This is a genomic window from Halorubrum sp. GN12_10-3_MGM (genome assembly GCF_005435235.1).
Classification (GTDB): Archaea; Halobacteriota; Halobacteria; order Halobacteriales; family Haloferacaceae; genus Halorubrum; species Halorubrum ezzemoulense.
Map to the genome: position 1 here is coordinate 1 of NZ_SGUB01000026.1, position 45,045 is coordinate 45,045.

The following is a 45,045-nucleotide window of genomic DNA, read 5'->3' on the forward strand; positions in this document are numbered from 1 at the left end:
TCCTTGGTCGCCCCGTTGAACGCCTCTTCGAGGTCGATCGTCAGTCCGGTCTTGAGGTCGCGCCCCTGCCGCGGGCGGTTGCCGCCGCCACCGCCGCCGCGGCCGCGACCGCCGCCACCGAAGAACTGGTTGAAGATGTCCTCGAACCCGCCGGCGCCGCCAGCGCCGCCGGCCCCGCCGAAGGGACCGCCGGCGCCGCCCGGACCGGCACCGCCGCCGGTCGCGCCGCGCTTGTCGGCCTGGGTGAACCGATCGTGGCCCATCTGGTCGTACTGCTGGCGCTTCTGCTCGTCGGTGAGCACCTCCTTAGCCTTCTGGATCTTCTTGAACCGCTCCTCGGCGTTCTCGTCGTCGCTGACGTCGGGGTGGTGTTCGGCGGCCTGCTTGCGGTACGCCTTCTTGATCTCCTCCTCGCTGGCGTCCCGCGACACGCCGAGGACGTCGTAGAAATCTTCGGTCATGCGTTGCGTTTGTTAATTGGTGTTGATCGACGGGTCGATTTAAGCGGCGGGGTCGAGGCGTCGAGCGTCGGGTGAGAGGGCGTTACTCCTCGTCGTCGTCTACGTCCTCGAAGTCGGCGTCGACGTACTCCTCGTCGTCCGCGTCGCCGCCGGGACCGGCACCGCCGGGGCCCGCCGCACCGCCCGGACCGCCCGGACCGCCAGCGCCGCCCATCCCGCCGGGACCGGCGCCGCCCGCGCCGCCCGGACCGGCCTGCGCGGCCTGTCCCTCGTACATCTGCTTGCCGATCTCCTGGAGCTCCTCGGTGAGCGCCTCGGTCACGGACTCGATCTCGTCGGTCTCGGCGTCCTCGTCTTCGAGCACGTCCTCGACGTCCTCGATGGCCGCCTCGATGTCGGCGACGAGCTCGTCGTCGTCGAGCTCCTCCTCGTTCTCTTCGAGGAGGGTCTCGGCGCGCTGGATCGTCGTCTCGGCCTCGTTGCGGGCCTCGATCCGCTCGCGGCGAGCCTCGTCCTCCTCGGCGTGCTTTTCGGCTTCCTCTTGCATCTCCTCGATCTCCTCGTCGGAGAGGCCGACGCCGCCCTCGATGGTGATCGACTCGGCGTTACCGGAGCCCTGATCCTCTGCTTCCACGTTGACGATCCCGTTCTCGTCGATGTTGAACGAGACCTCGATCTGCGGGGTTCCGGCCGGCGCCGGCGGGATGCCGGAGAGCTGGAACGCGCCGAGCAGCTCGTTCTCCTCGGCGATCTCGCGTTCGCCCTGGAAGACGCGGACGTTGACGGAGGTCTGGTTGTCCGCGGCCGTGGTGAACACCTTCGACTCCTCGGTCGGGATCGTGGTGTTCTTCTCGATGAGCCGCTCGAAGAGGCCGCCCTTCACCTCGATACCGAGCGAGAGCGGAGTCACGTCGAGGAGGACGATGTCGTCGACGTCGCCGGAGAGCACGCCGCCCTGGACCGCCGCACCGAGCGCGACCGCCTCGTCGGGGTTGACGTTCTTCTTCGGCTCCTGGCCGACGAGCTCTTCGACCTTCTCCTGGACCTGCGGCATCCGTGTCGAGCCGCCGACGAGGATGACCTCGTCGATGTCCGACTTCGAGTAGTCGGCGTCGGCGAGCGCCTGCTCGGTCGGCTCGACGGTACGGTCGATGAGGTCAGCGGTGAGGCTCTCGAACGTCGCGCGGGTGACGGACTGTTCGAGGTGGACCGGCCCGCTGTCGGTCGCGGTGATGAACGGGAGGTTGACCGTGGTCTCCTTCTTGTTCGACAGCTCGATCTTCGCCTCCTCGGCGGCGTCCTTCAGGCGCTGGAGCGCCTGCCGGTCGTCGCGGAGGTCGATCCCGTGGTTGTTCTGGAACTCGTCGGCGAGGTGGTCGATGAGCGCCTCGTCCCAGTCGTCGCCGCCGAGGTCGTTGTCCCCGTTCGTGGCGACGACCTCGTAGACGCCGCCGCCGAGGTCGAGGACCGACACGTCGAACGTGCCGCCGCCAAGGTCGTACACGAGGACGGTCTGGTCGGACTCGTCGTCGAGCCCGTACGCCATGGAGGCGGCCGTCGGCTCGTTGACGATGCGCTCGACGTCGAAGCCGGCGATCTCGCCGGCGTCCTTCGTCGCCTGCCGCTGCTTGTCGTTGAAGTACGCGGGGACGGTGATGACCGCCTTCTCGACGTCGTCGCCGAGGTACTCTTCGGCGTCGCGTTTGATCTTCTGGAGGATCATCGCCGAGACCTGCTCCGGCGTGTACTCCTCGTCGCCGATCTCGACGGTGTAGTCGCCGTCGCCCATGTGCCGCTTGATCGACTGGATCGTGCGGTCGGGGTTCTGGACGGCCTGGTTCTTCGCCGGCTTGCCGACGAGGCGCTCGTCGTCGTCGGCGAATGCGACGACCGAGGGCGTCGTCCGGTCGCCCTCGGCGTTGGCGATGATCTCGGGCTCGTCGCCCTCCATCACCGCGAACGCGGAGTTGGTGGTACCGAGGTCGATACCGAGAATTTTGTTGCTCGCCATCTTGGTCACAGATAGCGGCTTGTTTCGGTTAAAGGTTACTAGACGCCGCGATCTCCCCGGGAGAAGAAAGCCGCCGCCGTCGTGCGTTTTCTCGATCGTGTGAGTCGCTCACATCGATGTTTTTATACCGATCCGCAAACGCAGCGCCGGTCTCGGGCTCGCGGACGCGAACCGGCCCGGACTCGCCGGCTCAGATCCCGCTCACGAGGTCTTCGAGGACCGCCTCGGGGTCGTCGGCCTTCGCGACGCCGGAGGCCAGCAGGACGCCGGCGGCCCCGAGGTCGCCGGCGGTCGACACGTCCTCGCCGGTGGAGACACCGGCGCCGCAGAACACGTCAACCGCGGGGTCGACGGCCTCGGCGGCCGCGACCGCGTCCTCGACGATACCCGGGTCCGCGGTGGCGACGGAGACGTCGCCGCCGATGAGCTCCGGGGGCTCGACCGCGACGGCGTCGGGGCCGAGCGCGGCGGCGGCGCCGACCTGCGCGGGGTTGTTCGCGCAGACGATCGTCTCCAGGTCAGCGCGCTCGGCCGCGCGGACCGAACCGTCGATGTCGGCGAGCTTCAGTCGCTTCTCCGAGTGGTTGATCAGGGTCCCCTCGGCGCCGTTGTCGGCGGTGGCCTCGGCGAGCGTCGAACCCGTGTGCGAACCGTGCTCGTTCGGCGAGACGTGCTGCGCCCACGTCTCGACGCCCGTCTCGGCGACGCGGGCGAGGTCGGCCGCCTGCGGCGAGACGGCGATCCGCGCGCCGGACGCCTCGGCGACGTCGCGGGCCGCGGTCGCTACCTCGATCGGATCGCACGGGTACGCCTTGAGGTTCACCAGGATGAACATACCTCTACTCGGGGAGCGCGGCGCAAATAGGTTCGTGCTTCGCGACGCTCGCTCGGGGTCCCGTCGTTTCGACCCCTCACAACCCCGGGAACCGGGCGACCCGGGGGGCGGAGAGCAGAAACGACCTTATACCCCGATGCTGTGGGTCCGACAAGAGATGTCCCTCATCGAGCTCATCGCCGGCGTGGAAGCCCACGAGGCCACGCTGACCGTGTTCAACGCAGAACCGGCGGTTACGGAGGAGCTCCGGGAGTATTTCGCCGACCGCAACGTCCGGATCGTCGACGATCAGACCGCCTCCGGACCGGAGGCGTTCGCCGTGCTGGCGCGGGACGGCGAGTTCGTCACGGGCGTCACCGTGGACGAGCTGCTGCCGGGGCGGGGCGGAGACGAGGGGGAGACACCCGCGGAGCGAGGTGAGACGCCCGGCAACGTCGGGAAGCCGGTGTTGGATCACCTCGACGAGACGATGTTTACCTCCTACTCCCGCGAGGACATGGTCGCCGCGTCGCGGGAGATCGAGGACCGCGCCTGGCGGGTCGGCGACGGAGAGCTCCACGCGGGGTTCCAGACCCTCGACGTCCTCACCGGGGAGGCGGACACCTACGACCTGCTTGGCGAGAAGGACCGGCTTGACGTCCACGCGTACGCCGCCGCCGAGGGCGACGCACCCGACGTCGGCACCTACACGGTCCACGTCGGCGAGACCGCCGAGATCCGCGAGACGTGGTTCGTCGCGTACGACGGGGGCGGCTACGAGGACGCCAAGTGCGCGCTGCTCGCCGAGGAGCGCGCGCCCGGCGAGTTCTACGGGTTCTGGAGCTACGACCCCGAGACGGTCGACTACATCATCGACTACCTGACCGAGCGGTACGGCGGATCGGAGCAGACGGACGGCGGCGGCGCGACCGTCTGAGGGCCGGGAATAACGAGTACGGCGGGGCCGGAGCGTCGTCGCGGCTCAGTCCTTCCGCTTGACGACGTCGCCGAGCGTCATCGTGCCGGCGTCGTCCGTCTCCCAGTCGGCGTCGTCGGTCGACTGCCCCTCGACCAGCGAGATGTCGAGCGCGCGCTCGAGCTTGCGCTGGACCTCGTCGGTCGGGAGCGTGTCGGCGCGTTCGAGCTTGCGGATGAGGCTCGCCTTCTCGTTGAGCTGGTCGGCCAGCTCCTCCTGGCTCAGCCCGCGCGACTCCCGCGCATCGCGGATCAGCTCGTCGTAGTCGGTGGCGATCTCGTCCATGTCGTCGAACATGTCGCGGGGGCGAGTCGAGCTCCCCGACGAGCCGCCGGAGCCGGACGATCCGGACGACGAAGACGACTTCCCGGTGCTGGAGCTGGTGGAGTACTTGCCGCCGCTGGAGCTCGTCGACTCGTCGCGGACCTCGGTGCCGAAGTCCGTACACGAGCTACAGAGCTCCAGCTCGGCGCCTTCGACCTTCGTCGTCGTCAGCGAGGCCTCCTCGGCGCCGCACATCTCACACTGGGGCATATGCGACGCTAGCGCTCCCGATGGTATAAAGGGTGTGCCGCGGCGCCGGGCGCGGGTCACGCCGGCGAGGTCCCGACCGCAATCGTGCCGCTGTCGGTACCGACTTGTCGCCGCGGCCGGCAGGACTGGTATGGACGTCCACGTCACGCGCTCGACCCTGCGAGGGACCGCCCGCGCGCCGCCGTCGAAGAGCTACACCCACCGCGCGCTGCTCGCCGCCGGCTACAGCGACGGCGCGACCGTCGAGTCGCCGCTGGTGTCCGCGGACACGCGAGCGACCGCCCGCGCCGTCGCGGCGTTCGGCGGTTCGGTCGCGCGCGCCGGAGACGGGAGTTCGACCGCCGAAGGCGAGCCCGGCCTGACGGGCGCCGACGCGCTCTCGGTCGAGGGGTTCGGCGGCCGCCCCGCCGTCCCCGACGACGTGATCGACTGCGCGAACTCGGGGACGACGATGCGGCTGGTCACCGCCGCGGCCGCGCTCGCGGACGGCACCACCGTCCTCACCGGGGACGAGTCGCTCCGCTCGCGCCCGCAGGGTCCGCTCCTCGACGCGCTCGCCGACCTCGACGTCCGCGCGGAGTCGACGCGGTCGAACGGGCGGGCCCCGCTCGTCGTGACCGGCCCGCTCGCCGGCGGCGAGGTCGCCATCCCCGGCGACGTCTCCTCGCAGTACGTCACCGCGCTGCTGATGGCGGGCGCCGTCACCGAGGAGGGGATCGAGGTAGAGCTCACGACCGACCTCAAGTCGGCGCCGTACGTCGACATCACGCTCGAACTGCTCGCCGACTTCGGCGTCGAGGCGACCCCGGTCGACGAGGACGGCGATCCGCTCGACGGTGCCGCGGGCGCCGCGGGGTTCTCGGTCCCGGGCGGACAGACGTACGCGCCGAGCGACGAGACGTACGCGGTCCCCGGCGACTTCTCCTCTATCTCGTACCTCCTCGGCGCGGGCGCGGTCGCGGCCGCGCCCGGCGAGCCGCTCCGGATCGAGGGCGCCCGGCCGAGCGCGCAGGGCGACGCCGCGATCGTCGAGATCGTCGAGCGCATGGGCGTGCCCGTCGACTGGGACCGCGAGGCCGGCGCGATCGCGGTCGAGCGCGGCGATCTCTCCGGCGTCACCGTCGACGTGGGGGGAACGCCCGACTTGCTCCCGACGATCGCCGCGCTCGGCGCGGTCGCGGACGGGGAGACGCGGATCGAGAACTGCGAGCACGTCCGCTACAAGGAGACCGACCGGGTGTCCGCGATGGCCGAGGAACTCGAAAAGCTCGGCGCCGAGACGACCGAAGGGCGGGACGTACTCACGATTCACGGAGGCGAAAGCGATCTCGTCGGGGCGACCGTCGACGGCCGAGCCGACCACCGGATCGTGATGGCGCTGTCCGTCGCCGCGCTGGCGGCCGAGGGGACGACGACCGTCCGCGGCGCCGAACACGTCGACGTCTCCTTCCCCGGCTTCTTCGACGCGATGGCCGACCTCGGGGCGACCGTCGAGCGCGGGGACGCGCGGGGAAGGGAATAGTTATAGCCGTTCGCAATACACACAATAGTATATGGTGGCAGACAGCAGATGAGCGGTGATCCGGCGTCGAACGGAGCGGCGGACGGACCGAACGCGGCGGTCGTCGTCGGCGTCGTGTTCTCGGCGATCGTGGTGCTCACCGTGATCGCGTACACGGTGACTGTGACCACGGTCAACCTGCTTGCCGTCGACCTGCTCGCGTACCCGGTCGGCGGGGTCGCGCCGTTCGTCGTGATCACTGGGGCCATTCTCACGATCCCGATAATGATTCCGACCGCGCTGATCTCGATGAAGCGACTCGGCTGACCGCGGTCGCGGCGTCATCCGGTCACCGCTCGAAGCGCGACGGTCGCCGCCGAATCCGGACCGACGGCTACACAAGCCCACCGGACCGACACACGCGTATGGACGACATCGACGTCGAGCCCGTCGACCGGGTCGACGAGGCCGACGACGACACCGCGGTCGAGCCCGCGGAGACGGACGAGGAGCTGACCGTCGACGAGGAGCTCGCCGACCTGCCCGCGGGCGTCGACGCGCCCGACTACGTGCTGTACGGCGGGAAGGGCGGCGTCGGAAAGACGACGATGGCGGCCGCGACGGGGCTCGCCTCGGCCGCGGGCGGCGTCCGGACGCTCGTCGTCTCGACCGACCCCGCGCACTCGCTGTCGGACACCTACGAGACCGAGATCCCCGCCGAGCCGGCGCGCATCCGCGAGGACGTACCCCTGTACGCCGCCGAGATCGACCCCGACGCCGCGGTCGACGAGGGGATGTTCGGGGCGGACGGCGACCCGCTCGGCGGGCTCGGCGAGATGGGCGACGCGATGGGCGGCATGGGCGGCGAGGGGCCGATGGGCGGCGCCGAGGGCGAGGACGGCGAGGGGCTCGGCGGACTCCTCGGCGGCACGATGCCCGGCGCCGACGAGGCGGCGGCGATGCGCCAGCTGCTGGAGTACCTCGACGACCCGCGGTTCGACCGCGTCGTCGTCGACACCGCGCCGACCGGTCACACGCTCCGCCTGCTCCAGCTGCCGGAGATCATGGACTCGATGCTCGGGCGCGTGATGAAGCTCCGGCAGCGCTTCTCCGGGATGATGGACGGGATCAAGGGGATGTTCGGCGGCGGCGACGACGACCCCGACCCCTCGGCGGACCTCGAGGAGCTCCGCGAACGCATCGAGCGACTCCGAGCGGTCCTGCGCGACCCCGCGAAGACGGACTTCCGCGTCGTGATGATCCCCGAGGAGATGAGCGTCGTCGAGTCCGAGCGGCTCGTCGCGCGGCTCGACGAGTTCGGAATCCCGGTGAACACGCTCGTCGTCAACCGTGTGATGGAGGGCGTCGGCGACGTGACCGGCGGGAACGGGGCCGGGATCGACCCCGACTGGGTGGTCGAGCCCAACCCCGACACCTGCGAGTTCTGCGCCCGCCGGTGGGAGGTCCAGCAGAGCGCGCTCCGCCAGGCGACGGACCTGTTCCGCGCCCGGGACGTGAAGCGGGTGCCGCTGCTCGCGAACGAGGTCCGGGGTGAGGCCGCGCTGCGGGTCGTCGCGGCCTGTCTGGACTGAGCGGTCCGACTACGGCTCGCGTCCGGCGCTACTCGGTCGCGCTCCCGAAGATCCGGTCCCGGACCAGCTCCGCGACGCCCGCGAGGTGCGCCTGTCCGAACAGCCCGACCAGCACCGCGCCCGCGGTGTTGTACATGAGATCGAGCACGGTGTCGTCGAGCCCGTGCTGCGCGAGCGGCATGTCGATGCCGGTCTCGGTCGCGACGATGTCTAAGCCGAACTCGAACAGCTCCCAGAGCACGCCGAACGCGAGGACGATGAGGACGATGAAGACGAACGCGAACCGCGACGGGATCCGGATCCCGTCGCTGTGGAGGTCGATCGCCCGGAGCGTCGTGTAGCCGACTGCGGCGACCAGGGAGGCCGACAGCGCGTGCGTCATGTGGTCCCACCACTCGACACGGGCGTAGAACCCGGCCGAGCCGACCGTGTGGAGGAACACGGCCGTCGTGATCCACAGGGCGAGCCACGGGTCGAGCGGGAGGTCGTACCGGCGCTCGAGCGCCGCGGGGACCAGCGTGACGAGGAGCGCAATGACCCCGTTGCTTACTGCCTTCTGCTCGCCCGCGAGGAAGCCGTACGCGACGATACCGACGAGCAGGACCTGCATCGCGCCCGTGAGTCGACGCTGCGACGCGAGGGACAGCCGAGGGAGCAGCGTCATCGCCGCACCACCCGGCGGATGACGCGACGGAGGAGACGTCCCCGGCGGCGGAAGTAGCCGTCGAAGAGGAGTCCGGCCGCGATCCCGGCCAGCGTGACGTACATGTACTCGGTCATCAGCGCGTCGTTCGTCGTCAGGTACGCGGTGCCGACGCGCTGGTCGAGGTTCCAGCGCAGCACCGTCCACACCGCCGCCGTCGCCAGCGTCGTCATCACGACGAAGGCGACCGCGAACCAGTGGGTGAGCCGCAGCGACGTGAACATGTGGAGGTCGACGGCGATCACGAGCGCCAGCGCCGCGATGGCGACGTACGCCGCGAACGTCCCTAACTCGCCGCCGAGGAGCGCGCCCACGAGGACCGGGAGCAGCGCGAGGCCCACCAGCTCGGCCGGGAGCATCGTCCGCCAGTCGCGAGCCGCGACCGTGGGCGCGAGCAAGACGCCGCCGAGTCCGACCGCGATCGCCGCCGACAGCAGGTCGTAGTCGAGCGCGCTCTCGACGAGGACTCCGCCCAGGACGGCGATCATCGCCCACGCGACGAGGGCGTTGAGCCGGCCGTCGCGGATCAGCTGCGTGAGTCTGTCCTCGACGGATCCCAGCGTGCCGGCGAGGTCTTCGCCGGACTCCCCGTCGCCGACGCTCGCGTCGGAGCCGGTCTCGGCGTCGCGGCGTCGGTCTCCGTCCATGTCCGGTACCGAGGCCGGGGAGGATTATAAGCTGTCGCTCCGGATCAGCGGTGGGCGCGACGGTGTACGGCGGCGAGCGGGCCCCGAGACCGGCGGCGAACGGACGCGCTTTTACCTTCCACGGCCGTGTTGTCGGTATGAACTGTCGGCGGTGTGGGACCCCGTTAGAGAAGCCGGGGGACTACTGTTTGACCTGTAACACCGCCAACGCCGACGCGGTCGTCGCCGAGTTCGACGCCGACCGCGCGCACCTGACGATGTTGGACGAGGACGCCGTCGTCGGCGAGACGACGATCACCACGCGCCCGGAGGACACCGAGCGCCTGACGGAGGTCCAACTGCGGAACTTCGCGGGGCGCGTCGCCGACGAGATCCGACGCAAGCGACCGGAGACCGTCTACGCCGCCGGCGAGCGCGAGCCGCTCCGCGAGACGCGCGCGCAGCTCCACCACGAGTTCTACCGGGTGCCCGACGGCGGCGCCGGCGGGAGCGACCGAGACGGGACAACGGCGAGCGACCCCGCAGACGACGGCGGGAAGCCGGACGTGAGCCCCCTCGTAGAGTGGGTGCTCGACCGTCGCGGCGACCGGTCGCTGGCGGTGGTCGAGACCCCGCCGCGCGAGAAGATCGGCGGGTCGCACTCGACGCTCATCGGCGACCGCAAGGGGCGGAAGGCCGTCCAGACCGTCGCGGAACACCCGCACGTGAAGAAGATCGTTCCCGGTCCCATCGACGCCGGCGGGACGGGGTCGCGGACCGGCCTCCGCGCGAAGGCGACGCGCGCGGGGACCAACGGTAACGTCCGGCTACTCCTGCGGGACGGCTCCAGCGTCCAGGAGAACCGGATCGTCACCACGGCGATGGACCGCGAGACCGGCGAGCGCGTCCGCGAGGACCTCAACGAGGCGCTCCGGGACGCGGAGCTCCAAGACGTGTAGCTTCCGGCCCCGCCCGCCGTGTGCGGATCTGGCGTCCGATGTCCGTATCTCGGTCGCAGCGCCCGGAAACGACCACTACCGACCGCGTCGCTGTCGCGGGGTTTTTCACGAGACCGGTCGTTGCGAGCGGTGTGAGTACCCTCGTCACGCTCGGCGCGGGCGTCGTCTTCGGGCTGGCGCTCGCGGCGCCGCCCGGTCCGATGAACGCGGTGATCGCCGAGGAGGCCGTCCTCCGCGGTCGCTTCGCCGGCTTCCGGGCCGGCCTCGGCGCGGCGACCGCCGACGCGATTTTCTTCGTCCTCGCGTACGTCGGCGTCGTCGCGGTCGTGGAGTCGTTCCCGCTGTTACAGGGCGTCATGGTCGCGGTCGGCGGCGTCCTCATGCTGTACTTCGCCGTCGGCGCGGCCCAAGGCGCGCGGGCGTCGTTCCGTCCGACCTCCGGCGAGGAGCCGATCGCGGCCGAGGGGAAGGGGTTCCGCAAGGCGCTGGTGCTCGCCCTGACGAACCCGTACCAGGTGCTGTTCTGGCTGACGATCGGCGTCGGCCTGCTTCAGCCGGGCGAACTCGACGTGTTGTCCCGGCTCCCGGTGGTCGGAGCCGACCTCGCCGGGACGCTCGTGGTCGCCACCGGCTCGCCCGCGCTCATCGGCGGGTTCTTCCTCGGCGTGCTGGTCTGGGTCCTCGGCTTCCCCACGGGACTCGTCGCCGCGGAGCGCAGGATCGAGGCGTTCGCCCCGATCGTCGCCGTCGCGTCGGCGTTCGTGCTCGCCGGCTTCGGCGTCTACTTCCTCTACGACGCGGCGACGACGCTGGCCGCGCTTGGGGCGTAACCGGGGCGGCCGTCGCCCGTCGGCCGCTCCGCGGCGGCCGCGCCCGCCGTACATGGACAACGGCTTTGACCCGTCGGCGCGACCGTCCCGTATGTTCGAGAAGACGACGTGGATCAAGCTCCCGCGGAACGTCCTCGTGGGACACGACGTCCTCGACGACCTCGGGGAGGCGGTCGGCGAGCTCTATCTCACCGGGCGGCCGCTGATCGTGACGAGCCCGACGCCGAACGAGATCGCCGGCGACCGCGTCAGAGCCCAGTTCGACGACCCCGCGACCGCGGTCGTGGAGAACGCCTCCTTCGCGGCCGTCGAGGACCTGAAGGAGACCGCGGAGGCGGTCGACCCGGGCTACCTCATCGCGCTCGGCGGCGGCAAGCCGATCGACATCGCGAAGATGGCAGCTGACCACCTCGACGTCGGCTTCGTCTCCGTCCCGACGGTCGCCTCCCACGACGGTATCGTCTCGGGGCGCTCGTCGATCCCAGAGGGCGACACGCGCCACTCGGTCGCCGCCGACCCGCCGCTCGCCGTCGTGGCGGACACGACGCTGCTCGCGGACGCCCCGTGGCGGCTCACCACCGCGGGTTGTGCGGACATCATCTCTAACTACACCGCGGTGAAGGACTGGCGGCTCGCCCGCCGCCTGCGGAACGTCGAGTACAGCGAGTACGCGGGCGCGCTCTCGGAGATGACCGCGGAGCTGCTCGTCGAGAACGCCGACATGATCCGCCCGGGCCTAGAGGAGTCGGCGTGGGTCGTGGTGAAGGCGCTCGTCTCCTCCGGGGTCGCGATGTCGATCGCCGGCTCCTCGCGGCCCGCCTCGGGCGCGGAACACCTCATCTCCCACCAGCTCGACCGCATCGCGCCGGGGAAGGCGCTCCACGGCCACCAGGTCGGCGTGGCGTCGATCATGACGGAGTTCCTCCACAGCGGCGAGAATGGGCGGTGGGCGGCGATCCGCGACGCGCTCGCCGAGCTCGACGCCCCGACGACCGCGGGCGAGCTGGGGATCGACGACGCGGAGCTCATCGCCGCGCTCACGAGCGCCCACGAGATCCGCGACCGCTACACCATCCTCCAGGGCGGGATCAACGAGGAGGCGGCGATAGGGGTCGCGACCGCGACCGGCGTCATCGAGGAGTGATCCCGGTTCGGCGCGCGGGACGCCGCCGGACGGCCCCGCGTCGCCCCCGAAGAACGGCCCCGCGTCACCCCTGCGGAACAGCCCCGCGTCGTCCCCGATCGCCGGCTCTCGATTCCGACCTCGAAAGGCCAATAACGCTCCCGGGAGTACACCTGATATGTCCACCGCCAGCGTTCGCGACCGGGCCAAAGAGCGGGCCACCGCGATAACCGTCCTCCTCACCGTCGTCGGCTACGGCGCCGTGGGGGGCGTGTTCCTCGTTCCGGAGTTCCAAGCGCTGTTCCCGACGCTCACGCAGGAAACGGTCAATCTGCTCGCGCACGCCATCGCGGCCGTCAACACGGTCACCGTGATCTCCCTCTCGCTCGGCTGGTACTGGATCCGGAACGACGAGGTGAAAAAGCACGCGGCGGCGATGACGACGTCGTTCGTCCTCATCCTCCTGTTCCTCGGGATGTACCTCCCGAAGGTCGCCGGGGGCGGCACCAAGGAGTTCGTCCTCGACTCGTCGTACGCGTGGGTCCCGCTGTGGGACTGGGTGTACCCCGCGTACCTGATCATGCTCGCGATCCACATCATTCTCTCCGTGGTCTCGGTCCCCGTCGTCCTCTACGCGATCGTCCTCGGGCTCACCCACACAGAACAGGAGCTCCGGACGGAGACGCCACACCGGCGCGTCGGTCGGATCGCCGCGAGCGCGTGGATCCTCTCGCTCGCGCTCGGGGTCGTCACCTACCTCCTCTTGAACCACCTGTACGACTCGACGTTCGCGGCCGCCGAGGCCGCGACGGTCCTCCTGCCGGCCGTCCCGGTCTAACTCCTCCCCCTCGGCCCCGGCGTCTCGCCGGGGGATCCCGGCCGCCCCCGCCGCCACCGAAACGCTTGACCGGCGGCCGCGACACCCACACCCATGACCGACTGGATCGGCGAGACGTTCACGAGCGACGCGGGCTGGAACCACCTCCTCGACCTCGTCGACGTCGGCGACCGCATGGCCGGTTCGGCGGGCGAGCGCGAGGCGCTTGAGCTGACCCGTGACGCGTTCGCCGCGGCCGGCGCGCGGAACGCCGCGGTCGAGGAGTTCGAGATACAGGGCTGGGAGCGCGGCGACAGCGCGGTCCGCGAGGCCGCGACGGACGAGCCAGTCGCCGTCGGCCCGAACGCGTGTATCGCGCTACCGCGCAGCCCGAGCGCCGAGGTGACCGGGGAGTTCGTCGACCTCGGTCACGGCGTTCCAGCGGACTTCGAGGCCGACCTCGAGGGGAAGGTCGTGATGGTGTCGTCGGACACCCCCGACGCCGTCGACCGATTCATCCATCGCCGGGAGAAGTACTACCGCGCGGTCGACGCCGGCGCCGCCGCCTTCGTCTTCGCCAACCACGTCGAGGGGACCCTCCCGCCGACCGGGAGTGTCGGGACCGCGGAGGCGCCCGTGGGGGCGATCCCGGCGGTCGGCGTCTCGAAGGAGGCCGGCGCCCGGCTGGCGCGGCGACGCGAGGGCGACGACCTGACCGTCGCGGTCGACTGCGAGACGCCGACGGCGACGAGCGGCAACGCGGTCGCCGAACTCGGCCCCGACACCGACGAACACCTGCTCGTCTCCTCGCACGTCGACGCCCACGACATCGCGGAGGGCGCGATGGACAACGGGGCGGGGACGGCGACGATCGTCGAGGTCGCGCGGGCGCTCGCTGCGCGCGAGGGCGAGCTCGACGTGCGGGTCCGGTTCGCCGCGTTCGGCGCCGAGGAGGTCGGGCTCGTCGGCTCGTCCGTGGCCGCCGAGGCGGCCGACAGGGAGGCGGTCCGCGCGGTCGTCAACGTCGACAGCAACGTGTTCGGTCGGACGCTGCGGCTCGACCACCACGACTTCGACGCGCTGGCGGCGGCCGCCGACCGTGTGAGCGACCGCTTCGACCACCCGATCGCGACGGGGAGCGAGCTGGTCCCCCACAGCGACCACTGGCCGTTCGTGAAGCGGGGGATCCCCGGGTACATGGTCTCGGGCGAGACCGAGGGGCGCGGCCGCGGCTGGGGCCACACCCACGCCGACACGCTGGATAAGCTGGAGTCGCGAAACCTCCGCGAGCAGGCGATCCTCCTGACCGAGCTGGTCGTCGAGCTCGCCGAGGCGGACGCGTCGGTTCCCCGCCGCGACACCGACGAGATCGCGGCGGCGCTCGAAGCCGAGGGGAAGGCGACGGGGATGAAGCTCACCGGCGACTGGCCGTTCTGACGCGAGGCGAGCGAGAAAGTGACGGTCCGCGGTTCGTCAGGCGACGACGAATTGGTTCCAGATCCCTTCGACGAGGAAGAACAGCGCGAAGTACGACGACCACACCAACACGACGAGCGAGGCGGCGATCGAGCTCTTCGGCGCCTCGATCGTCATGTCGTTCCGGGCCTCGACGTTGCGGGCCTCCAGCTCGAAGAAGTCGGCGACGAACATCGCGAGGACGAGCACGGAGAGGATCGTCCCTCTCACCGGCGAACCGAGGATGTAGACGAACGAGAGGAGGACAAGCCCGACGTTAGTGAACACGTGCGGCGTGTACGCCTCCACGCTGTCCGCCTCCTGTCCCTGTTCGACGTGCCGCCTGTGCGCGAGGTGCCGCGTGGCGAGGTTCGCGACTGTCATCACGAAGATCGCGTACGGCAGCGCCGGCCCGACGGCCGACAGCCAGCCGAGGGGAACGAGGAACTGCAGTGGGTCCATATCCACCACTTCCGTTCACGACGTATTAGAGTGTTTCCGATCGGCGCGCCCGCGGGGAGGGGCGGCGTCGCTGCGATCGGAACGAGCCGTCCGTCGCTGCGATCGGAACGAGCCGTCCGTCGCTGCGATCGGAACGAGCCGTCGCCGCCACCGGAGGAGGGATCACCCCTGCTCCGCCGTCGGAGCGAGGAGATCGACCGTCGTCGCGGCCTCGATCCTGACCGCGCGATGTGGCTCGACAGTCCCCCAGCGGTCCCCGTCGACGACCAGCGCGACCGACTCCTCCTCGCGCTCGACGGTGACCCCGAGGCGGCCGCTCGCGACCCACGTGTCGGGAGCGGTCGTGAACGGCGAGACGGGGACGACAGCGAGGCCCGCCCCGGGCGATACCAGCGGCCCGCCGGCCGCCGCCGCATACCCCTCACTCCCGAGCGGCGTCGCGACCACGGCGCCGTCCGCGCGCACCGACGCCGACTCGCCGTCGGAGAACGCGATCTCGTACTCGGATATCCGGGCCGGCGCCGCCGTCACGAACGCGACATCGGCGGCCGCGAACCGGCGGCGGCTATCCGGCCGTTCGACCGCGACGACCGGATGAGCGACGCGGGAGAACGCGTCGAACTCGGGAGCCGGCCCGTCGACGACGAGGTCGGTCACGAGACTCGGGTCGACCGCGTGACGGCCCGTTCCGACCGGGAGGATCGGGTGACCGCGCGTGTCCGTACTCGCGGCCGCGCGCATCGCCTCGCGGAGCGCGGCCTCGCCGACGGCGACGACCACGTCTGCCTCGGCGCGGTCGACGAGCGGGGCGCCCGCGTCGGTCGCCGCCGATCGGATCGCCGCCGCCGGGTCGCCCTCGCCGAGAACCGCGAAGGGGCGCGTCGGCTCACTCATGGCCGTGGGTGGGACGAGCGGCGGTGAAAATCCCTCGGTTCGCCGGCGGTCGCCGTCGCGTCGCCGGTGAACGGCGCGAGGAAGAGCGGAGAAACGAGACGAGCGTTTCGCGTTCAGTTCGCAGCGGCGTCTTCGTCGCCGCCGTTGAGAGCGTCACGGAGCTGGCGGCTGGCCGGGATGAGCACCCAGAACGTCGCCGCGCCGAGCACCATCAGCCAGAAGAACATGTCGCCCGCGAACACGCCGATCTCGCCGTACGCCGTGTTCACGCCCTCCGCCGGGTTCACGAGCTGCGACACCTGGTAGTACGACGGCGTCCGGTACCAGCCGCCGAAGGTGATCCACCCGAGACCGCCGATCGCGAACAGGGCGAAGCCCTTCATGAACTCGTCTGCCATTATCTCATGTTTCGCTGGGGTCGTCTTGAGACTTTCCCATCCCCTGTCCGCGGAACCGGGTCCCGAGCACGTACACGGCGGTTCCGAGGATAATGAATCCCACGCCCGTGATCGCCAGTATCGCCACCAGCACGTCTTCCGGGGGCAGGAGTCCGGCGTTGTCGAGCAGATAGACGATGGTCGTCCGGACGAAGCTGATCTGGAGCGTCGCGGCGTCGATGAGGGTGAACCCGACGAAGTAGGTGACGACCGCGGCGAGCGTCGAGAAGACGGTGACGGCCTTGTACAGCCGGAACGGGACGACGATCTCTCGGCCGCTCGGGCCCTCCCGCGGGCCTGTCGGCTCGGTGCGGGGCTCGGCGTCGTCGTCGGCCGCGATCGGATCGCCGGTCTCGTCGAACGCCTGCGAGGAGTCGCCGTCTGTTGAGGATGACATGGGTGATACGGAGCGTCTGAACGGCTGGACCGGACCGCGACCGCGCGTCGGTCACGGGGGCGAAGCGGGCGGGGCTCGACCGGTTACTTCGGCGGGCGGAGCATGAAGTACCGGCGGTTGAGGTCGTACATGTACCCCTCGCGCATCGTCTTCAACACCGCGTAGGTGATGATGCCGGCGACGACGGGGAGCATGAACACGAGCGAGAACAGCAGCTCGAGCGGGACGGGGAAGAAGTTCTGGATGGCGAGCACCGCCAGCGTGATCGCCAGCACGACGCCGGTCATCCCGAGCGCCGCCCAGCCCGGCTCCTCGACGGGACGCCGCGCGTTCCCCTTGTTGAGGAAGGGGACGAGCGTGATGACGCCGAAGATGGCGCCGTGGGCAACGAGCCCGTACAGCTCGTTGGACATGACGATGTTGCCGCCCAACACTGCGAGTTCGGGGTTGATCGGGCTGAGTTTCAGCAGTCCGAACGACCAGTAGAGGTACCAGTCGGGCAGGATGATCGCCGGCGTCGATCCGGGGTTCGCCGGGTCCCCGAAGTGCCCCGGAAGGATCGACGCCACGAGCAGCATGATCCCGAGGAAGAACGACGTGATAGCGAGGTTCCGGATCGTCTCGTGGGGCCACGTCGGGAAGCCGAGCACGTCGCGCTCGACGTACGTGGACTCCGCGCGGAGGTCCTCGTCCTCGCGGCGGGACCGCTCAAAGTACTGGTAGGTGAGCTGTGCGAGCCCCTGGCTGCGCTCCTTGCGCTCCGACCAGGTCGGCGTCTCGTCGTCCGGCGGGACGGTCGCCGGGGGGCCGCCGTCGGTCCGCGCCTCGTCGTCGGTGCCTCCGTCCGTCATGGGAGTGGTGTCGTCGGTCATTGGATTAGTGCGGTTCCGCGATGCCCTGCACCCAGACGATGCCCACGTGGACCGCGATGAGCGCGGTGACCACGAACGGCAGCACGAACACGTGCAGGATGTACATTCTCACGAGCGTCGCCTGTCCGAGGGTGAAGCCGCCGAACAGCAACTGGGCCGCCCACTCGCCCACGATCGGGGTCGCGAGCGCCAGTTCGACGCCGATCTGCGCCGCCCAGAAGGACAGCTGCTTCCACGGGAGGACGTACCCGGAGAAGCCGAACAGCAGCGTCAGGGCGATGAGCACGACGCCGAGGATCCAGTTGACCTCGCGCGGCTCCTTGTACGCGCCGGTGAAGTAGACGCGCAGCATGTGGAGGAACACCGCCGCCACCATGAACTGCGCCGCCCAGCGGTGGATCGCCCGGAGCATGAACCCGAACTGGACGTCCGTCATGATCATCACCATCGAGTCGTACGCCGCCGTCGGGTCGCCCTGCGCCGCCGCACCGGCGGTCGACGGTGCGTAATAGAACCCGAGCAGCGCGCCGGAGACCGCCGCGAGCAGGTATGCGATGATAGAGAGGGACCCGAGCGAGTACAGCGGGTACCAGTACCAGAACTTGTTGTCGAGGTCGTACTGCTCGGTGTGGCTCTTCGGCATCTGGAGGTTCGCGCGGTAGTACATCGTCTCCAGCAGTTCGAGGTAGTCGACGATGCGAAGCCGCTTGTCCAGCCAGATGAGCGTGGTCAGGAACGCCGTCTCGATAGCCGTGAGGTCCTGACTCTTGAGCCACGCGTTGTGGTCCATGTCGTCTTGTTTTTTCAGACTCATTGTCGAATCACTTCTTGTAGTACGGGTACACAGCCCGTTTCAGCGTGTCCGCCAGCCCGCCGGTGTCGATGCTTTTGCCGTCCTTGTCCTCCTCGCGGACGTACAGGTCCTCCCACTTACGACGGCGTTTCTTCACGATCATCACGTCCGGAAGGAACTCTTTCCGGTACAGGAGTAGGATGAACGCGAGATCAATAAAGATGAGGGCGAGAAGCGCCCCGACGAACATGTTGCCGGCCTCCGTCGACGCCCACGCGGACATCAGCCCGTAGGTGAAAAGCGCGACGAACACGACCTCGATGACGGTGAGGAGGACGATCGCGATCGCGGCGGCGGTGCTCTCACGGGCTGGTTCGTACCGGTGAATGTCGCCGTACGAGGAGTTGCCGGAGCTCATCTCGCACCCCCGTGACCCGTGTGGGCGGACTCGCCGTACTTGAGCATGTAGAACGTGAACACGAACGTCAGCCCGATGCCGAGGATCGCGGAGATGCCGACCCAGTGGGCGTGGAGCGGAACGCCGACCTTGGCGATGTCCTCGGGCCACCCGGTGTTCGCGCCGCCGCCGACCTCGACGGTCGCGACGTCCTCGCCGACGGCAATGCCGCCGTGCATGCCGACCGCGGTGTGGGGCACGCAGTGGTAGTGGGTGATCCCGGCGTCCTCGCTCGACGTCTCGTACTCGTAGGTGTACCCCTCCTCGCCGACGGGGTCACCGCTGTCGAAGCTGGCCGGGCCGCCGCCATCGACCGCCTGGACGTTGTGGTCGCCGCCGTTGCCCGTCCACTCCCAGGTGATCGTCGTTCCCTCGTCGACCCACACGAGGGTCGGGTCGAACGCGAGGCCGTTGCTGCCGGCCCCGACCGAGATGGTCACCGAGTCCTGGCCGCGGGCGTCGGTGTACGAGCCCACGTTTCCGCTGGCCGCCCCGCTCGGCCAATCGGGCTGTACCTCCTGTGCAGCCGCCGTTCCGGTCGCCCCGGCGGAGGCCGCGACGGCGGCGGTCGCGCCGCCGGCCGTCCGCACGAAGTCCCGCCTTTTCATACAGTTTCACTCAGGACGGGGTGCGCTTAAACCCACCGACTGATACCGCCGACGCGGAGGTGTCTGTAGGGCCTGAGACCGTCGAAATCGGCGGATTACTCGTCTCGGTCGGGGTCGGTCGTAGCGCCGTCCTCGCCGGTCACGAGGCCGTCCTCAACCGGGACGAACTCGGGCCGCTCCTTCGCCTCGCGGAGCGCTCGCAGACGGTCGCGGTACTCCTCCGATCGGAACCGGTCCGAGAGCCGCGCGTTCGCCACCATCGCGAACAGGAACACCCCGACGAGCAGGAACACGATGCCCATCGCCGGCGCGACGATCGTGTCGAGGTCCGTTGCGGCGGTCGCGACGAGGAGCGCCACGCCGGCGAGCACCTGAATCCCGGCGACCGCCTGTATCACGAGGTTGCCGAACTCGCCCGAACCCTCCGGAACGCTGTCGGGGTGCGGGAGCGACCAGTCCTCCGGCGGCTCGGGCACCTCGTACGAGTCCATCGCCGCCAAGGCGACGACCGGTTCGATGTCCCGAAGCACGGTTCCCTCGCCGCGTACCTCGCCCGTGGGGCGGATGATCGCGTATCCCTCGTCGGAGTAGACGAGGATGCGCTCCTCGCCGTCCTCGCGGACGCGCTCTAAAACGCCGAACACGTCGCGGGTCGCGATCCGGGACTTCAGCTCGGCGTCGACCCGGTCGAGGAGCCGGTCGCCGGTGATCCACGTGTCGGGGTCGAAGGCGGCGTCCCACTCCTCGGCGCTCATCTGGGCCATGTCCGACGGGCCGAAGTCGTCGAAGTCGTACTCGGACTCGACGCGCTCGCGGAGGGCCTCGATGTCGTCCTCGTCTCCGGGAGCGCCGTCGGCGTCGGTCGACGCGGGCTCCGCTTCCGGAGTCCCGTCGGTCACCCGAGATCCGTCTTCCGCGGGCTCCGTGTCGGGGGCTTCCGGGTCGTCGGGCGGGTCGGCCGACTCCTCCGACGGCGACTCCGGCTCCGACCGCGTCGAGGTGTCCTCCATCGCCCCGGGGTACGTGCTCCTGACGCTAACTGTTTTCGTCCGCGCCCCGACGGCGAGAGGGCGGGACCGCGGGCGCCCGACGCGGATCGGGGGGCTTTACGCGCCGGAGCACGTATCGACGGTATGGTCGACGAGTCGGTCATCGCGGCCCTCGCCGGGATGTCCGTGACGACGAGTCTCCCGTTCCTCCTGTACGGCGCCTGGATCATGATCGACGCAGAGACGGTGTCGTGGAACGTGCTGATGCGCCACCTGCGGTACATCGTCGTCGGACTGGTGCTCACGACGGTCCCGATAGCCGGGTGGATGGTCCCGCGCGTCCTCGACCAAGTGAGCGGCATGGCGATCCTCCACGCGTTCTTCGGCGTTCAGGCGTACGCCCTGTTGGCGTTCGCGCTCACCGGGATCGTGCGGATCTTCCAGGCGAAGCGGAACGCCGACGCCTACGAGGACCCCAGCGTGGACATCGACGAGCTCCACGAGGACATGAGCCACTGGCGGAAGCGGCTCCGCGCCGGCGTCGCCGGCTTCATGCTCCTGTGGTTGTGCGCGTGGGTGACCGGGCTCTACCGGCTCGTCACGCTCCACTTCGGCTCGCTGTTCTGACGGCGGCGGCGCGAACGGTCGGCGTCGAGAGGCGTTCCCCCGACCGACAGCTTCAATCCGGGTTTGTCCCTAACGGTGGTATCGTGGCAGTCACCTTCGATCTCTTCGGGACCCTCGTCGACGTCGAGTACCCGTCCGACCCGGCGGAAACGGTCGCGCGCGAACTGGAGTCCCGCGGCGTAACGGTCCCCGACGACTGGCACGTCGCGTACGGCGAGCAGCACGTCGAGGCGCCGGCCGGCGCGGAGGTCCCTCTCCCCGCACACGTCGCTCGGGCGCTGGACTCCCGCGGCGTCGACGCGGAGCAGAACGTCGCCAGGCACGCCGTGATCGCGGCGTTCGACCCGGACGTGACCCGGCGCGACGGCGCGCTCGACGCGGTCCGGGGCGCGGCCGACCGGGGCCCGGTGGGGCTGCTCTCGAACTGCGCCGTCCCCGAGCTCGTCCCGCGGACGCTGATCCGGGCCGGGCTCCGGGGCGAGTTCGACGCGGTCACGACGAGCGTCGGCTGCGGCTGGCGGAAGCCGCACCCCTCCGCGTTCGAGGCCGCGGCGGAGGCGCTCGGAACGGCCACCACCGGCCTCGTCCACGTCGGCGACGACCCGGAGACCGACGGCGGGATCGTCGCCGCCGGCGGCCGCTTCGTCGACGTGACCGAGACGCCGCTCTCCGAGGTCGTCGCGGAGTTAGAGGCGGAGCCGTAGGGGCGTTCGGTGGACGGCGGGAGCCGCGGAGTCAGTCGAACCCGCGGTCCGCGAGCCGCGCGCGCCACGCCTCGTCGGCCCGTCCCTCGGCGACCAGCTTCTCGACGTGCGCGGCGACCGTCGCCAGCGCGAGGTCCCGCACGCCGGAGAGGTCCTTCTCGTAGGCGCCGTCGACGACCGCGTCGAGGTCCGACGCGCCGCCGTCGAGCGCGGCGATCACGTCTCGCTCGCGGTCCAGCCTGTGATCTATCAGCCGCTCGCAGGCCGCCGGCGGGTCGTCTATCGGCGGGCCGTGTCCGGGGAGGAGTCGGTCGTAGCCGGCGTCGCGCACGCGTTCGAGGCTCGCGAGGTAGGCGGCGAGGTCGCCCTCGGGCGCGGCGACCGCGACGCTCCCCTCGGCGACGGCGAGGTCGCCGCAACACAGCACCGACCGCCCCGACTCGGTCCCCGGACCGCCGGCCGCGAACGCGAGGTGGTCCGGCGCGTGTCCCGGCGTGTCGACCGCGCGGACCGCGGTGTCGGCGACCGTCTCGCCCGGCGCGACCGTCTCGTCCGGCTCGACCCCGGCGGCCGCGGCGAACCGGTCCGCGTGGTCATCGCGGGCGACGACCGTCGCGTCCGTCAGGGCGGCGTAGTCAGCGACCGCGCCGACGTGGTCCGGGTGGGCGTGGGTGACGGCGATCGCTTCGACGGACGGGGCGTCCGCGTCTACCGATCCGCGCTCCGCGAGCGCCGCGTCGAGCGCGTCGGTCCGGGCGGCGGGGTCGGCGAGGAGGCCGTCCAACAGGTACGCGTTCGTGGTCCCGCCCGGCGCGCGCGTGTCGACGGGGACTTCGACCCGGGTAACCGCGGGACCTTCGAGGCGGTCGGGGTCTTCGGGATCGTCGACCGACATCGCTCAGTCCCCGCGACCGAGCGACGACCGCGCGGCCGGACCGGGGCCGGAGCCGGGACGCTCGCGACCGGGGATCGGCACGTCGGTGTCGCCGGCGACCGCGTACGCCCCGAGGTCGGCGACCCCGGCGTCGACCGCTTCGACCGAGTCGTAGTGGCGGCCGACGACGATGTCACCAGCCGTGCTCCGGTTGATCCCGGGGATCGCGGTGAGCTCGTCCATCGAGGCCACGTTGACATCGAGCGGGTACGGGACGCCGGTGACGGAGCGGTAGCCGTGGTCCGTGATCGCCACGTCGATGCTCGTTCCGAGCTCGCGCTCGCCCGGCACCGCGACGAGGAGCGCGTACGTGCCGAGCTGGCGCCCGAACGTCTTGCCGTCCTGGTGGTACTCCAGGTACACGTCCGGGAGGACGGTTCCCGGCGGCACAACGCGGTCGAGCATCGGGTTGTCGATGGTCTCGCGCACCTCGCGCTTGTACGCCTGGAACTGGTCTTTGTGCTCCTGTGCGACCTCGGCCCCCGTCTCGGCCATCTCTGTGCCCGCGAACGCCATCACCTGCCGGATGTTGATCCGGCGGAGCATCAGCCCCTCGTCGTACACCGTCTGGAGGAAGCGCTTGTTGTGCTCGTACGTCTCCGGGCGCTCGCCGGTCAGCCCGTGGACGAGGTTGATCCCGGGGAGGAGCTTCGGCAGCCGCGGCGAGGCGTCCGGTCCGGTTGAGGGACCGGTGACGCGGGCCGGGTCACCGGGCGTCGTCTCGGGGGCGTCGCCCGGGCGCCAGCCGCCCTCCTCGTTGACGACGCGGACGGCCTCCAAGCACTCCTCGGCGGTGACGAGGAGGTTGTTCTCCTCCTGAACGACCGGGTCGGCCGATTCGAGCCCGAACGCGGCCGTGTCGCCGGGCGTGTTGTGCTCGGCGATGACGCGGATCGCCTCGCGGGACGCCTCTGGGTAGTCCGTGATCGTCACGGGGTTCATGTTGTCGAGGTGGAGCGTCCGGAGGTCGGGCGCGACCTCGCGGATCCCGCCGTACAGCTCCCGGAGCGCGTCGGGGTTCGGCGCCTCGCCGTCGCCGCCGAACGCGAGGATGTCGGCCTGCCGCCCGAGCCGGAAGTGTCGCACGCCGCGGTCCGAGAGCGCGTCGACCTCGTCGACGACCGACCGCGCCGCGCGGAACGCCGGGTCGCCGTACAGCGGCTCCGTACAGAACGAGCAGCGGTAGGCGCACCCGCGGGAGGTCTCCATCTCGCAGATGAGGTAGTCGGGGTGGTTCGGGTGCTGCTCGACGACGAACGCCCCCTGCCGGGCCCAGCGGTCGACCTCCTCGTTCGTGCGCATCCGGTTGCCGTACCCTTCCAGCCCCTCGCGGACGAGGTCGTGGGCCGCGGCCTCCACGTCGCCCATCGCGACGAAGTCGTAGTCGAGGTCGTCGCGTCGGGTCTCCTGCGCGCCGGCGTTCTCCTCGCCGACGCCGAAGCGCACCGGGCCGCCGAGCAGCGTCACGCCGTCGGCGGTCCAGCCGAGCTCTCGCACCTCGTCCGGCTCCGCGGGGGTGCCGCCGACGTACTTCCCGGGCACCGTCATCCCGCCGACGTAGATCATGAGGTCGGCGTCGGCGACGTCGGCGTGCTTGCTCCGGTCCTCGCGGAGCTCGTCGATCGTGTGATAGGTGATCGCCGACTCGGGGACGCCGGCGTCGACGAGCGCCCCGGCGGTGTATCGGGGGTACGTCGAGAGGTACGGCGGGACGCCGAAGTGGGCCGGCTCGTCGACGTACCCGTCGACGATGGTGACGGAAAGGTCGTTCGGGTCGGCCGGGAGCGACCCCCGAGCCGACGCGGGCGAATCGGTCATGTTACCGTCCGTACTCGACCGAGACGGGAAAAGCGTGCGGAACGCCCGAGCCGCGCCGGATTAGTTATGGCGGAACGCGCGGAAACCCCGACCATGCCCTCCGAAACGCCCCCGAACGGTGAGACGACCTCCAGCGACGGCGCGCCAGCGCGCGCCGACGGGTCCGCTCGCTGGCAGCGAGTCGGAAACTACGTCTCGTTCGCCGCGCTCTGCGCGCTCGCCGCGATGCAGTTTCTCGGCACCAATCCCAGACCGTGGGGACTCGCCGCCGGCTGGGCCGCGGCGACCGCAGTCGCCGTCGGCCCGATCGCGTGGCTCGCCCGCGACCGCCTCTCGCCGGATCGCTACGAGACGCTGACCTACGTCGCCTTCGGCGCCGCGATCCTCGCGATCTCCGTCGGGCTGGGAGTCGCGCTTGCGTTCGAAATCCCGTCTCGCCCGTGCGGTCCCGGCTTCCTCGCCGGCACGGCGTTGGGTATCGCAGTCGTCGCTGTCGCCGAGCGAACCGTCGTGCCGGACCGGATGCGCGGTGCGGGGGTCTGAGCGCCGCATCGCGCGGTTCGCACCCCCGGCTCGCCGCCGCCACGCCGTTTAAGCCGCCGCCGATACTACGTCCGCGCATGCCATCGACGATGGAGGTCAAGTGCGTCAGCGACGACTGCGAGCTCGACATGTTCGAGAACCACTACACGTACGACGTGCCCGACGACCACGCGGTCGAGGACCTCTCGTGTCCGTACTGCGGCGGGAGCGACCTCGTCGAAATCGAGGTGTGAGCGGTGGATGGACTCGTCGAAAGCGGTCGCTCCGCGCTCCGTAACGCCCTCGAACGCGTCGGCCGCGGCTGGGGTCGCGTCCAGGAGCGCCGCCCGCTCTCGCACGACCTCCTCGAGAGCGACGACGCGTACCTCGTGGTCTTCGACGCCCCCGGCGTGCGCGGCGAGGACGTCGACGTCACCTTCCTCGACCGCACCGTCGAGGTCTCGCTCGAACGCTTCCGCGACTTCTACGACGGCTACGACCTCGTGTTTCCGGGCCGCGGCGTCTCGCTGTCCGGCAGCGTCGACCTCCCCCGCGACGCCGACGTGACGCCCGAGGGCGCGAACGCGACGCTCACGCGCAACGGGACGCTCCACGTCGAGATCCCCAAACGCGGCGGATCGAGCGATGTCGACGTCGTCGAAGAAGACGACTGACCCCCGGCTTCGGCTCTGCGGCCGCTGCTATTCCTCCTCCGTCCGGTTCGACAGCGACATGCCCTCGACGATCTCGAACGCCTCGTCGCTGTCGAACCGATCCGAACCGAACCGCGTCGGGTCGAACGCGCCGATCCACGGCGATTCCGGCCCGTCGAAGGCGGCGCCCGCGAGCGACGCGAGCACGCCCTCGGCCACCACTTCGCCGACGGCCGGCGCGCGCATGAACCCGTGGCCCTGCCAGCCGGCGGCGACGAAGAGCGTCGGATCGCCCGCCTCCGAGTCGACCGGGCCGACGAGCGGGTCGCCGTCCGGCGTCGCGGTACAGAGTCCGGCCCATGCCCGGGCGTCGTCGATCCCGCGGTCGACCCGTTCGCCGCGGTCGGGTCCCTCGCCCCCGTCGAGGCGGTCCCCGCGGGCGAGGCGCTCGTCGAGGGCGCCGGCGAGGTCCTCGCGGAACCAGTCGTCGGCCTCGCGGCGGTAGTCGTCGGGGTCGGCCGGGACCGGCTCAGTCCCGTCGCCCGCGAGCAGGCCGTCGGGGTGCGGGCGGAGGTACGCGTCCGCGGTGGCGTCGTAGACCATCGGCCCGTCGTAGTCAGTTTGGGTCACGAGCGCCTGGACCCGGTAGGGGACGACCGGGACGGAGACGCCCGCGTCCGCGAGGAGCGACCGAGCGTGTGCCCCGGCGGCGACGACGACGGCATCGAAGGCGCGCGTCTCGGCCGCCGGATCGCCGTCGGCTCCGTCGTCACCGACTCGGATGTGTCGTTTCGCGCCGGGCCGCGGCCCGAGCGCGACGGCGGTGTTCGTCTCGATCGCGACCCCCTCGCGACCGGCCCGGTCGCCGAGCGCGCGGACGTAGCTCGACGGGTCGGTCCAGCCGGCCCCCTCGGCGACCGCCGCGACGGCGAGGTCGTCGGTGCGGAGCGGCGGGAACCGTTCGCCGAGCGCGTCGGGGTCGACGAGCGAGACGTCGCGGCCGTGGCCGCGCATGCGATCGACCATCCCGGGAACGGCGTCGGCGTCGGGGTCGCCCTCGCGCACCGCGATCACGTACGGGCAGGGCGAAAACGAGAAGCCGGGCAGCGACCGGTCGAGTACTCGGAAGCGCTCGATCGACCGGGCGCCGACCGCGGCGTCGACGTCCTCGGCGTAGGCGTCGTAGAGGAGGCCAGCCGCGCGCCCGGAGCTCTCGGCCGCGAGCTCCCCGCGCTCGTAGAGGGTCACGTCGGCGCCGCGCGCCGCGAGGTCGTGCGCGGTCGTGACACCGACCGCGCCGCCGCCGACGACGGCGACCGTCGGCGCTACCTCGTCTGGGTCGGTCATGCGTCAGGACACGCGAGCGACGAGGAAAAGCCACCGGGACGGCGAGAGGACAGATCGACTGCGGCGGCGCGTGCCTGCGAGCGGCCGGAGCGAAGCGGCGGCCGCGAGGGGCACGCGCGAGGGAGCGGTGAGCGCTCGGAGAGCGCGAACCGCGAGGCTGGGGAGGGGTGAGGCTGCGATGCGGTTGCGGTGCGGTTGCGGTAGGTGGGACTCGAAGGGGCAGTCGCGAGGCGAACGCGGGCGACGTAAGCACCGCAACGAGAGAGCGAACGAAGTGAGCGACCGAGCGAGGAGCGCAGCGGGCGTGCGTTCGCCTCGCGGCTGGGGCTTCGGAGGAGTTCGCCGTCGATCCACCGCCTCTCGGTCGTGAATGGGAAGATCGTGATATGAATCTACACACCACATACAGCGGGTGACACGCGTGTCCCCGGCCACGTTATACGCGTCGAAGCCCACGCGTGTAGTATGAACCAGCTCGTGAACGGCGAGTGGCGCACAGACACCTACGAGACGACCGACGAGGAGGGCGCGTTCCAGCGCGGCGAGACGACGTTCCGGAACTGGATCGCGGGCAGCGACGTGCCGGACCACGTCGACGCGGAGCCGGACGAGCGCTTCCAGCCGGAGGCCGGTCGCTATCACCTGTACGTGTCGTACGCGTGCCCGTGGGCGCACCGCACGCTACTCGCGCGGTCGCTGTTGGGGCTCGAAGACGCGATCGGCGTCTCGGTCGTCGACCCGTACCGCGACGAGGACGGCTGGCAGTTCACCCCCGAGAAGGACGGCTGTACGCCCGACCGTCTCCACGACAGCGACTACCTGCGCGAGCTGTACGTCGCGGCCGACCCGGACGCCACGTGTCGGGTGACCGTGCCCGTGCTGTGGGACACCGAGGAGGAGACCGTCGTCAACAACGAGTCGCGGGAGATCCTCCGGATGCTCTCGACCGCGTTCGCGGACCTCGGAAACGACGTTTCGCTGCTCCCCGACGAAGACGACGACGCGACCGTCGCCGAGGTCGACGAGGTGATCACGGACATCTACGAGCCGATCAACAACGGCGTCTACCGCGCGGGCTTCGCCACCTCGCAGGCGGCCTACGACGACGCGATCGACGACCTGTTCGGCGCGCTCGACCGCTACGACGACCGGCTCGCGGACCGGCGCTACCTCGTCGGCGATTCGCTCACCGAGGCGGACATCTGTATGTTCACCACGTTGGTCCGCTTCGATCAGGTGTACCACACCCACTTCATGTGTAACCAGCAGTTCATCCACCAGTACGACAACCTCTGGCCGTACCTGCGCGACCTCTACCAGACGCCGGGCGTCGCCGAAACGGTGAACATGGACCACATCAAGGAGCACTACTACACCACCCACCCCGACGTGACCCCGACGCGCATCATTGCGCGCGGCCCTGACCTCGACTTCGAGGCCGACCACGACCGCGACCGGCTCACGGGCGCGCCGCCGGCGCCGACGGCAGACGACTGAGCGAGAGCGGTTCCGGGCGGCTCCGCCTGTTACCGGATACATCTGGTTCTTTGACCGGGTGAATCCGGCCCCGTTACCAGACGACTCGCCCCGGAGCGACGCCGTCGGTCAACGGGGCGGCCGAGAATGAGGAGACGACGAGAACGAAGGGAGAACCGAGAACGGTCCGCGTGGAGGCCGGGCTACCCTTCCATGCCGCCGAACGACAGGCCGTCTTCGACGGAGCGCTGCGCCGCGAAGTAGACGATCGCGACCGGCAGCGCGAACAGGTTCGCGAACGCCGCGAACCGAGTCCACGGCGTCGAGAACCGGCCCTCGGTCGCGATGTTGTACAGTTCGACCGAGAGCGGGTAGTTCTCCGGGCGCAGCAGGGTCTGCGCGATGATGAACTCGTTCCACCCGGCGAGCCAGACGAAGATGAGCACGACCGCGAGTCCCGGCTTCGTCAGCGGGAGGATCACCTCCCGGATCGTCTCCAAGAAGCTCGCGCCGTCGACCATCGCCGCCTCCTCGTAGGAGACGGGGATGTTGTCCATATACGTCTTCAGCAGCCACGTGTTGAACGGGATCGCGGACGCCGCGTAGAACAACCCGAGGATGAACAGGTTGTTCGTGAGCCCGTAGGAGCTGAACAGCGAGTACAGCGCCACGAGCGTCGCGATCGACAGCCCGGCGCCGATCTGCGTGAACAGCACGTAGCCGTAGAGGATGCGCTTGCGCCCCACGAACTGTCGGCGCGAGAACGCGTACGCCGCCGGGACGATCATGCCGAACCCGGCCGCGAGCGTTACGCTGACGATGTAGAGGCTGTTGAACACCGCGCCCGGACCGGTGTCGGTCCCGGCCCACCGGAAGCTGACCAGCCCGCCGCTCCCGCCGAGGACGAGCTGGGGGTACCCCCAGTCGCCGTCGACGAAGAAGAAGTCAGACTCGAAGATCACCCACCGATACGCGCCGAGGTTGTACGTCGACGGGTCCGGGAAGATGCCGCTCGTGTTGAACAGCCGCGAGCCCTCCGCGAGCGACGCGGTCGTGATCCAGAACAGCGGGAACAGCAGCACGAGCACCATCGCGAGCCCGAACAACGTCATCAGGACGCTCTTCGTCACGTCCCACGAACTGCGCTTCCCCGTGCGGACGTCGTAGATCGCGCGCCGGATCATCACGGAGAACCGCTTCGGTGCGGTCGCAAACGCGACCAGCTTCGAGCGGACCAGCGCGACCGCGGAACCGACAAGCGCGACCGCGGACTCGAGGGGGCTCATTCGTCACCCACCCCCTCGGCGAGGCCGCCGTAGCGCACGGCCACGTACATGAACATGCCGACGAAGGCGATCCCGACGATCAGGATAGCCGCCGACAGGCCGAACTGGTTGAACGTGATCGCCTCGCGGTAGCCGTACACGATGATCAGCTCGTTCTGTCTCGACGGCCCGCCCTGATTGAACACCCACGGGATCAGGAACTGCTGGAACGAGGTCGCGGCCGTGAGGATCGACGCGAACAGCACCGGTCCCTTGATCGCGGGCAGCGTCACGGTGCGGAACCGCTGGAGCGCCCCCGCGCCGTCGACCATCGCGGCCTCGTGGAGCGACCGGGGCACGTCCTGTAAGGCGCTCACGATGATGATCACCATGAACGGGTACGCCAGCCACACCTCCGTGGTGACGTACGCGAAGAACGCCTCCCAGCGGCCGCTCAGGAAGCCGATCGGCACGTCGAACAGCAGGACCTGTGGCGCCGACAGCGACGACATGAGCTCGTTGTATCGCCCCAGTATCGTGTTGAACACGCCGTATCGCGCGTCGCTGAACATTCCGCGCCAGACGGTGATCGTGAAGATGCCGGGGAACCCCAGCGGGACGATCACCGCCGCGCGCATGTAGCGCTTCCCGGCGACGCGCACGTGGTTGAGCAGCAGCGCGATCCCCACGGCGAGGAACACCTTGATCACGAGCGAGACGGCGACGAACAGCCACGTCGTCGTCATCGAGGTCCAGAACTGCGAGTCGCCGATCAGCTGGGCGTAGTTCGCCAGCCCGATCAGGTCGGCGCCCCCGCCGATCACGGACCCCGCGAACGTCGCGTCGGTCAGCGAGATGTAGAAGAGGTAGAAGATCGGGTACAGCATGAAACTCGAGAAGAGCAGCACGCCGGGCGCGACGAGGAGCAGCCCCCAGTCGCGACTGGAGAACGGCAGCGCCGATCGGAGACGCGCCAGCCCGCTCACGCCGGTTCCAGGTTGCGAAGAGGCCATCGCTCCGAGGGGTGCCTACAGCGCCTCCCGGATCTCGGAGGCGGCCTGGTCGAGCGCGGCGTCGCTGTCCTGCTCGTCGTTGAAGACGCGCTCTAACGCCTCCGTCACGGGCGTCCAGACGCTGTCCATGTCCGGGTGCGTCGGGATGGGGACGCCGTGGTCGACCTGCTGGGCGAACGCCTGGACCTCGCTGGAGAGGTCGTCGTTGCCCACGACATCGGCCAGCACGGGGATGTACCCCTGCTCTTCGGCGTTGGTCTGGATGATATCCTCGTTCGTGGTGTACCACTCGGCGAGTCCGGTCGCCGCGTCGACCGTGGACTGGTCGGCGTCGGCAAGCATCGAGCTGAAGTAGAACAGCTGGATGCCCGAGTACGAGCGCGGGTGGTTCCCGTCGACGGTCGGCAGCGTCGTGACGCCGAGGTTCTCGACCTCGCCGCTGAGGTTGCCGAGCTCCCACGGCCCGTTGATCGCGAACGGCGCGAGTCCGTCGGCGAACGCGACGATCTGCGACTCGTAGCCGGGGTCGGCCGGCACGTAGTCGGACAGCGTTTCGAGGGCGTCCATGCCCCGCTTACACTCGTCGCTGTCGACGCCGACTTCGAGGTTCCCCTCGTCGAAGATGTTCCCGCCGTACGCCTGGATGAACCCGCTGACGAAGTAGGGGTTCGTCACGGGGTACGAGAGGCCGTACTCCCCGTTCTCCGGGTCGTGGTACTCCTCCATGATCGAGACCATCTCCTCCATGGTCTCCGGCGGCTCGTCGACCATGTCCTCGTTGTAGAACAGCGCGACGGTCTCGGAGGCGAACGGGAGCCCATAGAGGCCGTCGTTGAACTGCGCCGCCTCCCGCGCCGCCTGCGTGTAGCTGTCGAGCGAGACGTCGACGTCGTCGCTCGCGTCGTAGAGGAACGGCGGGTCCTCGCGGACCGCGAAGCGGCCGACCCAGTCGTGCGCCCAGATCCACGAGTCAGGGCCGTCGCCGGCCGGGATCGCGGTTTCGAGCTGCTGGTCGAGCTCGCCGCCGGGCGCCTCCTTGTTGATGGTGTTGCCCGTATCCGACTCGTACTGGTCGATGTAGTCGGTCAGCGCCTCGTCCTCCGCGTCGGCCAGGTCGGCCCACAGCCGCGCGGAGCCGGTGGTGCCGCCGTCGGAGCCGTCGCTGCCGTCCGATCCGTCCCCGCCGTCGGAGCCGTCCCCGCCGTCGCCGCCGGTGCTGATACAGCCCGCGAGCGCCGCGAGCGCAGTCGATCCCCCCACCGCCTTGAGCAGCGTTCTACGTTTCTCGTTCATGTGACTAGAACAAATGATGAATTATATTTTCATACATTTAGTGTTTGGGGTACGTCCCGATCGATCCGGATCGATCTGCGTCGAGTTCAGGACTCGACGATCGACTGGACCGACGCGAAAAGCCGATATTTGAGAAGAGATCTTTCACCATATATCAAGAAAACAGCAAAGAACTCATATGCCAGCGGACCCGCCATCAGGGAAATGGCACGCGTCACGCTCGATACGCTCCGAAAGGAGTTCGACCGGGGAACCATCGTCGCCGTCGACGACCTCGATCTGGAGATCGACGACGGGGAGTTCGTGACCGTTGTCGGACCGTCGGGCTGTGGGAAGACCACCACACTGCGAATGGTGGCGGGCCTCGAAGAGCCGACGTCCGGAACCGTCCACTTCGACGACGAAGACGTGACCGACATCCACGCGAAGGAGCGCCCGGTCGCGATGGTGTTCCAGAACTACGCGCTGTACCCCCACAAGACGGTCCGCGAGAACATGGCGTTCGGGCTCAAGATGAGCACGGAGATGACCACGGAGGAGCGCCACGAGCGCGTCCGCGAGATGGCGGAGATGATGGGCATCGAGGACCTCCTCGACGACAAGCCCGACGAACTCTCGGGCGGGCAGAAGCAGCGCGTCGCGCTCGGCCGCGCCATCGCGCGCGAGCCCGAGGTGTTCCTTTTCGACGAGCCGCTCTCGAACCTCGACGCGAAGCTCCGCACGGAAATGCGCGCGGAGATCCAGAAGCTCCAGAAGGAGTTCGGCGTCACCGCGATGTACGTCACTCATGACCAGGAAGAGGCGATGACGATGGGCGACCGGCTCGCCATCCTGAACGACGGCGAACTCCAGCAGGTCGGCGAGCCCACCGAGGTGTACCAGAACCCGGTCAACGAGTTCGTCGCCGGCTTCATCGGCTCGCCGTCGATGAACTTCGTCGACGTCGACGTGGAGACGGACGGCGCCGGCGCGACGATCCGGAACGAGGAGGCGGGGCTGGACCTCGATCTTTCTGCGGAGTACGTCCGGGGCCACGACCTTCGGAACGGCCGGTACACGCTGGGCATCCGCCCGGAGAACATCGTCTTGGACGAGTCACCGAGCGGCGACGAGAACCTGCGCTCGACCGTCGAGGTCGTCGAGCCGATCGGCTCCGACAACTACGTCCACCTCACCGTGACCGAGGACTTCCTCGCCCGCTCGCCCGCCGACGTGAAGCCGGAGGCCGGCGACGAGGTCGGTGTCTCCTTCGCGGAGGAACACATCCACCTGTTCGACCCCGAGACCGGCGAGGATGTGTTCCTCACCGACGAGGAGATCGCGGCCGCGGTCGCTTGAATAAGGTCGATTTTCGGAGACAGTCCGGACCTGTGAACCGTTCGTTCGTACTTTCCCTGCGCGCTGTGATTTGAGGCCAGTGGAACCCCGACAGACACCGGTAAAGCCCCAGTCGCGTGGCGGGCGCACGCTCGCTGCGCTTCTCAGTCGGTCGCGCTGCTCGCTCCTTGCGGTGCTTGCGTCGCGCGCCTTCGCCCTCGCGACTGACCCTTTGACTCACCCCGCACCGCAACCGCACCTCACCCCTCCCCAACCTCGTCGCTGGCACCCTCCGCTTCGCTCCGGGAGCCGGCGACTCCCTCGCGCGTGCCGTCTCGCGGCCGCCGAGGGCGGCCGCTCGCAGGCACGCGCCGCCGCAGTTCATGTATGCACAGCGGCACCACGCGAGCGCCTCCCCTCACGCCGTCACCGCCGACAACGGCTTGAAGTGCGCGCTCGTCCGACGGAGCGTACGAATGGAGCCGCCAGACATCGAGCGGTTGGACGAGCGGACCGTCCAGCGGATCGCGGCGGGCGAGGTCGTCGAGCGGCCCGCGAGCGTCGTGAAGGAGCTGGTCGAGAACAGCCTCGACGCGGGCGCGAGCCGCGTCGCCGTCTCGGTCGAGGCGGGCGGGACGGAGGGGATCCGCGTCCGCGACGACGGCGTCGGAATCCCCGAGGACCAACTGGAGGCGGCCGTCGCGGAGCATGCCACCTCGAAGATCGGCGACATCGAGGACCTCGACCGCGGCGTCGCCACGCTCGGCTTCCGCGGCGAGGCGCTGTACACGGTCGGCGCGGTCTCGCGGCTCACCGTCCGTTCGCGCCCCCCGGAGGCCGAGGCCGGCGCGGAGATCACCGTCGCGGGCGGCGACGTGGGCGAGGCCCGCCCGGCGGGCTGTCCCGCGGGAACAACCGTCGAGGTCGACGACCTGTTTTATAACACTCCCGCGCGCGAGAAGTTCCTCAAGCGGACCGCGACCGAGTTCGATCACGTCAACACCGTGGTGACCGGGTACGCGCTGGCGAACCCCGACGTGGCAGTGTCGCTCGAACACGACGGCCGCGAGACGTTCGCGACCGAGGGGAACGGCGACCTCCGCTCGGCCGTCCTCGCCGTCTACGGCCGCGAGGTCGCCGAGTCGATGATCGACGTGGAATGGACGCCGGAGGGAACCGACGCGGGCGACGACTCCGCCGACGCACCGGTCCGGCGGGTGACGGGGCTCGTCTCGCACCCGGAGACGACGCGCTCGACGCGCGACTACCTTTCGACGTACGTCAACGGGCGGTACGTCACCGCGAGCGCGCTGCGCGAGGCGACGTTGGAGGCGTACGGCGGTCAGTTGGCCCCCGACCGCTACCCGTTCGCGGTCCTCTTCGTCGAGGTCCCGGCCGGCGACGTGGACGTGAACGTCCACCCCCGCAAGCTGGAGGTCCGCTTCGACGAGGAGCCTGCGGTCCGGGAAGCGGTCGAGGCGGCCGTCGAGGGAGCGCTGCTCGACCACGGCCTGATCCGGTCGACGGCGCCCCGGGGCCAGTCGGCGCCCGACGAGACGGCGGTCGCCCCCGAGACGCCCGACACCGAGGCCGTGGGCGGCGCGGACACCGACCACGAGCGCGCCGCCCGCGAGGGGCGCGAGTCCGCGGCAGTCTCCGACTCCGGGACGCCAGGCGACCCCGGAACGTCGGCGAACACTGAAGATCCCGGCCGAACCCCGGACTCGGTGACCGACGCCGACCCGGGTCAGGGCGACGACGACCCCGCGACGCCGACCGAACTGGACCCGTCCGACGACGCGGCGTGGGCCGTCGACGACCTCGGCGAGGGGGAGAGGACCCGGGCCGAACCAACGGCAGAGCCCGCGGGCGAGCCCCGGGACGGCGACGCGAATCACAACGCGAGCGGCGACGACCGACCCAGTCCACAGAGCCGGCAGAGCGACGGCGCGGAGTGCGAGCCGAGCCGAGGCGAAGCGGTAACCAGCGACGAGACGGCAGTCGGCGACCAAACGAAAGTCGGGGACGGAACGACGGTCGGCGACGGAACGACGGTCGGCGACGGAACGACGGTCGGAGACGAAACGACGGCTGGCGACGAGACAGCGAATGGCAGCGAAGCGGCGGGGGGCGACCGGAGGGGAGCCCGGGCGGACGCGGCTCGGTCGGTACCCCGAACACGGGCACGGACCCGGCAGCGGACGCTGGACGGCGAGGCGACCGAGGCCGAGCGCGAGTTCGACTCGCTGCCTCCGCTGCGGGTGCTCGGTCAGCTTCATGAGACGTACGTCGTCGCCGAGGCGCCGGACGGGCTCGTGCTGATCGACCAGCACGCGGCCGACGAGCGCGTGAACTACGAGCGGCTGAAGGCGACCGTCGCGGACGGCGCGGAGGCGCAGGCCCTCGCGGAGCCGGTCCGCGTCGGGTTGACCGCCCGCGAGGCGGCGCTGTTCGAGGAGTTCGTCGACGAACTCACCGAGATCGGATTCCGTGCGGAGCGCGCCGACGAGCGCGAGGTCGCGGTGACGGCGGTCCCGGCCGTCTTCGACGCCGCGCTCGACCCGGACCTCCTGCGAGATTCCCTGTCCGCGCTGGTCGACGACGCTGCCGAGGGCGACGAACCGGTCGTCGACGCCGTCGACGAGCTGCTCGCCGACCTCGCCTGTTACCCCTCGGTGACGGGGAACACCTCACTGACCGAGGGCCGGGTCGTCGACCTCCTCGACCGGCTCGACGCCTGCGACAACCCCTACGCCTGCCCGCACGGGCGTCCGGTCGTGATCCGGATCGACCGCGAGGAGATCGGGTCGCGGTTCGAACGCGACTACCCGGGACACGGCGGCCGGCGCGCGGAGTGAGCCCGGCGGCGCGAGGACCTGGATCGAGGCTCGGCGAGGCGCCCGGATATCAGAACTGATAGTATCGGGGCGCCGTTTAACACGTCGGTTTCCCTGATGGATCACATGCCGATCGCATCGGTGAAAGACAGCTACGGGGTGAAACTTGGCGTCGGATACGTGGCGACGGGGGCGTTCATCGTCGCCGTCGGGCTGGCCACCGACGACGCGAACGCGACGGTCGTCGCGGCCGTCGCCGGTCTCCTGACGCTCGGGTCGATCAACGCGGCCGAGACGATCGCCAGCGTCACCGAGATCGGCGCGCAGACGCGGCGCGTCGCCAACGGGGACATCGACAGGGAAGTACAGTCCACCCGAACCGACGAGTTCGGGGAGCTCGCGGGATCCATCGAGCAGATGCGGGTCTCGCTGAAGGACCGACTGACGGAGATGGAACGGACCCAAGACGAACTGGAGAGCGCGCGGGCGGAAGCGACCGAGATGGCCGACCGCTACCGGCGGACGGCCGACCGGTACGCCGAGGTGATGGAGGAGGCGGCGACCGGCGACCTCACGCGGCGCGTCGACGTCGACGAGAGCGACGAGAGCCTCGCGACCGTGGGCGAGTCGTTCAACCGGATGATGGACGACCTCCAGGGGACGGTGGAGACGGTCCGCGAGATGGCCGACCGGATCGAGGCCGACGCCGGCGAGATGGCGGAGATGAGCAACGAGGTCGAGCGGCGCGTCGCCGGCGCGACCGAGAGCGCGACGACGATCCGGGGACAGGCGGGCGATCAGCGCGCGGAGCTCGAGTCCATCGCGACCGACATCGAGACCATCAGCGCGTCCGCCGAGGAGATCGCGGCGACCGTCGACGACCTGTCGGACCGGAGCGAGGCGGTCGCGGCGACGAGCGACGACGCCCGCAGCTCCTCCCAGAGCGCGCTGGCCGAGATGGCCGAGGTCGAGGAGGAGGCGGAGCAGGCCGTCGACCGGGTCGAACAGCTTCAGGACGGGATGGACGAGATCACCGAGATCGTCGACATCATCGGCGAGATAGCGGAACAGACCAACATGCTCGCGCTCAACGCCTCGATCGAGGCGGCCCGGGCGGACGGCTCCGGCGACGGCTTCAGCGTCGTCGCCGAGGAGGTGAAGGAGCTCGCCGAGGAGACGCAGTCGCGCGCGAACGAGATTGATACGATGATAGACGACATCGCCGACCAGACCGAGGAAGTGACGGTGTCGATCCGGTCGACACAGGAGCGCGTCCAGACCGGGACCGACACTGTCGAGTCGACGCTCTCCGACATCGAGACGATCGCCGACTCCGTCGACGAGATCAGCGGCTCGCTCGGGGAGATCCGTCGGACGACCGCCGACCAGGCCGACACGGTACAGGACACGGCCGGCTCCGTCGACGAGATCACGGAGCTCAGTACCGAGACCGCGGAGACGGCGGAGCAGACGGCGACGGAGATACAGGAGGGCCAGTCGGTCGTCGAGGACGTGTCCGACTCCCTGCGCGAGTTCCAGACCGACGCCGTGACGACGCTCCAAGACCGGGTCGCGGCGTTCACCGTCGATGAGACGTCCGGCGCCGACGGGCCGGCCACCGGGGGCGGAACGGCGCGCTCGCGAGCGACGACCGACGGAGGTGCGCGATGACGGGCGCGGTCAGCGCCGCGTACTGGATCGCGGCGGTCGCCTTCCTCGTCGGCCTCGGGATCACCGCGGCGCTGTACGCGAAGCTCGGCGAGTCGGAGGACCGCGGTCGCCTGGCCGCGCTGGCGGTGATACCCGGCTTCGCCGGGCTCGCGTATGCCGGAATGGCGCTCGGTATCGGAACCGTGACCGTCAACGGGGCCGAGCTGGTCGGCCTCCGCTACGTCGACTGGATCGTCACCACCCCGCTCCTGGTCGGGTTCATCGGCTACGTCGCCGGCGCGTCCCGCCGCGCGATCGCGGGCGTGATGCTCGCCGACGCGCTGATGATCGCGTTCGGCGCCGGGGCGGTCGTGACGGGCGGGACGCTCAAGTGGGTGCTGTTCGGCGTCTCCTCGATTTTCCACGTCACGCTGTTCGCGTATCTGTACGTGGTGTTCCCGCGGGCCGTTCCCGACGACCCGATGCAGCGGGGGCTGTTCAGCCTGCTGAAGAACCACGTCGGCCTGCTGTGGCTGGCGTACCCGTTCGTCTGGCTGATGGGTCCGGCGGGGATCGGCTTCACCACGGGGGTGGGCGCCGCGCTGACGTACGCCTTCCTCGACGTGTTGGCGAAGGTCCCGTACGTCTACTTCTTCTACGCCCGCCGACAGGCGTTCACCGACGTGGTGTCGGCCGCGACCGCTGACCGCGAGGACGCGACCGACGCGGTCGGCGACGGCGCGCCGACCGCGGCGGACTGAACCGGGCTCGCAGATCCTCGCCGGGGGCGGGTGAGACGGCGAGGCGCGACCTCGACGGCGGCCGACGGTGTCGGGACGGACGGACCCCACCGCGGCCGCGGAGAGGTACGTTTTAGGCGACCGCGGTGGACCCACCGACATGGAACGCGTAGCGATCGTCGGCGCGTCGATGACGCGGTTCGGGCAGCGCGACGCTTGGATCCGGGAGCTGCTGGCGGAGGCGGGCGCGGCCGCGCTCGACGACGCCGGCGTCGACGGCGGCGACCTCGATCACCTGTACGTCTCGAACATGGCCAGCGGCGAGTTCGAGGGGCAGACCGGCGTCCCGAACGCGCTCGCCCACGACCTCGCCGCCCAGCCGGCGTACACGGCGCGGATCGACCAGACCTCCTCCTCAGGCGGGGCAGGGGTGTACGCGGCGTGGCAGTCGGTCGCCTCGGGCGCGAGCGAGGTCACGATGCTGGTCGGCGGCGAGAAGATGACCCACCGGACGACCGCGGAGGCGACGGACGTGATCGCGTCGCTCACGCATCCGGTGGAGTACAGGCAGGGCGTCACGCTCCCGTCGTTCGCGGGCCTCACGGCGCGGCTCTACCTCGACGAGTACGACGCGCCCCGCGAGAGCCTCGGGAAGGTCGCGGTGAAAAACCACCGGAACGGCGTGGACAACCCTCACGCGCAGTTCCGGAAGGAGGTCGACCTCGACACGGTCCTCGACTCGCCGATCGTCGCGGACCCGCTCCGACTGTACGACTTCTGTCCGATCACGGACGGCTCGGCGGCGCTCGTGTTCTGTCCCGAGTCGGTGGCCGAGGAGTACGCGCCCGACGGCAACTACGCCGTGGTCTCGGGCATCGGCGGGGCGACGGACACCCACGTCGTCCACGAGCGCGCGGACCCGACGACGATGGGCGGCGTCGTCGACTCCTCCGAGGTCGCCTACGAGATGGCCGGGATCGGCCCGGACGACGTCGACGTGGCCGAGCTCCACGACATGTTCACCATACTGGAGTTCCTCCAGAGCGAGGACCTCGGCTTCTTCGAGAAGGGAGAGGGGTGGAAGGCGGTCGACGAGGGCGTCACCGACCGCGACGGCGACCTCCCGATCAACACGTCGGGAGGGCTCAAGTCCAAGGGCCACCCGCTCGGGGCCAGCGGCGTCGCGCAGGTGTACGAGATAGTCAAGCAGGTCACGGGCGACGCCGGACCGCGGCAGGTCGAGGCCGACACGGGGCTCGCCTGTAACGTCGGCGGGTTCGGGAACTGCGTGACCACCACGATCTTGGAGGGAAGCCAATGAGCGACCACGAGACGACCGACACCGACGCGGACGGGCAGGGGGACAGCGCCGAACCGACCTTCGAGGCCGCCGAGTACGCCGACGGCACGGTCACGTACCCGCCCCACACCGTGGGCCCGAACGGCGCCGAGCGCGTCGGGACGGTCGACCTCCGCGAGTACGAGGCGCGCGTGGTGACGTGGACGACCTCGACCGCGACGCCCCCGGGCGTCCGCGAGCCGAACACCCTCGCAATCGTCGAGTTCGAGATGGGCGACGACTACGACGGGCCGCCGGTCCGCGCGCTCGGACAGATAGCCGAGCGCGACGAGGCAGGCGGCGTCACAGGCGACGACGGGGACGATAGTGACAACGGCGGCGACCAGTTCAGCGTCGATATCGGCGACCGGATCGAGCCGGTGTACGCCGACGAACTGCGCGAGCCGGGCGCCGGCATCCGCGAGCCCGAGAGCCAGGACTGGGACGGCTTCCAGTTCCGCCCGGTGGAGTAGCCGGACGCGAATCTCACGCGCGGAACCGCGCCGCGTCGGAGTCGGCGAGCGGGCCGAGCCGCGCCTCGTGGACCCCGCCGAGCGTGTACACGTCGGGGCGGTATCGGATCCGCTTGGTCACCCCGTGTTCCTCCCTGAGCCGGCGTCGAACCCGGTCGACGTCCGTTCGATCGAAGTAGTTCGGCGTGAACACGAGCACCGCGTGGTCGGACTCGCCGAACGCCTCGCACCCGGCGGCGGTCGCGACCTTCGCGTCCCAGAACCGCTCGGCCGCGACGTCGTCGACCACCGCCTCCCAGAGGTCGTCGACCGCCTCCGCCGGACGCTCGACGAGCCACTTCCCGCTCAGGTACGTCGTCTCCAGCGCGAGGCGGTCGGCGTCGCGGACGGTCTCGGGGCCGGCCGGTAGCGACTTCTTTCCGGCGTCGATCCCCGGTGCGTCCGCCTCGGTCGTCGCAGCCGGCCGCATCACGTCGTGCGCCGGGAAGTAGCCGTCGCGGGCCTGGCGGGGGAACCCCGTCACGTGTTTGACCCGGAGCCAGTGCCACCCGGCCTCGTCGATCGCGGTGGGCGAGCGGTCGGTGACCATGGGGCCGGTTCCGCGTCGCGGGACAAAACGGTCTCGTCGGCGGAGCGGGGCGGAACGGTCACTCCGCGATCGGTCCGCGGCGTTCAGATGTCCCGGTAGTCCCCGAGCCGCGCCCCGTCGAGCAGGTAGGCGTCCGCGGCGGGGAGCGCCGCGGGGAGGTACGGCGCGAGGAACGACTGGCCCTCGACGTTGACCCACGTCCCGCCGGAGCGCTCGTTGAACGCGGGGAAGACGACGAGCTCCGGCGGATCGGCCGGCGGGCCGGGAGTATCACCAGACTCGGTGAACGCCGCGGGGTCGAGGGTCCCGCGGAGCCACGCGCGCTCGACGCGCGACCCGCCGACCGAGTCCTCTAGTCGGACCTGCGGGTGCTCGTGGCCGGTACAGATCACGTCGGCGTCGCGGAGCGCGGGGTCGGGCCACGTGTGGCCGTGACAGACCGCGACGCCGGAGGCCGACCCGCGACCGAGCCGCCCGCCCTCGGGGCCGATCACGTCGAGGTCGGCCGCGAACGCCTCCGCGACGCCCGCGTCGTGGTTCCCCTCGACGAGCGTCATCGGGACGCGGTCGGTGACGGCGCGGATCAGGGCCTCCAGCTCCTCCCGTTCGTCGCCGTCGGGTGCGCCGATCCGGTGCGCGAGGTCGCCGAGGACGACGAGCCGGTCGGCGTCGGTCTCGGCGACGAGGTCGCAGAGCCGCTCGCGGCGCTCGTCGGCCCGGGAGTCGAGTTCGACGCCGCGCTCGTAGCGCAGTCCGACCTCGATGCCCGCGTGGACGTCGGCGACGAGCAGCGCGCGCTCCGCGCCGAGGTCGGCCACCGCCGCCGGCTCGCCGACGACCGGCTCGACCCGCGCCATCAGATCGGCTTGAGCAGCCCGTCGCCCGGCTCGTAACACTGCCCGCTCATCAGCGCGTCCTGAATCGCGTCCTCGACCGCGCCCGGTTCGACCCCGTGGTCGTCCGCGACGCGCTCGACGACCGCCTCGCGGGGCGCCCCGTCGCCGTCGTCGAGGTCGTCCATCGCCGCGACCGCCGCGGCTTCGAGGTCGATGTCGTCAGCTGCGTCTCCGTCGGTCTCGGCCTCATCTCCGTCGTCCGTCGCGGCGGCGGTGTCGGGCTCCGGGCTCTCTGCGGCGGCCGAATCGTCCGCGGCCGCCGCGGAGTCCTCGTCGGGCTCTTCGACGATCTCCTCGGGGTCGGGCACGTCGATGTCGGCCTCGCCCGGCTCGTCGACCTCGGTCCCGGTCGCGAAGTCGGTGCCGAACTCGGACTCGATCTCCTCGCGCTCCTCGTCGTCGAGCTGGTACATGTCGTCCCCGTCGGCGTCCGGGTCGGGGGAGGGGCTCGCGCCCTCGTCGCCCCCGGCGCCGAGGTCTCCGATGTCGTCATCGCCGCCCGCGTCGAGGTCTCCGATGTCGTCTCCGTCGTCACCGGCGTCGAAGTCGCCGAGGCCGCCGTCGTCGGCCGCGGCACCTTCGTCGGTCGTGACGCTATCGTCGGTCGGGGTACTCTCGTCCGTCGGCTCGGTGGAGTCGCCCGCATCGCCGAGCGATCCGGAGTCGGCGGTCGCGGTCGCCTCCGGTTCGGCCGTCTCGCTTTCCGAGGATTCCGCGGATCCGGCGCCCTCCATCTCGGCCGCGTCGTCGAGCAGCGACTCGGCCTCGGCAGTCGATCCGGCGGCGGCGGTCGACGAGTCGGCATCCGCGGTCGACGTGGTAGCCTCGGCGGTCGGTTCGCCCTCGCTCTCACCGGTGGCGGGTTCCGGGTCGGAGCCGACGTCCGCGGCCGCGGTCGCGTCGGCCTCGGGCGTCGCCGCCGGCTCCGCGATCGTCACGTCGGTGTCGGGGAGCGGACCGATCGCGGTCGCGTCCCCCTCGTCGGGGGCGACGTCGATCGACCGGACCTCGTCGCGGTCGCCCGCGATCAGCTCGAGCGCGTCGACCGCGAGCCGGCGGACCGCCTCTGCGTACGCCGCGGTCGTGCCGTAGTGGTCGAGCGCCTTCGGGATCCCGGCGGCGAGCGGAGCCGGGGCGCCGCCCGCCTCCAGCGCCGCGCGGAGCTCGTCGCCGCGCAGGTCGGAATCGAGGGCCTGCTCGAACGCCGCGAGGCGGTCGAGCGTCGCCTCGGCGGCGGAGACCACCCAGCGGTCGCGGGTGTCGGCGTCGACCTCGTTGAGGCTCTCCGGGCGGACGGAGGTGAAGACGCGGTCGGAGTCCTCGGGCTCGAAGGTGCGCGCCTTGCCGGTGAGCGCGACGAACGCCGGCGGGTCGGCGCGCTCCAAGAAGGTCTGCGCCTCCGGCTGGTACTGCCCGGCGTAGGTGACGAACGCACCCGACGGGTCGACGACGCGACCGCGCCGCGTCTCGTCGTTCACGCGCTCGACCTCGGTGAGCACGCCGGCGGTGAACAGGCGGTTCACCCGCGCGCCGGTCGGGGTGACGACGTAGTTGGGAGCGCGCTCCTCGTCGCTCTCGGAGTACGACAGCGAGGCGTCGTCGAACTCGGCGGCGAACACCCGGTAGGCGACCTCACGCGTGCCCGGCCCGTCGTCGCTCATTCGCCCACCTCCGCGAGCGCGGCGCGGGCGTGGGCGGCCGGGTCGTCAGCGGCGATCTCGAACTCGGCCGCGTCGAGGGTCGCGCCGTAGTCGTCGACCGAGAGGTTCCCGCGGACGCGGTAGGCGCGCCCGACGAGCGAGTCGGCGATGTCGTCCGCGACGACCTCCTTGTCCATCGCGTCCTTCGCGGCGGCGAGGGCGTCGTCGAGCCCGCCGCCGTACACCTCGGCGGTGAGCTCGTCGTCCAGGACGACGGTCACGGTGTCGGTGCCGTCGTCGAGGATGGCCTTCACCCGTAGGTCGTCCTCGCCGTCCACGTCCCCGTGGCTCCGGCACTGGCCGTTCTGGACGACGCGGCCGCACTCGGGGCAGCGCTCGATGAGCCCGGAGCCGTCGCGGACCTCCAGCACGTTCCCGACGACCTCGACGTCGAACATTCCGCCGGAGCCGACGGCGTCCGCGACAGACAGCCGCGGGGCGTCCTCCGCGACCTCGACGGGGTCGGGGAGCGGCGTCACCGTCGAGAACTCGGTGAGGTTGATCGAGGGGACGCCGCGGAACTCCCGGACGTACACGTCCTCTATCCGGAGGTCGGCGCCGACCTCGATCTCGGAGCGCGGCTGCCAGTCGGTGAAGGGGAGCTTCGCCGTCTCGTCGCCGACGACCCCTTCGAGGATCTCGGTCTCGCCGTCGCGCCCGGAGATGGTCTTCTCGTCGACCTCCAGCACGCGGACCTCCACGTTGCGGCCGCGGTCGCCGGCCGCGATGTCGACGAGGCTGCGGTCGCCGCCCACCTCGCGGTCGACCGAGACCTCCTCGTCGGCGATGGCGACCGTCGTCGAGTCGTTGAGGTTCAGCTCCGGCGCCCCCTCCCACTCGCGGACACCGGCGTTGCCGATCGTCAGCGAGTCGCCCGGCTCGAAGCCGAAGTCCTGCCACGCGGTGTAGGAGATGACGCCGGTCTCGTCGGCGATTTCGCCCTCCCGGATCGTGAGGTCGTCCCCCTGATACCGGATCGTGCGCGTCCCCTGCGTCAACACGCGAACCGTCACCGTCACGCCGTCGTGGTCGGTGGTGATCTCGCCCACGTCGACGGCGTCGGGCGTCGGCGTCGAGCCGCCGCCCCCGCCGCCGTGCTTCCGGCGGACGCTCTGTTTCGCCTCGTCGATGGGGACGCTGTACTCCAGTAAGTTCTGTAGGTCGGCTTTGACCTCCTCTTTGTCGACGCCGAGGTCGGAGGCGAGCTCCTCGGCATGGCTGTTGACGTCCATCGAAGCGAGGTTCGGCGCGGCCGCACAAAAGGATTCACCACCGGTGAGCGCCGGCGACGGACCGGCCCGCGGCGCCGTCGGGGACGGCCGGTAGGGCTAAACCGTCCCCGGTCGCAACGTGGGGCATGGACGAAATCGACATCGACGCGCGCGTCACCGACGACCGCACGGTGATCGACGTGGCCGGCACGCGAGACGTCGCGGTCGTCGTGCGGTCGGAGGGCGGCGAGCGGATCTACCTTCCCCCCGAGGGGTTCGACGACCCGGTCGGGGGGTCGCCGTACACCTCGCCGTATCAGGGCGCCGGGG

At 70.4% G+C, this 45,045-nt stretch carries 46 protein-coding genes and 1 pseudogene; 22 read left to right on the plus strand and 25 right to left on the minus strand.

The annotated features are described in order from the left end of the window. The 3 genes from EXE47_RS15230 to tpiA all read right to left on the minus strand — a co-directional run. On the minus strand, window positions 1–461 hold a 461-nt coding region (locus EXE47_RS15230), incomplete at its 3' end, for a DnaJ domain-containing protein (protein WP_158293620.1). Between the two features lie 82 nt (window positions 462–543). Further along, window positions 544–2,472, minus strand: coding sequence for a molecular chaperone DnaK (gene dnaK / locus EXE47_RS15235; protein WP_179231113.1), 1,929 nt, complete (start codon window positions 2,470–2,472; stop codon window positions 544–546). A gap of 190 nt (window positions 2,473–2,662) precedes the next feature. Then, on the minus strand, window positions 2,663–3,307 hold the full coding sequence (gene tpiA, locus EXE47_RS15240; protein ID WP_049931274.1) for a triose-phosphate isomerase: 645 nt from the start codon (window positions 3,305–3,307) through the stop codon (window positions 2,663–2,665). A gap of 157 nt (window positions 3,308–3,464) precedes the next feature. On the opposite strand from tpiA, the gene EXE47_RS15245 reads away from it, so the two are divergent. Beyond that, window positions 3,465–4,223: a DICT sensory domain-containing protein gene (locus EXE47_RS15245; protein ID WP_086215858.1), complete on the plus strand. Its 759-nt coding sequence runs from the start codon at window positions 3,465–3,467 to the stop codon at window positions 4,221–4,223. 45 nt (window positions 4,224–4,268) lie between these two features. Here EXE47_RS15245 and EXE47_RS15250 read toward each other — a convergent pair whose 3' ends face one another. Then, window positions 4,269–4,796 (minus strand): multiprotein bridging factor aMBF1, encoded by a 528-nt coding sequence (locus tag EXE47_RS15250; protein ID WP_137708503.1) that lies wholly within the window; start codon window positions 4,794–4,796, stop codon window positions 4,269–4,271. A 130-nt stretch (window positions 4,797–4,926) separates the two neighbouring features. Here EXE47_RS15250 and aroA point away from each other — a divergent pair, with 130 nt between their 5' ends. From aroA to EXE47_RS15265, 3 genes are all read left to right on the plus strand, one after another. Beyond that, on the plus strand, window positions 4,927–6,318 hold the full coding sequence (gene aroA / locus EXE47_RS15255; protein WP_137708504.1) for a 3-phosphoshikimate 1-carboxyvinyltransferase: 1,392 nt from the start codon (window positions 4,927–4,929) through the stop codon (window positions 6,316–6,318). A 48-nt stretch (window positions 6,319–6,366) separates the two neighbouring features. After that, window positions 6,367–6,624 (plus strand): hypothetical protein, encoded by a 258-nt coding sequence (locus EXE47_RS15260; protein WP_049931278.1) that lies wholly within the window; start codon window positions 6,367–6,369, stop codon window positions 6,622–6,624. A gap of 98 nt (window positions 6,625–6,722) precedes the next feature. Then, a complete protein-coding gene (locus EXE47_RS15265; RefSeq protein ID WP_089307914.1) occupies window positions 6,723–7,889 on the plus strand; it encodes a TRC40/GET3/ArsA family transport-energizing ATPase in 1,167 nt (388 codons plus the stop codon). Window positions 7,890–7,917: 28 nt separating this feature from the next. Here the strand turns inward: EXE47_RS15265 and EXE47_RS15270 are convergent, their stop codons facing one another. Further along, window positions 7,918–8,553 carry a hypothetical protein gene (locus EXE47_RS15270; protein WP_089307915.1) on the minus strand — a complete coding sequence of 212 codons (636 nt, stop codon included), beginning with the start codon at window positions 8,551–8,553 and terminating at the stop codon, window positions 7,918–7,920. Next, window positions 8,550–9,239, minus strand: a complete 690-nt coding sequence (locus EXE47_RS15275; protein ID WP_049931282.1) for a hypothetical protein — start codon at window positions 9,237–9,239, stop codon at window positions 8,550–8,552. The genes EXE47_RS15270 and EXE47_RS15275 overlap by 4 nt, the downstream gene beginning before the upstream one ends. A 137-nt stretch (window positions 9,240–9,376) precedes the next feature. On the opposite strand from EXE47_RS15275, the gene EXE47_RS15280 reads away from it, so the two are divergent. The 5 genes from EXE47_RS15280 to EXE47_RS15300 all read left to right on the plus strand — a co-directional run bounded on the left by EXE47_RS15280 (window position 9,377) and on the right by EXE47_RS15300 (window position 14,384). Continuing rightward, window positions 9,377–10,177, plus strand: a complete 801-nt coding sequence (locus EXE47_RS15280; protein ID WP_049931283.1) for a DUF2103 domain-containing protein — start codon at window positions 9,377–9,379, stop codon at window positions 10,175–10,177. Window positions 10,178–10,308: 131 nt separating this feature from the next. Beyond that, complete coding sequence (locus EXE47_RS15285; protein WP_049931285.1) at window positions 10,309–11,007, plus strand: LysE family translocator; 699 nt, start codon at window positions 10,309–10,311, stop codon at window positions 11,005–11,007. Between the two features lie 91 nt (window positions 11,008–11,098). Further along, window positions 11,099–12,151 carry an NAD(P)-dependent glycerol-1-phosphate dehydrogenase gene (locus EXE47_RS15290; protein WP_049931286.1) on the plus strand — a complete coding sequence of 351 codons (1,053 nt, stop codon included), beginning with the start codon at window positions 11,099–11,101 and terminating at the stop codon, window positions 12,149–12,151. A 157-nt stretch (window positions 12,152–12,308) separates the two neighbouring features. Then, window positions 12,309–12,968, plus strand: coding sequence for a DUF420 domain-containing protein (locus tag EXE47_RS15295; protein ID WP_049931287.1), 660 nt, complete (start codon window positions 12,309–12,311; stop codon window positions 12,966–12,968). A gap of 93 nt (window positions 12,969–13,061) precedes the next feature. Beyond that, window positions 13,062–14,384, plus strand: a complete 1,323-nt coding sequence (locus tag EXE47_RS15300) for a M28 family peptidase (protein ID WP_086215853.1) — start codon at window positions 13,062–13,064, stop codon at window positions 14,382–14,384. Between the two features lie 36 nt (window positions 14,385–14,420). On the opposite strand, the gene EXE47_RS15305 is transcribed toward EXE47_RS15300, so the two are convergent. The 9 genes from EXE47_RS15305 to EXE47_RS15345 all read right to left on the minus strand — a co-directional run bounded on the left by EXE47_RS15305 (window position 14,421) and on the right by EXE47_RS15345 (window position 20,332). Continuing rightward, window positions 14,421–14,864, minus strand: coding sequence for a hypothetical protein (locus tag EXE47_RS15305; protein WP_049931289.1), 444 nt, complete (start codon window positions 14,862–14,864; stop codon window positions 14,421–14,423). Between the two features lie 162 nt (window positions 14,865–15,026). Then, complete coding sequence (locus tag EXE47_RS15310) at window positions 15,027–15,758, minus strand: NAD(+)/NADH kinase (RefSeq protein WP_137708505.1); 732 nt, start codon at window positions 15,756–15,758, stop codon at window positions 15,027–15,029. 113 nt (window positions 15,759–15,871) lie between these two features. Then, the gene (locus EXE47_RS15315) at window positions 15,872–16,156 is read right to left on the minus strand and encodes a hypothetical protein (protein WP_049931291.1); all 285 of its coding nucleotides are present in this window, start codon (window positions 16,154–16,156) and stop codon (window positions 15,872–15,874) included. Window positions 16,157–16,160: 4 nt separating this feature from the next. Then, entirely contained in the window at window positions 16,161–16,592 is a 432-nt protein-coding gene (locus EXE47_RS15320; protein ID WP_049931292.1) for a hypothetical protein, read from the minus strand. A gap of 83 nt (window positions 16,593–16,675) precedes the next feature. Then, window positions 16,676–17,464 carry a cytochrome b gene (locus tag EXE47_RS15325; RefSeq protein WP_049931294.1) on the minus strand — a complete coding sequence of 263 codons (789 nt, stop codon included), beginning with the start codon at window positions 17,462–17,464 and terminating at the stop codon, window positions 16,676–16,678. A gap of 4 nt (window positions 17,465–17,468) precedes the next feature. Further along, window positions 17,469–18,278, minus strand: a complete 810-nt coding sequence (locus EXE47_RS15330) for a cytochrome bc complex cytochrome b subunit (RefSeq protein WP_049931295.1) — start codon at window positions 18,276–18,278, stop codon at window positions 17,469–17,471. Between the two features lie 7 nt (window positions 18,279–18,285). After that, window positions 18,286–18,675, minus strand: coding sequence for a hypothetical protein (locus EXE47_RS15335; RefSeq protein ID WP_049931296.1), 390 nt, complete (start codon window positions 18,673–18,675; stop codon window positions 18,286–18,288). Continuing rightward, window positions 18,672–19,322 carry a halocyanin domain-containing protein gene (locus EXE47_RS15340; protein ID WP_049931297.1) on the minus strand — a complete coding sequence of 217 codons (651 nt, stop codon included), beginning with the start codon at window positions 19,320–19,322 and terminating at the stop codon, window positions 18,672–18,674. Before EXE47_RS15340 ends, EXE47_RS15335 begins: the two co-directional genes overlap by 4 nt. A 95-nt stretch (window positions 19,323–19,417) precedes the next feature. Continuing rightward, a complete protein-coding gene (locus EXE47_RS15345) occupies window positions 19,418–20,332 on the minus strand; it encodes a hypothetical protein (protein WP_137708506.1) in 915 nt (304 codons plus the stop codon). Window positions 20,333–20,455: 123 nt separating this feature from the next. Between EXE47_RS15345 and EXE47_RS15350 the strand changes: the two genes are divergently transcribed. Both EXE47_RS15350 and EXE47_RS15355 read left to right on the plus strand, forming a co-directional pair. After that, a complete protein-coding gene (locus EXE47_RS15350) occupies window positions 20,456–20,938 on the plus strand; it encodes a hypothetical protein (RefSeq protein ID WP_049931299.1) in 483 nt (160 codons plus the stop codon). Window positions 20,939–21,021: 83 nt separating this feature from the next. Then, window positions 21,022–21,642, plus strand: coding sequence for an HAD family hydrolase (locus EXE47_RS15355; RefSeq protein WP_049931300.1), 621 nt, complete (start codon window positions 21,022–21,024; stop codon window positions 21,640–21,642). A gap of 31 nt (window positions 21,643–21,673) precedes the next feature. Here EXE47_RS15355 and EXE47_RS15360 read toward each other — a convergent pair whose 3' ends face one another. Together EXE47_RS15360 and EXE47_RS15365 are read right to left on the minus strand one after the other, a co-directional pair. After that, complete coding sequence (locus EXE47_RS15360; protein WP_089307920.1) at window positions 21,674–22,537, minus strand: MBL fold metallo-hydrolase; 864 nt, start codon at window positions 22,535–22,537, stop codon at window positions 21,674–21,676. 3 nt (window positions 22,538–22,540) lie between these two features. Next, window positions 22,541–24,394 (minus strand): radical SAM protein, encoded by a 1,854-nt coding sequence (locus EXE47_RS15365; protein WP_086215847.1) that lies wholly within the window; start codon window positions 24,392–24,394, stop codon window positions 22,541–22,543. 93 nt (window positions 24,395–24,487) lie between these two features. On the opposite strand from EXE47_RS15365, the gene EXE47_RS15370 reads away from it, so the two are divergent. The 3 genes from EXE47_RS15370 (at window position 24,488) to EXE47_RS15375 (ending at window position 25,590) form a co-directional block, all read left to right on the plus strand. After that, on the plus strand, window positions 24,488–24,937 hold the full coding sequence (locus EXE47_RS15370) for a hypothetical protein (protein WP_137708507.1): 450 nt from the start codon (window positions 24,488–24,490) through the stop codon (window positions 24,935–24,937). Window positions 24,938–25,014: 77 nt separating this feature from the next. Further along, window positions 25,015–25,170 (plus strand): hypothetical protein, encoded by a 156-nt coding sequence (locus tag EXE47_RS18805; protein WP_017342671.1) that lies wholly within the window; start codon window positions 25,015–25,017, stop codon window positions 25,168–25,170. Between the two features lie 3 nt (window positions 25,171–25,173). Further along, a complete protein-coding gene (locus EXE47_RS15375; RefSeq protein WP_049931306.1) occupies window positions 25,174–25,590 on the plus strand; it encodes an Hsp20/alpha crystallin family protein in 417 nt (138 codons plus the stop codon). Between the two features lie 27 nt (window positions 25,591–25,617). Here the strand turns inward: EXE47_RS15375 and EXE47_RS15380 are convergent, their stop codons facing one another. Next, window positions 25,618–26,916 carry an FAD-binding oxidoreductase gene (locus EXE47_RS15380; RefSeq protein WP_137708508.1) on the minus strand — a complete coding sequence of 433 codons (1,299 nt, stop codon included), beginning with the start codon at window positions 26,914–26,916 and terminating at the stop codon, window positions 25,618–25,620. A 465-nt stretch (window positions 26,917–27,381) separates the two neighbouring features. Between EXE47_RS15380 and EXE47_RS15385 the strand changes: the two genes are divergently transcribed. Beyond that, complete coding sequence (locus tag EXE47_RS15385) at window positions 27,382–28,413, plus strand: glutathione S-transferase family protein (protein WP_049931308.1); 1,032 nt, start codon at window positions 27,382–27,384, stop codon at window positions 28,411–28,413. 182 nt (window positions 28,414–28,595) lie between these two features. Here the strand turns inward: EXE47_RS15385 and EXE47_RS15390 are convergent, their stop codons facing one another. Genes EXE47_RS15390 through EXE47_RS15400 form a run of 3 tightly spaced genes read right to left on the minus strand, consistent with a single transcriptional unit; the run spans window position 28,596 to window position 31,963 of the window. Further along, a complete protein-coding gene (locus EXE47_RS15390; protein WP_049931310.1) occupies window positions 28,596–29,678 on the minus strand; it encodes a sugar ABC transporter permease in 1,083 nt (360 codons plus the stop codon). Beyond that, a complete protein-coding gene (locus tag EXE47_RS15395) occupies window positions 29,675–30,670 on the minus strand; it encodes a carbohydrate ABC transporter permease (protein WP_137708509.1) in 996 nt (331 codons plus the stop codon). Before EXE47_RS15395 ends, EXE47_RS15390 begins: the two co-directional genes overlap by 4 nt. A gap of 15 nt (window positions 30,671–30,685) precedes the next feature. Next, window positions 30,686–31,963 (minus strand): extracellular solute-binding protein, encoded by a 1,278-nt coding sequence (locus EXE47_RS15400; RefSeq protein ID WP_199237908.1) that lies wholly within the window; start codon window positions 31,961–31,963, stop codon window positions 30,686–30,688. A gap of 204 nt (window positions 31,964–32,167) precedes the next feature. Here EXE47_RS15400 and EXE47_RS15405 point away from each other — a divergent pair, with 204 nt between their 5' ends. From EXE47_RS15405 to EXE47_RS15430, 6 genes are all read left to right on the plus strand, one after another. Then, window positions 32,168–33,301, plus strand: coding sequence for an ABC transporter ATP-binding protein (locus EXE47_RS15405; RefSeq protein WP_094520025.1), 1,134 nt, complete (start codon window positions 32,168–32,170; stop codon window positions 33,299–33,301). Between the two features lie 455 nt (window positions 33,302–33,756). Continuing rightward, window positions 33,757–36,138, plus strand: a complete 2,382-nt coding sequence (gene mutL / locus EXE47_RS15410; protein ID WP_137708510.1) for a DNA mismatch repair endonuclease MutL — start codon at window positions 33,757–33,759, stop codon at window positions 36,136–36,138. A 105-nt stretch (window positions 36,139–36,243) separates the two neighbouring features. Then, window positions 36,244–37,788, plus strand: a complete 1,545-nt coding sequence (locus tag EXE47_RS15415; protein WP_049931314.1) for a methyl-accepting chemotaxis protein — start codon at window positions 36,244–36,246, stop codon at window positions 37,786–37,788. After that, entirely contained in the window at window positions 37,785–38,528 is a 744-nt protein-coding gene (locus EXE47_RS15420; RefSeq protein ID WP_086216779.1) for a bacteriorhodopsin, read from the plus strand. The genes EXE47_RS15415 and EXE47_RS15420 overlap by 4 nt, the downstream gene beginning before the upstream one ends. Window positions 38,529–38,667: 139 nt before the next feature. Then, window positions 38,668–39,828, plus strand: coding sequence for a 3-ketoacyl-CoA thiolase (locus tag EXE47_RS15425; RefSeq protein WP_049931317.1), 1,161 nt, complete (start codon window positions 38,668–38,670; stop codon window positions 39,826–39,828). Next, window positions 39,825–40,319, plus strand: a complete 495-nt coding sequence (locus tag EXE47_RS15430) for a hypothetical protein (protein ID WP_094520640.1) — start codon at window positions 39,825–39,827, stop codon at window positions 40,317–40,319. Before EXE47_RS15425 ends, EXE47_RS15430 begins: the two co-directional genes overlap by 4 nt. A gap of 13 nt (window positions 40,320–40,332) precedes the next feature. Here EXE47_RS15430 and EXE47_RS15435 read toward each other — a convergent pair whose 3' ends face one another. From EXE47_RS15435 to EXE47_RS15450, 4 genes are all read right to left on the minus strand, one after another. Next, window positions 40,333–40,908, minus strand: a complete 576-nt coding sequence (locus EXE47_RS15435) for a putative phosphothreonine lyase domain-containg protein (RefSeq protein ID WP_089307926.1) — start codon at window positions 40,906–40,908, stop codon at window positions 40,333–40,335. An 83-nt stretch (window positions 40,909–40,991) separates the two neighbouring features. Further along, window positions 40,992–41,765: a metallophosphoesterase gene (locus EXE47_RS15440; RefSeq protein ID WP_094579540.1), complete on the minus strand. Its 774-nt coding sequence runs from the start codon at window positions 41,763–41,765 to the stop codon at window positions 40,992–40,994. Further along, window positions 41,765–43,465 carry a hypothetical protein gene (locus EXE47_RS15445; RefSeq protein WP_137708511.1) on the minus strand — a complete coding sequence of 567 codons (1,701 nt, stop codon included), beginning with the start codon at window positions 43,463–43,465 and terminating at the stop codon, window positions 41,765–41,767. The genes EXE47_RS15440 and EXE47_RS15445 overlap by 1 nt, the downstream gene beginning before the upstream one ends. Then, entirely contained in the window at window positions 43,462–44,736 is a 1,275-nt protein-coding gene (locus EXE47_RS15450) for a Single-stranded DNA binding protein (protein WP_086216785.1), read from the minus strand. The genes EXE47_RS15445 and EXE47_RS15450 overlap by 4 nt, the downstream gene beginning before the upstream one ends. A 125-nt stretch (window positions 44,737–44,861) precedes the next feature. On the opposite strand from EXE47_RS15450, the pseudogene EXE47_RS15455 reads away from it, so the two are divergent. Further along, a pseudogene (locus EXE47_RS15455) lies at window positions 44,862–45,045 on the plus strand (hypothetical protein); the annotation flags it as partial.

Coding starts and splice junctions, on each gene's coding strand:
- dnaK (WP_179231113.1), bottom strand. CDS start 2,472: ATGGCGAGCAACAAAATTCTCGGTATCGACCTCGGTACCACCAACTCC.
- tpiA (WP_049931274.1), bottom strand. CDS start 3,307: ATGTTCATCCTGGTGAACCTCAAGGCGTACCCGTGCGATCCGATCGAG.
- EXE47_RS15245 (WP_086215858.1), top strand. CDS start 3,465: ATGTCCCTCATCGAGCTCATCGCCGGCGTGGAAGCCCACGAGGCCACG.
- EXE47_RS15250 (WP_137708503.1), bottom strand. CDS start 4,796: ATGCCCCAGTGTGAGATGTGCGGCGCCGAGGAGGCCTCGCTGACGACG.
- aroA (WP_137708504.1), top strand. CDS start 4,927: ATGGACGTCCACGTCACGCGCTCGACCCTGCGAGGGACCGCCCGCGCG.
- EXE47_RS15260 (WP_049931278.1), top strand. CDS start 6,367: ATGAGCGGTGATCCGGCGTCGAACGGAGCGGCGGACGGACCGAACGCG.
- EXE47_RS15265 (WP_089307914.1), top strand. CDS start 6,723: ATGGACGACATCGACGTCGAGCCCGTCGACCGGGTCGACGAGGCCGAC.
- EXE47_RS15270 (WP_089307915.1), bottom strand. CDS start 8,553: ATGACGCTGCTCCCTCGGCTGTCCCTCGCGTCGCAGCGTCGACTCACG.
- EXE47_RS15275 (WP_049931282.1), bottom strand. CDS start 9,239: ATGGACGGAGACCGACGCCGCGACGCCGAGACCGGCTCCGACGCGAGC.
- EXE47_RS15280 (WP_049931283.1), top strand. CDS start 9,377: ATGAACTGTCGGCGGTGTGGGACCCCGTTAGAGAAGCCGGGGGACTAC.
- EXE47_RS15290 (WP_049931286.1), top strand. CDS start 11,099: ATGTTCGAGAAGACGACGTGGATCAAGCTCCCGCGGAACGTCCTCGTG.
- EXE47_RS15295 (WP_049931287.1), top strand. CDS start 12,309: ATGTCCACCGCCAGCGTTCGCGACCGGGCCAAAGAGCGGGCCACCGCG.
- EXE47_RS15300 (WP_086215853.1), top strand. CDS start 13,062: ATGACCGACTGGATCGGCGAGACGTTCACGAGCGACGCGGGCTGGAAC.
- EXE47_RS15305 (WP_049931289.1), bottom strand. CDS start 14,864: ATGGACCCACTGCAGTTCCTCGTTCCCCTCGGCTGGCTGTCGGCCGTC.
- EXE47_RS15310 (WP_137708505.1), bottom strand. CDS start 15,758: ATGAGTGAGCCGACGCGCCCCTTCGCGGTTCTCGGCGAGGGCGACCCG.
- EXE47_RS15315 (WP_049931291.1), bottom strand. CDS start 16,156: ATGGCAGACGAGTTCATGAAGGGCTTCGCCCTGTTCGCGATCGGCGGT.
- EXE47_RS15320 (WP_049931292.1), bottom strand. CDS start 16,592: ATGTCATCCTCAACAGACGGCGACTCCTCGCAGGCGTTCGACGAGACC.
- EXE47_RS15325 (WP_049931294.1), bottom strand. CDS start 17,464: ATGACCGACGACACCACTCCCATGACGGACGGAGGCACCGACGACGAG.
- EXE47_RS15330 (WP_049931295.1), bottom strand. CDS start 18,278: ATGAGTCTGAAAAAACAAGACGACATGGACCACAACGCGTGGCTCAAG.
- EXE47_RS15335 (WP_049931296.1), bottom strand. CDS start 18,675: ATGAGCTCCGGCAACTCCTCGTACGGCGACATTCACCGGTACGAACCA.
- EXE47_RS15340 (WP_049931297.1), bottom strand. CDS start 19,322: ATGAAAAGGCGGGACTTCGTGCGGACGGCCGGCGGCGCGACCGCCGCC.
- EXE47_RS15345 (WP_137708506.1), bottom strand. CDS start 20,332: ATGGAGGACACCTCGACGCGGTCGGAGCCGGAGTCGCCGTCGGAGGAG.
- EXE47_RS15350 (WP_049931299.1), top strand. CDS start 20,456: ATGGTCGACGAGTCGGTCATCGCGGCCCTCGCCGGGATGTCCGTGACG.
- EXE47_RS15360 (WP_089307920.1), bottom strand. CDS start 22,537: ATGTCGGTCGACGATCCCGAAGACCCCGACCGCCTCGAAGGTCCCGCG.
- EXE47_RS15365 (WP_086215847.1), bottom strand. CDS start 24,394: ATGACCGATTCGCCCGCGTCGGCTCGGGGGTCGCTCCCGGCCGACCCG.
- EXE47_RS15370 (WP_137708507.1), top strand. CDS start 24,488: ATGCCCTCCGAAACGCCCCCGAACGGTGAGACGACCTCCAGCGACGGC.
- EXE47_RS18805 (WP_017342671.1), top strand. CDS start 25,015: ATGCCATCGACGATGGAGGTCAAGTGCGTCAGCGACGACTGCGAGCTC.
- EXE47_RS15380 (WP_137708508.1), bottom strand. CDS start 26,916: ATGACCGACCCAGACGAGGTAGCGCCGACGGTCGCCGTCGTCGGCGGC.
- EXE47_RS15385 (WP_049931308.1), top strand. CDS start 27,382: ATGAACCAGCTCGTGAACGGCGAGTGGCGCACAGACACCTACGAGACG.
- EXE47_RS15390 (WP_049931310.1), bottom strand. CDS start 29,678: ATGAGCCCCCTCGAGTCCGCGGTCGCGCTTGTCGGTTCCGCGGTCGCG.
- EXE47_RS15395 (WP_137708509.1), bottom strand. CDS start 30,670: ATGGCCTCTTCGCAACCTGGAACCGGCGTGAGCGGGCTGGCGCGTCTC.
- EXE47_RS15400 (WP_199237908.1), bottom strand. CDS start 31,963: ATGAACGAGAAACGTAGAACGCTGCTCAAGGCGGTGGGGGGATCGACT.
- EXE47_RS15405 (WP_094520025.1), top strand. CDS start 32,168: ATGGCACGCGTCACGCTCGATACGCTCCGAAAGGAGTTCGACCGGGGA.
- mutL (WP_137708510.1), top strand. CDS start 33,757: ATGGAGCCGCCAGACATCGAGCGGTTGGACGAGCGGACCGTCCAGCGG.
- EXE47_RS15415 (WP_049931314.1), top strand. CDS start 36,244: ATGCCGATCGCATCGGTGAAAGACAGCTACGGGGTGAAACTTGGCGTC.
- EXE47_RS15420 (WP_086216779.1), top strand. CDS start 37,785: ATGACGGGCGCGGTCAGCGCCGCGTACTGGATCGCGGCGGTCGCCTTC.
- EXE47_RS15425 (WP_049931317.1), top strand. CDS start 38,668: ATGGAACGCGTAGCGATCGTCGGCGCGTCGATGACGCGGTTCGGGCAG.
- EXE47_RS15430 (WP_094520640.1), top strand. CDS start 39,825: ATGAGCGACCACGAGACGACCGACACCGACGCGGACGGGCAGGGGGAC.
- EXE47_RS15435 (WP_089307926.1), bottom strand. CDS start 40,908: ATGGTCACCGACCGCTCGCCCACCGCGATCGACGAGGCCGGGTGGCAC.
- EXE47_RS15440 (WP_094579540.1), bottom strand. CDS start 41,765: ATGGCGCGGGTCGAGCCGGTCGTCGGCGAGCCGGCGGCGGTGGCCGAC.
- EXE47_RS15445 (WP_137708511.1), bottom strand. CDS start 43,465: ATGAGCGACGACGGGCCGGGCACGCGTGAGGTCGCCTACCGGGTGTTC.
- EXE47_RS15450 (WP_086216785.1), bottom strand. CDS start 44,736: ATGGACGTCAACAGCCATGCCGAGGAGCTCGCCTCCGACCTCGGCGTC.